Annotated in this window: 60 protein-coding genes (2 of these 60 cut by a window edge); 46 read left to right on the plus strand and 14 right to left on the minus strand. The window is 63.7% G+C overall.

Annotation, left to right across the window (positions count from 1 at the left end; all coding sequences use genetic code 11):
• Positions 1-393, minus strand: partial view of a 2-hydroxychromene-2-carboxylate isomerase gene (locus JI743_RS15240; protein ID WP_330902975.1) — the 5' portion only. The gene continues 249 nt to the left of window position 1, outside the view; the window shows 393 of its 642 coding nt (coding positions 1-393); its start codon is at positions 391-393; the stop codon falls past the left edge of the window.
• Positions 394-396: 3 nt separating this feature from the next.
• Positions 397-2,019: an AMP-binding protein gene (locus tag JI743_RS14690; protein ID WP_201929279.1), complete on the minus strand. Its 1,623-nt coding sequence runs from the start codon at positions 2,017-2,019 to the stop codon at positions 397-399.
• Between the two features lie 257 nt (positions 2,020-2,276).
• Between JI743_RS14690 and JI743_RS14695 the strand changes: the two genes are divergently transcribed.
• The 10 genes from JI743_RS14695 to JI743_RS14745 all read left to right on the plus strand — a co-directional run bounded on the left by JI743_RS14695 (position 2,277) and on the right by JI743_RS14745 (position 17,060).
• Positions 2,277-4,721 (plus strand): TonB-dependent receptor, encoded by a 2,445-nt coding sequence (locus tag JI743_RS14695; RefSeq protein WP_201929281.1) that lies wholly within the window; start codon positions 2,277-2,279, stop codon positions 4,719-4,721.
• A gap of 29 nt (positions 4,722-4,750) precedes the next feature.
• Positions 4,751-5,584 (plus strand): alpha/beta fold hydrolase, encoded by an 834-nt coding sequence (locus JI743_RS14700; protein ID WP_201929284.1) that lies wholly within the window; start codon positions 4,751-4,753, stop codon positions 5,582-5,584.
• Positions 5,581-7,011, plus strand: coding sequence for an aldehyde dehydrogenase family protein (locus tag JI743_RS14705; protein WP_201929287.1), 1,431 nt, complete (start codon positions 5,581-5,583; stop codon positions 7,009-7,011). The genes JI743_RS14700 and JI743_RS14705 overlap by 4 nt, the downstream gene beginning before the upstream one ends.
• Positions 7,012-7,022: 11 nt before the next feature.
• Positions 7,023-7,985 carry a cyclase family protein gene (locus JI743_RS14710; RefSeq protein ID WP_201929289.1) on the plus strand — a complete coding sequence of 321 codons (963 nt, stop codon included), beginning with the start codon at positions 7,023-7,025 and terminating at the stop codon, positions 7,983-7,985.
• 40 nt (positions 7,986-8,025) lie between these two features.
• Entirely contained in the window at positions 8,026-8,811 is a 786-nt protein-coding gene (locus JI743_RS14715; protein WP_201929291.1) for a 3-ketoacyl-ACP reductase, read from the plus strand.
• 72 nt (positions 8,812-8,883) lie between these two features.
• Positions 8,884-9,678 (plus strand): IclR family transcriptional regulator, encoded by a 795-nt coding sequence (locus JI743_RS14720; RefSeq protein ID WP_201929293.1) that lies wholly within the window; start codon positions 8,884-8,886, stop codon positions 9,676-9,678.
• A gap of 449 nt (positions 9,679-10,127) precedes the next feature.
• On the plus strand, positions 10,128-11,873 hold the full coding sequence (locus JI743_RS14730) for an acetolactate synthase catalytic subunit (protein WP_201929295.1): 1,746 nt from the start codon (positions 10,128-10,130) through the stop codon (positions 11,871-11,873).
• 5 nt (positions 11,874-11,878) lie between these two features.
• On the plus strand, positions 11,879-13,390 hold the full coding sequence (locus JI743_RS14735; RefSeq protein ID WP_236660045.1) for an NAD-dependent succinate-semialdehyde dehydrogenase: 1,512 nt from the start codon (positions 11,879-11,881) through the stop codon (positions 13,388-13,390).
• A 70-nt stretch (positions 13,391-13,460) separates the two neighbouring features.
• Positions 13,461-14,327 (plus strand): alpha/beta hydrolase, encoded by an 867-nt coding sequence (locus JI743_RS14740; protein ID WP_201929299.1) that lies wholly within the window; start codon positions 13,461-13,463, stop codon positions 14,325-14,327.
• 399 nt (positions 14,328-14,726) lie between these two features.
• On the plus strand, positions 14,727-17,060 hold the full coding sequence (locus JI743_RS14745) for a TonB-dependent receptor (protein WP_201929300.1): 2,334 nt from the start codon (positions 14,727-14,729) through the stop codon (positions 17,058-17,060).
• Positions 17,061-17,188: 128 nt separating this feature from the next.
• On the opposite strand, the gene JI743_RS14750 is transcribed toward JI743_RS14745, so the two are convergent.
• From JI743_RS14750 to JI743_RS14760, 3 genes are read right to left on the minus strand one after another with little or no spacing between them, the layout of a single operon-like run.
• Entirely contained in the window at positions 17,189-18,379 is a 1,191-nt protein-coding gene (locus JI743_RS14750; RefSeq protein ID WP_236660046.1) for an aromatic amino acid transaminase, read from the minus strand.
• An 11-nt stretch (positions 18,380-18,390) separates the two neighbouring features.
• Positions 18,391-19,416, minus strand: a complete 1,026-nt coding sequence (locus tag JI743_RS14755) for a YeiH family protein (protein WP_201929304.1) — start codon at positions 19,414-19,416, stop codon at positions 18,391-18,393.
• Between the two features lie 4 nt (positions 19,417-19,420).
• Entirely contained in the window at positions 19,421-19,642 is a 222-nt protein-coding gene (locus JI743_RS14760) for a DUF6356 family protein (RefSeq protein ID WP_201929306.1), read from the minus strand.
• 117 nt (positions 19,643-19,759) lie between these two features.
• Between JI743_RS14760 and JI743_RS14765 the strand changes: the two genes are divergently transcribed.
• Positions 19,760-20,212, plus strand: a complete 453-nt coding sequence (locus JI743_RS14765) for an Lrp/AsnC family transcriptional regulator (RefSeq protein WP_201929308.1) — start codon at positions 19,760-19,762, stop codon at positions 20,210-20,212.
• Positions 20,213-20,534: 322 nt separating this feature from the next.
• Here the strand turns inward: JI743_RS14765 and JI743_RS14770 are convergent, their stop codons facing one another.
• A complete protein-coding gene (locus JI743_RS14770; RefSeq protein ID WP_201929310.1) occupies positions 20,535-20,840 on the minus strand; it encodes a hypothetical protein in 306 nt (101 codons plus the stop codon).
• Between JI743_RS14770 and JI743_RS14775 the strand changes: the two genes are divergently transcribed.
• Entirely contained in the window at positions 20,827-21,621 is a 795-nt protein-coding gene (locus JI743_RS14775) for an AIR synthase related protein (RefSeq protein ID WP_201929312.1), read from the plus strand. The genes JI743_RS14770 and JI743_RS14775 overlap by 14 nt on opposite strands.
• Before the next feature lie 130 nt (positions 21,622-21,751).
• On the plus strand, positions 21,752-22,381 hold the full coding sequence (locus JI743_RS14780; protein WP_201929320.1) for a tyrosine-type recombinase/integrase: 630 nt from the start codon (positions 21,752-21,754) through the stop codon (positions 22,379-22,381).
• 103 nt (positions 22,382-22,484) lie between these two features.
• Here the strand turns inward: JI743_RS14780 and JI743_RS14785 are convergent, their stop codons facing one another.
• The 3 genes from JI743_RS14785 to JI743_RS14795 all read right to left on the minus strand — a co-directional run bounded on the left by JI743_RS14785 (position 22,485) and on the right by JI743_RS14795 (position 25,351).
• The gene (locus JI743_RS14785) at positions 22,485-22,880 is read right to left on the minus strand and encodes a MerR family transcriptional regulator (RefSeq protein WP_201929322.1); all 396 of its coding nucleotides are present in this window, start codon (positions 22,878-22,880) and stop codon (positions 22,485-22,487) included.
• A 54-nt stretch (positions 22,881-22,934) separates the two neighbouring features.
• Complete coding sequence (locus tag JI743_RS14790; RefSeq protein WP_201929324.1) at positions 22,935-24,878, minus strand: TonB-dependent receptor plug domain-containing protein; 1,944 nt, start codon at positions 24,876-24,878, stop codon at positions 22,935-22,937.
• 200 nt (positions 24,879-25,078) lie between these two features.
• Complete coding sequence (locus JI743_RS14795) at positions 25,079-25,351, minus strand: hypothetical protein (RefSeq protein ID WP_201929326.1); 273 nt, start codon at positions 25,349-25,351, stop codon at positions 25,079-25,081.
• 106 nt (positions 25,352-25,457) lie between these two features.
• On the opposite strand from JI743_RS14795, the gene JI743_RS14800 reads away from it, so the two are divergent.
• The 19 genes from JI743_RS14800 to JI743_RS14880 all read left to right on the plus strand — a co-directional run bounded on the left by JI743_RS14800 (position 25,458) and on the right by JI743_RS14880 (position 38,125).
• The gene (locus tag JI743_RS14800) at positions 25,458-26,102 is read left to right on the plus strand and encodes an alpha/beta hydrolase (RefSeq protein ID WP_330903006.1); all 645 of its coding nucleotides are present in this window, start codon (positions 25,458-25,460) and stop codon (positions 26,100-26,102) included.
• A 330-nt stretch (positions 26,103-26,432) separates the two neighbouring features.
• Positions 26,433-26,708, plus strand: a complete 276-nt coding sequence (locus JI743_RS14805) for an HU family DNA-binding protein (RefSeq protein ID WP_201929330.1) — start codon at positions 26,433-26,435, stop codon at positions 26,706-26,708.
• A gap of 304 nt (positions 26,709-27,012) precedes the next feature.
• Positions 27,013-27,318: an OB-fold nucleic acid binding domain-containing protein gene (locus JI743_RS14810; protein ID WP_438870693.1), complete on the plus strand. Its 306-nt coding sequence runs from the start codon at positions 27,013-27,015 to the stop codon at positions 27,316-27,318.
• Between the two features lie 187 nt (positions 27,319-27,505).
• Entirely contained in the window at positions 27,506-27,832 is a 327-nt protein-coding gene (locus tag JI743_RS14815) for a DUF736 domain-containing protein (RefSeq protein WP_201929333.1), read from the plus strand.
• Between the two features lie 115 nt (positions 27,833-27,947).
• Positions 27,948-28,193, plus strand: a complete 246-nt coding sequence (locus tag JI743_RS14820) for a FitA-like ribbon-helix-helix domain-containing protein (RefSeq protein WP_201929334.1) — start codon at positions 27,948-27,950, stop codon at positions 28,191-28,193.
• Positions 28,190-28,609: a type II toxin-antitoxin system VapC family toxin gene (locus JI743_RS14825; protein ID WP_201929336.1), complete on the plus strand. Its 420-nt coding sequence runs from the start codon at positions 28,190-28,192 to the stop codon at positions 28,607-28,609. The genes JI743_RS14820 and JI743_RS14825 overlap by 4 nt, the downstream gene beginning before the upstream one ends.
• A gap of 253 nt (positions 28,610-28,862) precedes the next feature.
• Complete coding sequence (locus tag JI743_RS14830) at positions 28,863-29,027, plus strand: hypothetical protein (RefSeq protein WP_171008604.1); 165 nt, start codon at positions 28,863-28,865, stop codon at positions 29,025-29,027.
• A gap of 126 nt (positions 29,028-29,153) precedes the next feature.
• On the plus strand, positions 29,154-29,609 hold the full coding sequence (locus JI743_RS14835; RefSeq protein ID WP_236660047.1) for a hypothetical protein: 456 nt from the start codon (positions 29,154-29,156) through the stop codon (positions 29,607-29,609).
• A gap of 299 nt (positions 29,610-29,908) precedes the next feature.
• Positions 29,909-30,226 (plus strand): DUF736 domain-containing protein, encoded by a 318-nt coding sequence (locus JI743_RS14840; protein WP_201929341.1) that lies wholly within the window; start codon positions 29,909-29,911, stop codon positions 30,224-30,226.
• Between the two features lie 184 nt (positions 30,227-30,410).
• Positions 30,411-30,620 carry a transcriptional regulator domain-containing protein gene (locus JI743_RS15245; RefSeq protein ID WP_236660048.1) on the plus strand — a complete coding sequence of 70 codons (210 nt, stop codon included), beginning with the start codon at positions 30,411-30,413 and terminating at the stop codon, positions 30,618-30,620.
• On the plus strand, positions 30,526-31,191 hold the full coding sequence (locus JI743_RS15250) for a DUF2285 domain-containing protein (protein ID WP_236660049.1): 666 nt from the start codon (positions 30,526-30,528) through the stop codon (positions 31,189-31,191). The genes JI743_RS15245 and JI743_RS15250 overlap by 95 nt, the downstream gene beginning before the upstream one ends.
• Before the next feature lie 107 nt (positions 31,192-31,298).
• A complete protein-coding gene (locus JI743_RS15255; RefSeq protein WP_236660050.1) occupies positions 31,299-31,550 on the plus strand; it encodes a helix-turn-helix transcriptional regulator in 252 nt (83 codons plus the stop codon).
• An 11-nt stretch (positions 31,551-31,561) separates the two neighbouring features.
• The gene (locus JI743_RS14850) at positions 31,562-32,089 is read left to right on the plus strand and encodes a DUF2840 domain-containing protein (RefSeq protein ID WP_236660052.1); all 528 of its coding nucleotides are present in this window, start codon (positions 31,562-31,564) and stop codon (positions 32,087-32,089) included.
• Positions 32,089-32,679 carry a S26 family signal peptidase gene (locus tag JI743_RS14855; RefSeq protein ID WP_201929343.1) on the plus strand — a complete coding sequence of 197 codons (591 nt, stop codon included), beginning with the start codon at positions 32,089-32,091 and terminating at the stop codon, positions 32,677-32,679. Before JI743_RS14850 ends, JI743_RS14855 begins: the two co-directional genes overlap by 1 nt.
• Positions 32,676-33,008: a DUF736 domain-containing protein gene (locus JI743_RS14860; RefSeq protein ID WP_201929345.1), complete on the plus strand. Its 333-nt coding sequence runs from the start codon at positions 32,676-32,678 to the stop codon at positions 33,006-33,008. The genes JI743_RS14855 and JI743_RS14860 overlap by 4 nt, the downstream gene beginning before the upstream one ends.
• Positions 33,009-33,047: 39 nt before the next feature.
• Complete coding sequence (locus JI743_RS14865) at positions 33,048-33,740, plus strand: lytic transglycosylase domain-containing protein (RefSeq protein ID WP_201929353.1); 693 nt, start codon at positions 33,048-33,050, stop codon at positions 33,738-33,740.
• A 223-nt stretch (positions 33,741-33,963) separates the two neighbouring features.
• Positions 33,964-35,706, plus strand: a complete 1,743-nt coding sequence (locus JI743_RS14870) for a relaxase/mobilization nuclease domain-containing protein (protein ID WP_201929355.1) — start codon at positions 33,964-33,966, stop codon at positions 35,704-35,706.
• Between the two features lie 17 nt (positions 35,707-35,723).
• Positions 35,724-37,718: a conjugal transfer protein TraG gene (locus tag JI743_RS14875; RefSeq protein ID WP_201929357.1), complete on the plus strand. Its 1,995-nt coding sequence runs from the start codon at positions 35,724-35,726 to the stop codon at positions 37,716-37,718.
• Positions 37,715-38,125, plus strand: a complete 411-nt coding sequence (locus tag JI743_RS14880; RefSeq protein WP_330902992.1) for a GIY-YIG nuclease family protein — start codon at positions 37,715-37,717, stop codon at positions 38,123-38,125. Before JI743_RS14875 ends, JI743_RS14880 begins: the two co-directional genes overlap by 4 nt.
• On the opposite strand, the gene JI743_RS14885 is transcribed toward JI743_RS14880, so the two are convergent.
• From JI743_RS14885 to JI743_RS14900, 4 genes are all read right to left on the minus strand, one after another.
• Positions 38,122-38,919 (minus strand): JAB domain-containing protein, encoded by a 798-nt coding sequence (locus JI743_RS14885; protein ID WP_201929359.1) that lies wholly within the window; start codon positions 38,917-38,919, stop codon positions 38,122-38,124. The genes JI743_RS14880 and JI743_RS14885 overlap by 4 nt on opposite strands.
• A gap of 122 nt (positions 38,920-39,041) precedes the next feature.
• Complete coding sequence (locus JI743_RS14890) at positions 39,042-39,530, minus strand: hypothetical protein (RefSeq protein WP_201929361.1); 489 nt, start codon at positions 39,528-39,530, stop codon at positions 39,042-39,044.
• A 41-nt stretch (positions 39,531-39,571) separates the two neighbouring features.
• Positions 39,572-39,901 carry a hypothetical protein gene (locus JI743_RS14895; RefSeq protein WP_201929363.1) on the minus strand — a complete coding sequence of 110 codons (330 nt, stop codon included), beginning with the start codon at positions 39,899-39,901 and terminating at the stop codon, positions 39,572-39,574.
• A gap of 59 nt (positions 39,902-39,960) precedes the next feature.
• A complete protein-coding gene (locus JI743_RS14900) occupies positions 39,961-40,479 on the minus strand; it encodes a helix-turn-helix domain-containing protein (protein ID WP_201929446.1) in 519 nt (172 codons plus the stop codon).
• A 267-nt stretch (positions 40,480-40,746) separates the two neighbouring features.
• On the opposite strand from JI743_RS14900, the gene trbB reads away from it, so the two are divergent.
• The 14 genes from trbB (at position 40,747) to JI743_RS15365 (ending at position 54,689) form a co-directional block, all read left to right on the plus strand.
• A complete protein-coding gene (trbB, locus tag JI743_RS14905) occupies positions 40,747-41,682 on the plus strand; it encodes a P-type conjugative transfer ATPase TrbB (RefSeq protein ID WP_201929462.1) in 936 nt (311 codons plus the stop codon).
• On the plus strand, positions 41,679-42,011 hold the full coding sequence (locus tag JI743_RS14910) for a TrbC/VirB2 family type IV secretion system protein (protein ID WP_201929369.1): 333 nt from the start codon (positions 41,679-41,681) through the stop codon (positions 42,009-42,011). Before trbB ends, JI743_RS14910 begins: the two co-directional genes overlap by 4 nt.
• Positions 42,011-42,280 carry a VirB3 family type IV secretion system protein gene (locus JI743_RS14915; protein ID WP_201929378.1) on the plus strand — a complete coding sequence of 90 codons (270 nt, stop codon included), beginning with the start codon at positions 42,011-42,013 and terminating at the stop codon, positions 42,278-42,280. Before JI743_RS14910 ends, JI743_RS14915 begins: the two co-directional genes overlap by 1 nt.
• The gene (trbE, locus tag JI743_RS14920) at positions 42,277-44,718 is read left to right on the plus strand and encodes a conjugal transfer protein TrbE (protein WP_201929380.1); all 2,442 of its coding nucleotides are present in this window, start codon (positions 42,277-42,279) and stop codon (positions 44,716-44,718) included. The genes JI743_RS14915 and trbE overlap by 4 nt, the downstream gene beginning before the upstream one ends.
• Positions 44,715-45,425, plus strand: coding sequence for a P-type conjugative transfer protein TrbJ (trbJ, locus tag JI743_RS14925; RefSeq protein WP_201929392.1), 711 nt, complete (start codon positions 44,715-44,717; stop codon positions 45,423-45,425). The genes trbE and trbJ overlap by 4 nt, the downstream gene beginning before the upstream one ends.
• Before the next feature lie 25 nt (positions 45,426-45,450).
• Entirely contained in the window at positions 45,451-45,678 is a 228-nt protein-coding gene (trbK-alt, locus tag JI743_RS14930; protein ID WP_201929394.1) for a putative entry exclusion protein TrbK-alt, read from the plus strand.
• A complete protein-coding gene (gene trbL / locus JI743_RS14935) occupies positions 45,675-46,958 on the plus strand; it encodes a P-type conjugative transfer protein TrbL (RefSeq protein WP_201929402.1) in 1,284 nt (427 codons plus the stop codon). Before trbK-alt ends, trbL begins: the two co-directional genes overlap by 4 nt.
• 4 nt (positions 46,959-46,962) lie before the next feature.
• Positions 46,963-47,646: a conjugal transfer protein TrbF gene (gene trbF, locus JI743_RS14940; protein ID WP_201929404.1), complete on the plus strand. Its 684-nt coding sequence runs from the start codon at positions 46,963-46,965 to the stop codon at positions 47,644-47,646.
• Positions 47,643-48,479 (plus strand): P-type conjugative transfer protein TrbG, encoded by an 837-nt coding sequence (trbG, locus tag JI743_RS14945; RefSeq protein WP_201929412.1) that lies wholly within the window; start codon positions 47,643-47,645, stop codon positions 48,477-48,479. The genes trbF and trbG overlap by 4 nt, the downstream gene beginning before the upstream one ends.
• A gap of 14 nt (positions 48,480-48,493) precedes the next feature.
• A complete protein-coding gene (locus JI743_RS14950; protein WP_201929464.1) occupies positions 48,494-49,717 on the plus strand; it encodes a TraB/TrbI/VirB10 family type IV secretion system protein in 1,224 nt (407 codons plus the stop codon).
• Positions 49,714-49,938, plus strand: coding sequence for a DUF2274 domain-containing protein (locus tag JI743_RS14955; protein ID WP_201929414.1), 225 nt, complete (start codon positions 49,714-49,716; stop codon positions 49,936-49,938). The genes JI743_RS14950 and JI743_RS14955 overlap by 4 nt, the downstream gene beginning before the upstream one ends.
• Complete coding sequence (locus JI743_RS14960; RefSeq protein ID WP_201929417.1) at positions 49,939-50,187, plus strand: helix-turn-helix transcriptional regulator; 249 nt, start codon at positions 49,939-49,941, stop codon at positions 50,185-50,187.
• Between the two features lie 257 nt (positions 50,188-50,444).
• Entirely contained in the window at positions 50,445-52,019 is a 1,575-nt protein-coding gene (locus tag JI743_RS14965) for an MFS transporter (RefSeq protein ID WP_201929419.1), read from the plus strand.
• Positions 52,020-52,334: 315 nt separating this feature from the next.
• Positions 52,335-54,689: an alkaline phosphatase D family protein gene (locus JI743_RS15365; protein ID WP_201929426.1), complete on the plus strand. Its 2,355-nt coding sequence runs from the start codon at positions 52,335-52,337 to the stop codon at positions 54,687-54,689.
• A gap of 36 nt (positions 54,690-54,725) precedes the next feature.
• Here JI743_RS15365 and JI743_RS14975 read toward each other — a convergent pair whose 3' ends face one another.
• Positions 54,726-55,955: the 3' portion of an MFS transporter gene (locus JI743_RS14975; RefSeq protein ID WP_201929428.1), read on the minus strand. The gene runs 21 nt beyond the window's last position; 1,230 of the gene's 1,251 nt are visible here — the last part of the coding sequence; its start codon lies beyond the right edge, outside the window — the gene reads right to left on this strand; it ends in the stop codon at positions 54,726-54,728.

The following is a 55,955-nucleotide window of genomic DNA, read 5'->3' on the forward strand; positions in this document are numbered from 1 at the left end:
CCAATGCGCCCGATACAGGGCTAGAATGAGCGCGTGAAGATGGTCGGGGGCAGCTCTGCGCGCCCATATTGCCGCCCGCGCCGCCGCGAGCGAGGAGAAGCCGAAGCGAGCGGAATCCGTGAGGCGGAGGCCATGATGGCGTAGTGACCGGGCGATGTCGTGCCGGAGATAGGGGCCCTTTAGTGGTGTTTCGAGCGGCGGAGGCAGACCCATTGCGTCGAGCACCGTCACCTTCAGCAGGATCGGATGCCAGCGGAGCGGCCGGGCGAAGCGTGCCGCCACTTCGCCTATCTTTTCAGCGGCGATCCACCCATAGGGCGACACAAAGTCGAAATAGACGTCGATCGCGCGCTCGCTTGCAGCGGCGTCGCGCTCTGCGAATTCAATCGGCACGGGCTAATCGCCGGACGCGCGGCTGAGGAGGATATCGCGCAAGGCGAATTTTTGAACTTTTCCCGACGCCGTTTGCGGGAAAACCTCCATGAAGTGCCATCGCCGTGGCACCTTATATCCGGCCAGCCGGGCACGACAGTAGTCGGTGAGATCTTCGGGTGACGGCTGCCCGGCTTCGGCCGGGCGGATGCAGGCAGCGACCGTCTCGCCCCAGTCGGCGTCGGGAATGCCGACGACCGCGGCATCGGCGACCCCGGGGTGGGCGATGAGCACATCCTCGATCTCGCGCGGGTAGACATTTTCACCGCCTCGAATGATCATGTCGCGCAGCCTGCCGAGAACCCGGCAATATCCATATTCGTCCATGCTGCCGACGTCGCCCGTGTGAAGCCATCCTTCGGCATCAATCGCGGATTTGGTCGCTTCCTCGGAATCATGATAGCCCGCCATGATGCAATAACCCCGCGCGCAGATTTCGCCCGAGACACCGATCGGTTGCACCGCGCCGCTTGCGGGATCAATGATCTTAACCTCGGTCTGAGGAAGCGGCCTGCCGATAGTCTCGGCCCACTGCGGATGCGGATCCGCAGGCAGGGTGTGGGTGAGATAGGGCGATGATTCGGTCTGCCCGAAGCCGATGCCGACCTCGACGCCCGCGACACGCTGCGCGCGGCGGACAAGTTCGGGCGGCACCGGCGCGCCGCCCAATGTTACAAGCCGCCACGTCGTCAGGTCGCGTGGCGCCTTTTCCTGGACTTCGAGCATCCGGGTGAGCATTGTCGGGACGCAAAGCGTAATTGTGCCGCGCAGATGCTCGAACAAGTCGAGCATCCGGTCCGCGTCAAAACCCGGCGCCATGACCTGGGTGCCTCCGGTCTGGAGCGCACCCAGGGTCGCGAGTCCGCAGCCGGCGGTATGGAACATCGGCATTGCGTTAATCCACACATCGCCTTCGCGGGCACCGATCGTCTCGGCATAGAGGCGCGCATTGTTGGCGAGACCCCGATGCTTCAAACAGGCGCCTTTGGGAAAGCCGGTCGTGCCCGATGTATATTGGATCTGGGCGATTGCCTCCGGCAACACCTTCGGAAGCTGGCGATCCGTATCCGTGGTCATGAAGTCGCCCCAACCGGACAATGGCAAGACAAACTCGAGGCCGGGCAAATCTGTGCGGACCTGCGCGACGATCGCGCAAAGGTCGCGCCCACGATAATTGTCTTCGACGATGATGCCTTTCGCCCGGGACTGGCGAAGGACGTGGGTCAGTTCATGAGCGAGATAGGCCGGGTTGACCGTGACGAGTACGAGTCCCGCTAGAGCCGCGCCATATTCGACGATCGCCCATTCGGGTCGGTTGCTTGACCAGATGGCGACATGGTCGCCCGGCTCGAAATGTTCGAGGAGCGCCTGTGCTGCGAGACGCGCGTCCGCCGCGAGATCGCGAAATGACCAGCTGCGCCGCAGTCCGGGCGCCGATTGTCCGTCGATCAGTGCGATCGCGTCGTCAAAACGGTCGGCCGCGGCAAGCAGTATCTCGCCGACGGGCTGTTCAATTAGCGGGATGCTGCGGTCAGCGGGGTACCACGAGGCGGTAAGCGGGCGCGAGGTGGCCAGCATCTCGTGCATCATGTGTCTCCCTCTCAACGCATCGAACGAGTGCGCATTTCTAGCGATGGGGAACAGGCAATGTCAAATAATGATTTATATCGAAATAATGAAATTTCGATAGATCGCGACCCTTTGCCTCCGTTTCCCGTGGCCTGGGATGCACCGGCTGTACGAATTGCAATATATGAAATATGTGCATATATTGACATAGCGGTCATCAGTGGTAAGGAGAGGCAAATAGGGCGGGACGCGCTCGAAGTCCGGGAGGGAAGACAATGTTCGATCATCGACGCCGCGAAAAAGCTCGTGCGCGCCTTGCTGCATCCGCGATACTGATAGCCGCGCTCCCCCTCGCTGCCGCTGCGCAGGACGCGCCCGCACAAACCGAGGATGAACTGGCCAGCCGCGCCGGCGACATCGTCGTCACGGCTCAGAAGCGCGAACAGCGGCTGCAGGATGTCGGCCTCAGCGTGACGGCGTTTGGCAATGAGGCCCTGGAAAACGCCGGGGTGAACGCTATTACCGATCTTGCGAAGATCGTCCCCGGTCTCGACGTCACTCCCTCGCCGAGTAGCACGCCCGTCTACACCTTGCGCGGCGTCGGCTTTTTCGAAAGCACGCTCAGCGCAGCACCCGACGTGGCCCTGTACCTCGACCAGGTCCCGCTTGCGATTCCGGCTTTCGGGGCACTCACCGCATTCGACGTCGAGCGGATCGAAGTGCTGAAAGGGCCGCAAGGGACCCTGTTCGGAACCAATGCGACGGGCGGTGCTATCAATCTCATCGCAGCCAAGCCGACAAACGATATGCAAGCTGGGGTCGAGCTTGGTTATGGTCGATTCAACATGGTGCGCGTCGGCGCCTATGCCAGCGGCCCCATCACCGACACGTTGAATGGCCGTATCGCGGTCAAACTCAGTCGGGGCGACGAATGGCAATATAGCTATACGCGCGACGACAAGCTCGGAAAGACCGACGAGGTCGCGGGCCGGATGATCCTCGACTGGCAGCCGAGCGATGCGGTGAATGTGCTGTTCAACGTCAATGGCTGGCTCAATCGCTCGGATCCGCAGGCGCCCCAACTTGCCCGGCAGACGACCCCGGCCGACCTTCAGGCGCCCGTCGGTTCGGTGACCTTCGGTCAGGTTGTCCCGCCTGATTTTCCTTTGTTGCTGATCCCCGCGGCGCCCGCCAACAATCGCGCGGCCAACTGGAGCCCCGATAACCGTCCCTATCGCGACGACCGCTTCTATCAAACGTCGTTGACCGCAAATATCGACGTCAGCGACACAATCACGCTCACGTCTCTGACCGGCTACAGCGATCTGCGCCAGCGCAAGGCATCATCCTATTCGGGGACCGACCTGGCCGCCTTCGATCAGGCAGCCAATCCGGCAAAGGCCAATGATTTCAGCCAGGAGCTGCGTCTTGCCAGCGCCGAGTCGTCGGCGCAGCTTCGCTGGATGATCGGCGGCAACTACCAGCGCACCTTCAGCTACGAGCGGATCGACGCCATCTACCCCTTCGCCTCGACCGGGTTTCGCGACGGCTTCACGGCGAACACGCTCGACACGCGGCAAGTGTTCGAACAATGGGCAGCGTTCGGGAACCTCGAATTTGACCTGACGGACCGGCTGACCTTGAAGGCCGGGATCCGTTATACGGACAGCAGCCGCACGACCGCCGGGCGCGTTTACGACACCCCGGGTTATGTGGAGCCGATCCCCGGCTCGCTCGGCCTGACCCAGTTCTTCAATGTGCTGATCCCGCTGGCCTATGTCCCGCTTTTTTGCCCCACTGTCACCTTCACGCCGGTGACCCCCGGAGACTCGGTTTCGCTCGACCCCGACACCTGCGTGTCGGGCACCTATAATGCGAAGTTGAAGGAGGATAACGTCCCCTGGAGCCTCGGGGCCGATTTCAAACCGAACGACGATCTGCTTTTCTATGCCAACATGTCGCGCGGTTTCAAAGGCGGCGCTTTCCCACTCGTCAACGCAGCCAGCCAAGCGCAATTCTATCCGGTTCCGCAGGAAAAGCTGACCGCATATGAAGTCGGCTTCAAATCCAGCTTCGACGGTAGCCGCATCGTCTTCAACGGCGCTGCCTTCTATTACGACTATGCGAACAAGCAAACGCGCGGGAAAACGGTCGATCCGCTGTTCGGGGCGCTCGAACAGCTGGTCAGCATTCCCAAATCGCGCATCTATGGCGCCGAGTTCGACCTGGCCGCGGAGCCAGCGCGCGGACTGACGCTGCGTCTTGCCGGGACCTATCTCAACACGCGGATCAAGCGCTTCGACGGCATCGTTGGCACACAAAATGTGGGCGGCCTGCTTTTTCCCGTATTTGCCTCCTTTGAAGGCGCCGACCTGCCGTTTGCGCCCAAGTTTGCGGCGTCAGCAAGCATCGACTATGCGTTTCCGGTCAGCGGCAGCGTCGATGCCTTCCTCGGTGCGGGTGTACGCAGTCAGACGAAGAGCTATGGCTCGCCGCAGCTCGGCGGGCAGGACAAGCTCGATGCCACGATCAAAGGCTATACCACCCTCGACCTTCGGGCCGGGCTGACATCGCCCGGCGCCGGCTGGAAGCTCATGGTCTGGGGCAAGAATGTGACCGACACGCATTACTGGACCAACAGCCTGCGCGCGTTCGACACCATCGTGCGCTACACAGGGCGGCCTGCCGAATATGGCGTGACCTTCAGCTACGATTTCTGACGGCAAGACACCGGGAAGGACGACGCGGCATGACGATCCGACAAGGTATTCCGATCCGAGATACGGTCCTGTGGGTCGAGGATACGGGCGAGACGGACTTGACGCCGATCCTATGCCTTCACTCGCTCTTCCTCGACGGGCGGATGTTCGACGACCTGGTTCCGGCAGCGGCTGGCCGCTTCCGGGTCGTGCGGCCTGATTTTCGGGGACAGGGGAGCAGCGCTCCCGCTACCCAAGCCACCGTCTCAATGGAGTGCTGCGCCGCCGACATGATCGCGCTGGTCGAAGCGATGAGGCTTCCGCCCGTACATCTGGCGGCGGCGTCGATGGGCGGCGACGTTGCGGTGCGCATGCTCGCGCAGCGTCCCGAGCTGTTCCGCTCGGTCGTCATGATGGGGTCGTCGGTGCGCAGCGAACCCCCCGAGCAGATGGCGAACTTTCGCGGGCTGCTCGACCGGACCCGCGAGGACGGCTTTGCGGGCGACGATCTCGAAATGATGATGGCGATCATGTTTGGCGCGACGACGCGCGCCAAAGTGGAAGCCCAGGCGATGCTCGCGCATTGGCGCATGCGCATAGGTCTTCTGCCGCGATCGGCGTGGCCCGCCATGTACGGCGTCTTGGAAAGGACCGATGCGGCCGGCCTTCTGCCGAGCGTTACCGTCCCGGCGCTCGTCTTTGCGAGCGAAGACGATATCGCGCGGCCGATCGAATGGAGCCGCGAAGTCGTGGAGGGAATTCGCGGGGCGCGGCTCGTGCCCCTCAGGGGCGTGGGGCATAGTCCGATTCTCGAGGCACCCTCGGTCGTCATCCCCGAAATGCTGGCTTTCATGGCGGCGGTCGAACAGGAGAAGCAGGCATGATCTTCGACGACAATTATAGCATGACCATCGACGGCAAAGCTGTCGTCAGTGACGCGGGGATCGCGGTCGTCAATCCGGCGACCGAAGAGGTAATCGGCCATGCTCCCGACGCAAGCCGCGCGCAACTTGATGCCGCCGTGACCGCGGCTAAGAACGCTTTTCCGGCTTGGTCGGCGCGGCCGATCGGCGAACGACAGGCGATGATCGCCGCGATCGCCGACCACATGCTTCGGCACAAGTCCGCGATGGCACGCCTGTTTACCGCCGAGCAGGGAAGGCCTCTCGGCGGCGCGGAATGGGAAATCGATGTCTGTGCGCAATGGTGCCAGGCGGTGGCGGGCTTCACGCTGCCAGTCGAGCTGGTGGAAGATAACGACACACGCCGCGTCGAAATCCATCACCGGCCCATCGGAGTCGTCGGCGCAATCACGCCGTGGAATGCGCCGTTGTTGATGGCGATCTGGAAGATGGCGCCCGCGTTGCTCGCGGGCAACACGGTGGTCCTCAAGCCGTCGCCCTATACGCCGCTCTCGACGCTGAAGCTGGGCGAACTGCTCCGCGACGTCCTCCCTGCCGGAGTGCTCAACATCGTGTCGGGCGGCAATGATCTTGGACAATGGATCACTGCGCATCCCGACATCGGCAAAGTGTCTTTCACCGGATCGACCGCGACCGGCAAACGCGTGATGGAAAGCGCCGCACAGACGCTGAAGCGCGTCACATTGGAACTTGGCGGCAACGACGCCGCTATCGTTCTTCCCGATGTCGACCCCAAGACGATCGCGCCGCAGCTCTTCTGGGGCGCTTTTTTCAACAGTGCGCAGGTGTGCGTCGCGATAAAACGGCTCTATATTCACGCCGACATCTATGATGCAGTCGCCCATGAGCTGGTCGAACATGCAAAGACGGTCGCGCTTGGCGATGGAGCCCAGCAAGGGGTCGACCTCGGGCCGGTCCAGAACGGCATGCAGTATGAGAAGGTAAAGCAGCTGCTCGACGATGCGCGTGCCGCGGGTCAAAAATTCCTGATCGGTGGGGAGGTTCCGGAGGGGCCAGGTTACTTCATTCCCATATCGATCGTCGACAACCCGCCAGAGAATTCGCGCGTTGTGACCGAGGAGGCCTTCGGCCCCGTCCTCCCGCTGCTTAAATATGACGACATCGACGATGTCCTCCGGCGCGCCAACGACAGCGAGACAGGACTCGGCGGCTCGATATGGTCGAACGACCTCGATCAGGCGCGCGCAATCGGCGCGCGGCTCGAAACCGGAACGGTCTGGATCAACGAGATGTTTGCCTTCCTGCCGAACGCGCCATTCGGGGGCCACAAGCAATCGGGGGTCGGCGTTGAACATGGCATGGCGGGACTGCTCGAGTTTACCAACAGCCAGACGATTACAAGCCGCAAGCTTGCGTCGGCAGTCTGAGGAGACAGGCAATGAGCCATGGCGTGGGATCCGACGTTGCCGACATATTGCGCGACGCGCCGAAAAATTGGGGACGCTGGGGGCCGGACGACGAGGTCGGTGCCCTCAATTTTCTCGGCCCACAAGAGGTGCTGAGCGCTATTTCCAGCGTTCGGTCGGGCAAGCAGTTCACGTTGCAGGTGCCGATGGCCGATCCGAAGGGCGACCCCGTCTGGCCCGGACGGCGCGCGGCGGAACGGTACCAGATCATCGACGAGGGTCATTGGTGCTGCGGCAAGGCGCCCCACCTGCCGGGGGGGCAGCATTATGCCGACGATGCGATGTCGGCCTACCTCCAGGGATCGACTCAATATGATGCTCTCGGCCATGTCTGGTATGACGGCCAACTCTACAATGGTTATGATGCGCGCTCGACGATTGGCGGGCTTCAGAAGGCGAGTGTTCAGGCGATCGGCGAGCGCGGTATCGTCGGGCGCGGAATCCTGCTCGATGTCGCGCGGCTGCGCGGCAAGGCCTGGCTCGACAAGGGCGAAACCTTCACCCACGAAGATCTGCTTGCTGCCGCGGCGGCGCAGGGCTGCGAGATTCGCAAACATGATATCCTGTTGATCCGCACCGGCTTCATCGAATCCTTTTTCGCGTTGGGTGCCGACGAGTTTTACGCCGATTTCATCGAACCCGGACTCACCTATTCGCCGGAGTTGGTCGACTGGTTCCATGCCATGGAAATCCCCAATCTACTCACCGACACGATGGCCAACGAGGTCACCATCGATCCGGTGACGGGAGCAATGCTTCCGTTGCATGGCGCGCTGATGCGTAATCTGGGCGTTACCTTCACCGAATTGTGCGATCTGTCGCGGCTCGCCGCCGACTGCGTCGGCGATGGGCAATGGGATTTTCTCTATGTCGCCGCGCCGCTCAAAATTGTGAACGGGACCGGCGCGCCCGTAAATCCCGTGGTGATCAAGTGAGGTTTGAGGAAGCGAAACGATGTCGGCGAAAGTGAAAGACATGTCCCCGGGACGCCCCGTGGCGATCGTGACCGGCGCCCTGCAAGGGCTAGGTCTGGGTATCGCCCAGTCGCTTCGCGCGGCTGGCTTCGACCTCGCAATCGTCGATCTTGCCGAAGATGCGGCGATGCCCGCGTCGCTGACCGAACCCGCAGAGGGCGCGGGAAGGTGTCGCTACTATCGAATGGATATTGCTGATGTTGCTGCTCACAGGCCGGTGCTTTCGGCGATTGAGTCCGATTTCGGGCGGCTCGACTGCCTCGTCAACAATGCGGGGATCGCCGCGCGGCCGCTAACCGATATTCTCGAGCTTGGCCCGGATGCGTTCGATCGTTCGGTCGAGGTCAATCTTCGCGGCACATTTTTTCTGACTCAGGCCTTCGCGAACAAACTGATCGCAAGTGGACCGGCCACGCCCGGCGCCTATCGCTCGATCATCTTGATCACCTCGATAGCCGCGGAGCTGTCTTTCACCGATCGCTCTCAATATTGCGTAACCAAATCGGCGCTGTCGATGGTCACGAAGCTGTTCGCGGCACGCCTCGCCGGCGACGGCATCCACGTCCATGAGGTGCGCCCGGGTCTGATGAAGACGCCGATGACGGCCAAGACCGGAAGCGACACGATCGAGAAGCTGTTGGCGTCGGGGGCTGTTCCGATCGCGCGATGGGGATTGCCCGAAGATGTCGGCGGGACCGTGTCCTCGCTCGCGACAGGTGCGTTGCCCTATATGACAGGGCAGCCGATCTGGACGGCCGGTGGACTTAACATTCCGCGCATATTGTAGGGGGTGGTGCCTCGGACGGCACCTTCGCCGTTGCCGCAGCATTGCAAAAAGAGCATCCTCAAGACGCAATTTGTGATCTACGCAGGCCGCATGGACAATAATTACACGCTTCAGACCGTAGAACGGGCCCTTTCATTTCTTGAATATGTGGCAACGGCACCCGTGCCGCCCAATATCCGCGACGTGTCCAAGGCACTCGAGCTCAACATTACCACCTCCTACCATCTTCTCCGCACGCTCGTGGCGCGCGATTATATCAAACGCGACGAGGATGGTCGCCTTGAGCTGGGCGATGGTGTCGCCATCCTGGCTCAAAACTACCGGCGGCACGAAAGCGTTGAGCAGTTGCTGGCGCCCGTCGTTCAGCAACTCGCTGCCTCTACGCTGGAAACCTCGTTTCTGTCGCTCCGCGAGGCGCAAAATGTCGTCCTGAAGGTGCTGGTCGAAGGGTCGCAGCGGTTGCGGGTGGCTGGCCTATATGTGGGATTGTCGGGGCATGAGTATCGGCGCGCTGCAGGCAAAGCGGTGCTGGCCTATCTCGGGGACGCCGACCGCAAGGCGATGCTCGACGAAAGCTTGGCGACTACGCCGGTCCGGCTTCGCAAGGCGATTTTGAAGACGCTGGAAAAGGAGTTGCCCCTCACAGCCTCGCGAGGATGGTCCGCGGACGATGGCCAGACGGAGGAGGGCATTATCTCGATTGGTGCTCCCGTCTTCGGCGCGACCGGCTCGGTGGTCGGCGCGGTCGGCATCGTAACGCCAATTTTCCGGATGGATAAATCGCCCGAAGCTTTTCGCGAGGCGGTTCTGGCCGCGGCGGCTGAGGCCAGTCGCCGGCTCAAGAATGTCGGGGTCCGCGCGGACTAGCCTTACGACTCGGCGAACGCCCGATCTTACCGCGCCACATCTGCGGCGCACCAAGCCATATTCGGTTCGACGGATGAGCGGCATGGCGGAGGGCGTTGGGCCTGTTTCGCCTGCGGCCTCGTCGCAGCCTGCGATGTTCACATTATGTCACAGATACCGGCGCCGCTGCCTTCGAGCGCGGTGATCACGGGTACGCGTGGTTCGTATCCTTAGGCGACATCGGCTTCGTTTCGACGGGTTTACAGCGGAACGAATCTATGTCAAATATAGAATGAATATCAGATAATGAAATATTCGTATTGGATTTCGGAAAATGGACGTGCTCGCCGTCGATCGGTCAGGTGGGCGTCGCGGATCGCATGGCGAGAGCGCGGGCGCACCCGGGCCAACGCGGAATGGACGATTAGGATCGTGCCGGGAATTCCGGCACCGAATGAAGGGATGTGATGATGACCAAGAGTGTCGCCGATGTGATTGCAGCAGCGCTGGTTCGACATGGCGTTGAGTTCATTTTCGGCCAAAGCAATCCCACCGCGCTGATGCTCGCGACGGAAGCGGCCGGAATTCGGCAGCTTCTCTATCGGACCGAAAATGCGGCCGGTGCGATGGCCGATGCCTATTCGCGGGTGTCGGGGAGAATTGGGGTGGTCGCGGCGCAGAATGGCCCGGCGGCGACACTGATGGTTGCGCCCATGGCCGAGGCGCTGACTGCGTCAATCCCGATGCTCGTTCTGGTCCAGGAAGTCCCGGCAGCGCAGCGCGACCGCAACGCATTCCAGGAATTCGACCATTTTGCCTTGTTCGCGGGCGTTTCCAAATGGACCCGCCGCCTCGACGATCCCAATCGCGCCGCCGAATATATCGATCTGGCTATGATCGCCGCCAACAGCGGCCGCCCGGGACCGGTTGTGCTGCTGCTCGCCAAGGACATGTTGATGCAGCCGTGCACCCCGCCGACTTTCGTACGTACGCGAAATCTCGGTGCCTTCCCGCTCGACCGTCCGCGCCCCGAGGCGGCGGCCGTGGAGATGGCCGCTCAGCTGATCGCCGGGGCCGAGGCCCCGGTGGTTATCGTCGGTGGCGGCGTTCACGGGTCGGGGGCAGCCGACGAAGTGGCTCGCCTCGTCGATGTGGGTCAGCTGCCCGTCGCCACAACCTTCATGGGCAAGGGCGCAATCGACGAAACCGGTCCCCTTTCTCTCGGCGTTGCTGCGAACATCACCGGCGAAAATGGGCCAGCCGCCGCGCATCGGGAGATGTTCGAAAAGGCTGATGTGGTACTGCTAGTCGGAACCCGAACCAATGAAAATGGTACCGATAACTGGACGCTGACTTCCCCGGGCGCCACCTATATCCATATCGATATTGCCGGCGAGGAAGTCGGCCGAAACTACGAGGCTGTGCGTCTTGTGGGCGACGCCCGTTCCGCGGTCGCGGACCTCGCCGATGCCCTTGGGCGATGCGATCTGACGCTCCGCCGACGCAAAGCGGATGCGCTGCGCGAGGCGATCCTGTCGGCGCGAATGGCGCGTCTGGAAGCAATCCGCCCCGAATGCGAGTCGTCGAGCCGGCCGATCCTCCCGCAGCGGATGATGGCGGAACTCGATCGGCTGATCTCTCCTGACGACATCGTGGTCGCCGACGCGAGCTATTCGTCAGTCTGGGTTACCGGCTATCTGACTGCGCGGCGCGCCGGGCAGCGTGTGCTCACTCCGCGCGGGCTCGCCGGACTCGGCTGGGGTCTTCCTTATGCGATCGGGGCGAAGCTCGCGCGCCCGGAGGCAAGGGTGATCGCGCTCGTCGGCGACGGCGGTTTTGCGCATGTCTGGGCGGAACTCGAGATGGCCGTGCGCGAAGACATTCCCTTCACGCTGGTGGTCCTAAACAATTCGCAGCTGGCCATGCAGCGCCACGGAGAAAATCTGGGCTTCGGGCGCAGCACGACCGGTATCGAGTTCATTGCTGTCGATCACGCGGCGGTCGCGCGCTCGGTTGGTGCGGAGGGAATCCGGATCGAAGATCCCGATGATTTTGGGCCCGCTTTGGCGACGGCCATGGCGTCGAACAAGGTCACGCTTATGGATGTCATTTCAAGTGCCGACGCAACTGGTCCCTTGCGGATCTTCGACGGTCAGCTCGAGCGGCTTGCCACGCCGCCAACCGCCAATCCGGCCCGAGTGCTGCAAGGCGTTTGACGGCGATGACACCTGTCCTCGATTGCTCCCTGTCCCAATCCACAGCGGAACAGTCTTCGACGCTGCTAATCGGCGGCCGGTGGTGTTCGGGGTCTGACGGACGTTGCTTCGTTGTCGAAGACCCGGCTAGCGGATACCCGGTCTGCGAGGCTGTCGATGCAAGTCCCGGAGACGCGATCGCCGCGCTCGATGCTGCAGACGCGGCGCAGGCGGACTGGGCACGCGCCGCTCCGCGCGACCGGGCGGAGATCCTGCGCCGCGCGTTCGATCTGCTGACCGCGGATGCCGGGGCCTTCGCGTCGATCATTACGCAAGAAACCGGAAAGCCGCTCAGCGAAGCGCGGGGTGAGGTGGCCTATGCCGCCGAGTTTCTGCGCTGGTTCTCAGAGGAAGCGGTTCGCGTCCACGGCCGTTACCAGGCGGCCCCGGACGGCAAACTTCGCCACCTGATAAGCCGCAAGCCGGTGGGGCCTTGTCTGTTGGTCACACCGTGGAATTTTCCGCTCGCAATGGTAGCGCGCAAGATCGCGCCCGCCGTGGCGGCAGGTTGCACGATGGTTGTGAAACCATCGGAGCTCACACCGGCGACCGCGGCCCGGTTCGCCGCCTTGATGACCGAAGCAGGCTTGCCTGCCGGCGTTCTGAACCTGGTTTCAACAATCCGGGCCGAAGCCGCCATTGCCGCGCTGCTTGCCGACCCGCGGCTTCGAAAGCTCTCTTTCACCGGTTCGACGCGCGTGGGCCGCCTGCTCCTCGCGGCGACGGCCACCAATGTGCAGCGTAGTTCTCTCGAACTTGGCGGCAACGCACCTTTTATCGTTTTCGAGGATGCGGATCTGGATGCCGCGATCGAAGGAGCGCTTCACGCCAAGCTGCGTAACGCCGGTCAGGCATGCACCGCCGCGAACCGTTTTCTGGTCCATGAAGCGATAGCGGACGAATTTGTGTCGCGGCTTGGCCACGCCTTCGCGGAAATTGCCGCGGGGGATCGCGGAGACATGATTGGACCGCTGATCAGCGAAGGCGCACGCGCCCATGTTCATGCGCTGGTAAACGACGCGCGTGCGCGGGGCGCGCGCCTGATTGCCGGGGGCGAGCTGCCGGAAGGGCCAGGCTATTTCTACCCGCCAACCTTGCTCGCCGAGGTCGCACCCGGCTCGCGGCTCCTCGATGAGGAAATTTTCGGTCCCGTCGCACCGGTTCAGCGCTTTGCGTGCGAAGCCGAAGCGGTCACCGCTGCAAATGCGACGCCCTATGGACTGGCAGCCTATGCCTATACTGCCGATCTCGACCGGGCGCTTCGCTTGCACGACGAGCTGGATGTCGGGATGCTGGGTATCAACAGCGGCCTCGTCTCGGATCCCGCGGCGCCCTTCGGCGGCGTGAAGCACTCCGGCCTTGGCCGGGAAGGCGGAACCGAAGGGATCGAGGAATATGTGTCCGTCCGCTACGCGGCGATTGGTCGCGACGGCCGACAGGCTCGGGGTCTCCTCCCACCCCTTGAAGTCGCCGCCTGAACTTTCGGAGAAGAGCATGCCGTTGAATGATGCTGTGCGCGACCGCCTGGAAGGGTGGAAGGATGCCGCTATGGCGCTCGCCCCCTTGCTCCTGGGCGAAGAGCTTACGGTCACTCCTGACGTGCTTCGCGCGCGCTACAATCAAGAACTTGCCCGCAACCTCCCACCCGCCGATGTATCGGTCACGGCGGTCGACATGGGGGGCGTGCCCGGCGCGCTGATGACGCCGGCTGAACCGCACGATGGCAGGGTGATGCTCTATATTCATGGCGGCGGTTACTTCAGCGGCGGATCGGCGGGATATCACGGTATCGCCGGTCATTTTGCCACGCTGCTCGGCGCTTGCGTCTATATCCCGGATTATCGGCTTGCACCCGAGCATCTCTTTCCCGCGCAGCTCGACGATGTGGTGCAAGCCTATGCCTGGCTGGCGGCGGATCCGGAACGCGCCGACCGGATTGTGCTTGCTGGGGACTCGGCCGGCGGTGCGATGGTGGTCTCGACGATGGTGCGCGCGCGAAATGCCGGCCTGCGTCTACCCGCAGGCGGCGTGGCCATATCGCCCTGGGCCAATCTCGAAATGACCGGAGCGAGCTACACGACCCGCGATGGTGTCGATCCACTGTGCTCGCGCGAAATATTGGTATTGATGGCGCGCGCCATATTGGGAACGACGAGGCCCAATGATCCGGACGTGTCCCCCGTGTTCGCGGATGTCCGGGGACTGCCGCCAATGCTCGTGCAGATCGGGGAGAGCGAAGTCATGCTCAGCGATGCTGTCCGGCTGGCGTCCCACCTTGCCGACAGCCGGGTGCGGACCTCGCTCGAAGTGTGGCCCGATATGTTCCATGTGTGGCCCATGTTCACCGACATACTTCCCGAAGCCAGGGAGGCGCTCGAGAGCGCTGCATCCTTTCTCGATCGGCAGCTGCCCTGATCGCGATGCTGCTGATCGGTCGATCGGCTCTGAACGCAAACGCCCGAGGCACGGCAGCCTCGCGCAACGTCGGCGGCGTCGCTTCCGGCGCTGCGCGCGCGCTTGCCCGCTTTCCAGCCGGGCATCCATTGTAGATAGCAATTCCACACAGTGTTTCTCTTCGAGAAGCGGCGAGGAAAGAAGGCTATAAAACAATAGGTTAAATGGAAGCTGCCTCCGGCTTCTCCGACCTGAGAGAGGCGTGCATGTATTTCGTTATTTACAACAAATGCAAATAACGAAATATCCTGATCAACAATAGAATGTGGAAACGGCACGCGACTCCCGATCCGCGGATAGGCGGTGATCGGACCGGACCGCATCGACAACGAGATATTCGATTCTCAAAGGGGAGGACAAATGACCAGATATAATGTGAGCCGTCATGCGCTCGTCGCAGCCTTGCTGCTGGCTCCGGCCGCTCAGGCTGCAGCGCAAGACGATGCGAAGGTCCCGACCGAAACGACCGCGGAAGATCAGATTGGCGAGATTATCGTTACCGCGCAGAAGCGCGGCGAGAATGTCCAGAAGGTTCCCATCGCGATTACCGCTCTTAGTGGCGATACATTGGCGCAGGACGGCGTCGTGACCACGCTCGATCTGACGCAGGCGGTGCCCGGGCTTCAGATCAACAATCTTTTCCAGTCGTCGAATCCGACGATTTTCCTCCGCGGTGTCGGTGTGAACGATTTCAACCCGGCCTCGTCCGGCGCCGTCGGGGTAACCGTTGACGACGTGTTTCTCAATTCCGGGGTCGGCCAGCTCTTTGCGATCTTCGACGTCGATCGCGTCGAGGTGCTGAAGGGCCCACAGGGGACGCTCTATGGCCGTAACACGACCGGCGGCGTGATCAATTATGCGACGAAGCGACCGAGCTTCTCGCCGGATTTCTCGGCGTCGGCCACCGCAGGGCGGTTCAATCAGTTCTTTTTCGATGCCGCTGGCGGCGGCCCGCTGATCGAAGACAAGCTGGCGGCCCGCGCGTCGCTCACGGTCAAGCGCCGCGACGGCTGGGCGGTTAATCTGCAGGATGGCCGCGATATCAACGATCTCGAAGCCTATGCAGGACGCCTTCAATTGCTGCTCACACCGAGCAGCGACGTAGAAATCCATAACAAGATCGAGGGCGGCGTCACCAAATCATCGGCGCTCGGACATCAGTCGCTGGGTATCTTTCATCCCACCGAAGGCCGGCCATGTACGGGCGAGGAAATCATCGCGCGAACCGTTTGCGTCAATCCGATTACCGGATACCAGGCCAATGCGGACATCGACGAGTTCAACACCAATGTGCTGAACAACAGCGAAAAGTTGACCAATTTTGCGGACCGGCTGCTGGTCAGCATCGACACGGGCAATATCAATATCACCTCGGTGACGGCATTCGTTTACAACAAGCGCGAACTCAATCAGGATGTGGATTATTCGCCCTTTGCGATCGCCGAGCTGCCGCTGTGGACGGAGAAATCGGAACAGGTCAGTCAGGAGTTGCGGATCGCTTCCAACGACGACGGACCGCTCAAGTGGATCGTTGGCGCTTATTATCTGCAGGAACGCCTGTCGAGCCTGGTGAACTTTACGCTGCTACGCGAATTCAACCCGGATCCGACACAGTCCTTTTTCGATCCTGCGTCGTCGATCATGACCGTCGAGCGCGATTTTACCCAGCGTACGACCAGCAAGGCGGTATTTGCGCAGCTCGACCATGAACTGACTGATCGTCTCACCGCGACAGCTGGCATCAGATATACTGACGACCGCAAGAAGCTTAGTTTTATCACCTATGCCGGCCCAGTTAATCCGGACAGCAATGCGCAAGCCCGATTGCAGGACCGCTTGCTGGGGCTCATCGACTCCGTTCCCGGCAACGGCGCCATCGACTTGCCGTCGCGGACGGTGACGACGCTGAAAAAGCCGACCTGGCGTCTCGCGCTTGCCTTTCAGGCCACGCCGACCGTCAACGCCTATACAAGCTACTCGCGCGGCGTGCGGTCGGGCGGATACAACACGGGTGCGCTGTTCAGTGGCATCGAATTCAACGAGGTCGATTCGGAAACGATCGATGCTTTCGAAGTCGGCTTGAAGAGCGACTTGTTCGATCGTCGGCTGCGCCTGAATCTGGCCGCATTCTATTATGACTATCGCAACCTGCAGGTGTTCAGTCTCGAGCCCGATCCCAATGGCGCCGCTCCTATTCAGCGGTTGCAGAATGCCGACGCCGAAATCTACGGAGCCGAGGTCGACATTCAGGCGCGGCCGGTGTCTGGTCTCGATTTCCATGTTGGCGCTGCGTATGTCCACGCGACCTATTCCGACTTCGTCGATCCCATCCGCGGCGACTTTCGAGGTAATAATCTCGACAAGGCACCGCGGCTGCAGATGACGGGCCGCGCGACCTATAGCCACGACATAAACGATGACTGGACCGGGCGGATTGGCGCCGATTTCTCTTATCAATCCAAGGTGTATTTCAGCGCGATCAATGCGGAGCCCATGGCTGCCGGTCGACATGGCGAAATCAACCTTAATGCCGGTTTTGCGCACCGTGATGGCATCGATTTCTCGCTGTTCGTGCGCAACGTCGGGAACAAGCGGTATCGCGCCGACATGAACGACCTCTCGAGTCTTGGCTTCTATTTTCCGGTTTACAACGAGCCGCGGACATATGGGGTGACGGTCCGCTACGCTATGTGAACTGCTCGAAGCCGCTATCTCTCCTGGAGGCCGGTCGCGCGACCGGCCTCTTTTTGTATCCGGAGAGTGAAGGTAAAAGCAGCCATCGGCGTCCCCATGCGCAGCATATGGGTCGATCCGGCAGCGTCTTACATTGGCTCTGTCGCGCCCGAGGCGACCCGGATAGCCGAGAGGAAGCGCTCGATATTGTGGTCGTTGAGACCTGCGATGTTTATGCGGCCGCTTGGATCCATATAGATGGCATGGTGCTCGCGCATCGCCGCGATCGCGGCAGGCGTCAAGTCGAGCATCGCGAAGAGACCCTCTTGCGCGGCAAGCCGGTTCGCTCCAGGAAAGCCGGCGCTGGCGAGGCGGGCGCGTATGCTGGCCAGCCTTAGGCGCATGTCGCGAAGTTCGTTGCTCCAGACGGAGGTTAAGCCTGAATCTGCCAGGATCGTTCGCACGATTGCCGCGCCATGGTCGGGTGGGTTGGACCACAAACTTCGTGCCAGGCTCTCTGCAGTCTTGCGACACGCATCCGCCGCTGCCATCGAAGCGGCACGAACGGCGAGCATGCCGGTCCGTTCGCTATAAAGTCCGAAGCTCTTAGAGCAGGAAATGGCGATGATTGCCTCCGGCAGGGTTTCGACCAGTTGGCGGGTGGCTTCGACGTCGGCGGTTATTCCGGCAGCCATGCCGGCATAGGCGAGATCGACAATCGGCACGAGCCGGGCTTCGAGAAGGGCGGCTGCAAGCGCGCGCCACTGCGACGGGTCAAGGATTGCACCGGTCGGATTGTGGCAACAGCCATGGATGAGGAACAGGTCGCCCGGGTGCGCTGCCTTCACCGACGCAAGCATCGCGTCGAAATCCACGGCGCCCGATATCGGATCATAGTGGCGATAGGTTGTACAGCGCAGCCCCACTCGTTCGGCCGTCGGAATATGATTGGGCCAGGTCGGCGTGCCGATAATGAGCCGCGGAGAGGGCGATCGCAGCGCGGCCAGCTCCAGACCCAAGCGATAAGCGCCCGTGCCACCCGGCGTTTGTATAAGCGCCAGCTGGCCATCCGCCATGGGGCCTAACTCGGGAAAAAGGGCTCTCGCGAGATGATCGCAAAAAGCGGGATCACCTCCTGGTCCGACATAGCCTTTGCCGGTCTGACTTTCGAGCAATCGCCGTTCGGCATTCTTGACCGCCGCCATCACTTCGATGCGTCCTGCACCATTGCGATAGGTGCCGACCCCGAGGTCGATTTTCCCTTCCCGGTCGTCGGCCCGGAACAGGCGCCCGACTTCCATGAGTGTGTCGGCAGGCGGTGGAGACAGGTTTTCGAACAAAGCAGATTCTCTCAATACGCGAGGAACAGGATGCAGCCGATCGCGTAGGCCGCGAGGAGGAGGGTTTGCGCGAGCATGGCGGCGAGGGGCCGCCATCCATCCGCCAGAATCCGGCGCGGCGACGTCTTGATTCCGAGCGCCGCAGTCGCGGCGACAAGGCAAAATGTTGCCGTCTCCGAGAGAAAATGGCGAAGGGTGTCCGACAGCAGGCCAAGATTTGCGGCGGCCGCGACAAGTCCGAAGCCGACGAGAAAAAAAGGAACGGGAGGGGGAGTTGCGCCGCGGTATGAGGAAGTTGCGTACCGCGCCCCCACCATCGCGATGGCGGCAACAACCGGGGCAAGGCAGGCGACGCGCACAAGCTTGGTTGCGATGGCGGCCGTTGCGGCATCGTTGGAGATCATCGCACCGGCACCGGCCACCTGTGTCACGTCGTGAATGGCGGAGCCGAAAAAGATCCCAGCTTGGAGCGGTCCAAAGCTGAGAACGCTCCCCACGAGGGGATAGAGTAGCATTGCTGCGGTGCTCAGCACCGTAACGAGCGCGACGGTGGTCGCCGTCTGTCGTTCTTGCGCTTCGCGATGCGGCAGTACGGTCGAGATGGCGAGAGCCGCCGAAGCACCGCAAATTCCGACGGCACCAGCGGAAAGAAGTGACCGGGAGCGCGGAAGTCCGAAAGCCATTGCTACTAGCGTGCCCGCGCTGAGCATCAAACCAACACCCCCTGCCGCAATCGCGACCGCTGAAATACCAAGCTCGGATATTTGTTCGACCGAGAAGCGAACCCCGATCAGGGCGATACCGATCCGCAGGATAGTCCGGATTGTAAAATCGGCTCCCGGAGTGAGATATGAGACATCGTTGCGGTGGGCGAACATTGTTCCTGCCACCAGCGCGGTAAGCACGGCTGGCAAGGCAGGCACGGAAAGTGCCATCAGCATCGACAGGCCGGCAATCACGGTGCAGACCGCGACCCCGGACAGTAGCTGGGCGCCCCCTGTCGGCGCATTTCGCCAGCTCATGCGGAAGCCGGCCATAGCGTCAGGGCTGACGGGTGGTGATACGATTGACGACCATGCGATCGTGAAGCCGGGCGATAATTCCGCTACCTGTTCTGGCGCACATCGAGGGTATGACGGCATGGACCAGGCAGGCAAACGCCCCAACGAACATGGCTCCCGAAAAGGCTAGGGAATGGCGAAAATGCTCGCCATAGCTTTCCCCGACCGAGGCGGGATGGGCGATAAACAGGCGTTTGATCACATCATTCTCCTTCGCCGAGCTTCTAACCTCGCGCTCGGAGAATGTTTTTCCAATGATTCCGTTATTCTGGTAAAATGGGATAAAGAATTCTGAATTTAGCGAATCATGGAGTAAAATTTGCTCGATCTTATCGATAGAAAGATATTGCGGTCGCTTCAGGCCGATTCGTCGCGGTCGCTCGGCGACATTGCCAACGAGGTCGGTTTGTCTTCCAGTCCCTGCTGGAAGCGCATCAAAAGGCTCGAAGCCGACGGCTATATCGTCGAACGGGTGACGATCCTTGATCGCGAACGACTGGATCTAGGCGTGACGGTATTCGCCGCGGTCAAGACCAACCAGCATCACGAAACATGGCTCGCCGATTTTGCCACGTCCGTGTCGTCGATCCCCGAGGTCGTCGAATTCTACCGAATGAGCGGGGACGTTGATTACCTGCTCAAGATCGTGTGCAAGGATATTGCGGATTATGATCGCATCTATCGGTCATTGATCAAGCGCACCGCAATCTACGACGTCAGTTCATCCTTTGCTATGGAGCAAATCAAGTGCACGACGCAGTTACCTATATGAAGGGCCTGCGTCAGGCGAGTTCGCGCGTAAATGCGACGGGTACATGAACAGGATCTTGCAGGTCTGACCTGGTTGCAGCCTTGATTATTGATCGCTTGAAATGCCGCGGACAGCGTTCTGCCAGCGATCGCCGCTGAGTTTTCTCAGATTCGCCAACATTATCGCGGAGAGCTACCCTTCGTGTTTAGTGAAAGAAACTTACACCGAGAAAGAACGGTTTAGCATAGATTTGGGGGCCTAATCGGGGGCACCTGCCCGACAATCATTGCGCTAAAATACTGAATTAAAACATATATTTACGATGAATGTGATTCCGGCTCGGTCAAGATCGCGAGTGTTTCTGTTCCGGGAACATTGATCGCGGGACAGCCGCAATCCAGGCACCGCCGGTGATATAAGCTCCCCACTGGTCAAGGAGCATGCGCCTCATTTCAAGAAACGTGGCACGCTGATAGGCTTTGACGACCTCGTCCTCGATGACGTGCGACAGCGCCGATTCCGCAACAGCTTCGGGAATATATGGCTGCTGTTCCGCAGCCCAGGTTCGCAGGCTTGTTCGAAAACCGTGAGGAACCCAAGGCAGGTCCGCAGCGCGCATTACTCTTGATATGGTCATGTCGCTGATCATGTTTCCCTTGTTGTTGGGGAAGATGCAGGATGACACGCCAGTCGATGTTGCGGAAGCCATTGTGGCGGGAGCTGCAGAGGAATGCCAGCGCCACGGCGTCGCCTTTCTGGGAGGCGATACCAAAGAGGCTATGGGTATGAACATGGTGGGCGCCGCTCTTGGCACTATCGACAAAAATCGCCATTTCAACAGGCGTGGCGGCAAAGCCGGTGACCTGCTCGTCCTTGCTGGAACCGTTGGTGGTTTCCTAGGTGCTTACCGAACGTGTCAAGCCGGCGGCTTTCCTGAACCAGATGCCGTTGAGTACTTGTCGCGTCCTCGAGCCGCTTGGAAGGAAGCATTGGCGTTAGCTTCACTGGAAGGCGTCAGGAGTGCCTGCGATCTTAGCGACGGACTAAGCTCCAGCGCACTAAGCGTGGTAGGCTCAGGGGCCGGTGCCGTGCTCAACTTCGACGCGCTGCCATTCCATCCTCTCGCGCGAGCGAGCGCGGCCACGAGGGGCGTAGACCTGCTGTCTTACGCTTTCGGTGTCGGTGACTGGGGGATACTCTATGCGGTCGACCCATCGGCTGGGGGCGCCATTGCGGACTTAAAGGCGAAAGGACTTTCGCTCGCGATTGTTGGCCTAGTGGAGTCCGAGCCGGGCCTTCGACTGAGGCGAGGCCACCTGTTCGCCATATCCGCTTCGGAGAATGAGCACTTCAGGCAGCGCATGGAAGACGAAGGGGACTATTTTGACCTTCAGGAAAGCAGTTTGGTTCTGACGTCGTTAGTTCCCTAGCCGCCGCCGGTGCCAGACGCAGCGTCGGCTTCTCCGCCTTTGCGCTTCAAAAGCCGCCAGTCGACTACCGGCCAATCGATTTGATCCGTGCGTTTCCCATTTTGGCCATTTTGGCCGCAGGAGAACGATCATGGGTAGGTCAGAATTCGACTATTTACCTCCACGACCGGCGTGGAATGCTGGTCGAAAGGTTGGCGCAAAGCGGCCGTTAAAACCACGGCAGATTTGGGCAATTCGCTTTCACTTAGATCGAGAGCATCGGCTTCGAGACAGGGCGCTGTTCGATCTTGCGATCGACAGCAAACTGAGGGGCTGCGATCTAGTGAAGATAAAGATCGGCGACCTTGTAGCCGGCGGTGAGTTGAGAACGTGGGCGATGGTGATCCAGCAGAAGACCAATCGGCCCGTTCAGTTCGAAATCATGTCGGATGCTCGCGGGAGCCTCTTGGCATGGCTTGAGCGGCGCGGCGGATCGATCGAGGATTTTGCGTTCCCCAGCCGGGTCGACCACTCCGCTCATATGAGCACGCGTCAATATGCGCGTCTCGTCGATGAATGGGTGACGGCGGTTGGCCTTCGAAGCGAAGATTACGGAACGCATTCGCTGCGCAGAACGAAGGCGTCGATCATCTACAAGGCGACCGGAAATTTGCGTGCGGTGCAGATTCTGCTCGGTCACACCAAGATTGAAAATACCGTGCGATATCTCGGCGTCGACGTTGAAGACGCCTTGACTTTGGCGGAAGGCATCGAAGTCTAACGATCAAATCTCGATAACCTAGAGAGCGAACGCTCTGGATTGCCTTGGAACGTCCGCTCTCTTTGTTTGGTCCCTGAAAGCCGACTGTCTCCAATCGGCCAGCCTAGGCCAAGTCTGGCCCCAGCGTTTCGATGATCCGGCAGTCCTCGATCGTACCCTGTTTGCAGGTCGTCAGCATACGGCTCAGTTCCGCCCGCATCTTGCCGAGATCGGCGATCTTGGCCTCGATCTCTTTGAGGTGCCGGGTCGTGATCTCATCGACCGCGCCACAGGGGCGGGACTTGTCGTCGGCGAGTGTGAGCAACTCGCGGACATCGTCGAGACGAAAGCCGAGGTCGCGGGCACGCCGGATGAACGACAGGCGCTGGCCATGCTCGCGGCCGTAGCTGCGATAATTGGACGCTGTCCGCGACGCTTGGGGAAGCAGGCCTTCCTTCTCGTAGAAGCGGATCGTCTCAGTCTTTGTTTTCGTGATTCGGGCGAGCTCACCTATGCGCATGACGCCAACCTTATAGTTTCTGCAAGGTGGGCATAGGCGTGAGCGGCGATCGGCTCAATGCCCCCCGCCGAACTTGAACCGCACGCCGCCATTGACGACAAAGCCGTCGGTCGGCGCCCAGGCATCGGTGGTCCAGCTTCCATCGGGCGCGCGCTGCGGCAGGAGCAGAGGGTCATATTTGGTCTGGCGGATATTGAGGATATTTTCGGCGTTCACGAACAGGCTGACCTTGCCGAGCGTGATTTCGCCAAGCGCGCCCAGTTCGAAATAGGGGCGGCTGCGGGCGCGGTACGGATTGTCATCAAGCTGCTGGCGGCCCGTATAATAGGCCTCGATCCCGATGCGGCCCTTGCCATGTTCTTCCCACATGCCGACGAGCCCGGCGGTGTGGCGTGGGGTGCGCGGCGTCGTGCGGCGCCCGGTGCCCGCGGGACCGGGTTCGCTTGCGTCGACGACCACATAGCTGCCGGTGATCGACAATCCCTGCCAGCGATAGCGCAGCATTAACTCGCCGCCGCGCGTTCGCGTGGTGCTAGCGGCGTTGACGAGGCGAACCGTGTCGACGTCGACATCCTGCAACTGGACGGCATTGTCGATATCCGAGGCGAACAGGGTGAAGCTCGCTTCGATCGGGCCCTTGGCATAGCCGAAGTCGAGCGAGGCGGTTTTGGCGGTCTCGGCCTTGAGCGGACCGAGCGGTTCGAGCCGCGAGAGGCCCGCCGCTTCGATCTCGTCGACGAAGGGCGTGGGCGCATAAAAGCCCTTGCCGAGCGAGGCGCGGATTGTCCACGGCCCCGGCCGGTAGAACGCCGAGAGGCGCGGACTGAAGCGCGTGCCATAGTCGCTGTGGAAATCGACGCGGGCGCTGCCCGCGAGCAGCAATTCGTCGGTCACCTCCTGTTCGACCTGCCCGAAGAGACCCGGCACGGTATAGCTGTAATCGAAAACCGGGAAGGCCCGCGAACGATAATCGTCGGCCTGGATCGCTGCGCCCGCGAGCCAACTCGTCGGGCCGCTTTCCCCGGCGAGCGAGGTTTCGGCGAAAAAGGTGTTTTGGCGATCGGTTTCGGCGCTCGTACCGAAGAGCTGGCGATGACGCTGCGTCATTGCCGAGGCGCGGACGTGGAGCTTGCCGAGGCTTTCGACCGGGAATTCGCCGATGAGGCCGACGTCGAGACGGCGGCTGTCCTGCGTCAGCGGGAAGGGCTGGCCGTCGGGAGTTGTGCGCCCGGCGAGCGTGCCGCCACGGCGGTCCTCTTCCGTCGCCCCGACGGTGATCAGCGTTGTGGCGCCGTCGTCGCCTTCCCAGAACAGGCGCGGACGGACCGTCCAGCGATCATAGCCGGGCATGTCGATCCACCCGTCGTCGTCGAGATCCTTGCGCGTCTGGCGGTGATAGCCGCCGGTGAGCGAATAGCTCCAGTTCGTACCGAGGGGCCCCGATGTGTATCCGGTGACGTCCTGCCCATCCCGAGTGGTGGCATTGAGCAACAATTCGGTTTCCGCTTCCGCCTTCGGACGGCGCGAGACGAGGTTGATCACGCCGCCAAGCGCCGAAGGTCCATAGAGCGCCGACGCCGAACCCTTGATCACCTCGACTTGCCCGAGATCGGTCGGCGGAATCTGCAACAGCCCGATCGACGAGGGCTGGCCGCCGTAGAGCGGCAGACCATCGGACAGGAGCTGCGTGTAGCGCCCCGACATACCCTGCATGCGGATATTCGACGATCCGAGCGCAGGCGAGGTGACCTGCACGCGCACGCCGGGCGTCTCGGCGACGAGCATCGAGACATTTCCCGGCGTCATCAGCAGTTTCTCTTCGATTTCCTCGCGGCCGATCACCTCGACACGGATTGCCTCGTCTTGCACCCGGCGGCCCGAGCGCGTCGCTTGCACGACGATATCCTCTTCGCCTTCCTCGGCATCGCCATGATCGGCCTCGCCATGATGCTCCTGCGCATGAGCGACCGGAGCCCAAAGGAGCAGGCCGGTGGTCATTGCAGTCGCGGCGGCAAGAAGGGGGGCGGAAGTTTTCACTTGGGCGTCTCCGGCTCGATTACATCCGGCCGGTCATCTGGCGGCCAGGCCGCCGGCGCCATAAAGGTTGAAGCCGCTACAAGGTCAAGCGCCATCTTCTTTTAATGTTTCCAGGATCGAAGCGGACAGTTTCCTATAGGCCAACTCGAGCACCTGCGCCGCTACGCTCGGGTTGGCGGTGCGTTGGGTTGTTCGTCCATCGCGGCTTCGATCATGGCGAGATAGATACCGCCGACGTCGTCCTGTCGACCGTCGGCTGCCTTTCGGGTGCCTGCGTCGATCATGGCGGTGTCGGGTTCGCGCAGCGCAATGATCGCCGCCCGAGCCTCGGGCAGATAATCCTGCCAAAGCGGTTTGCCGTCCATCCTCGCGTCGGGTGGGTTTGCATCCAGCTCGCAAAGCGCGCGGGCGACTCGTTCGAGGCCGGTCTTCATTCCAAGGTAATATCATAGAGTGCGCATTTTGCGGCACGGTTGCCGCTTGGGCTGCTCATACCCAAATGGACTGGGCGGGCTTGAAAGGGACCGAAGTTTGAAGATCGTGAATGGAGCGAGTTTGCAGCCCCGGTCCGGGGATGCTCCCAAGAAGCTCGTCTTGTTATTGCACGGCTTCGGGTCGAGCGGGACGGACATGATCTCGATGGCGCCGCATTTGCACGACGCTATGCCAGACACCTTGTTTTTAGCTCCAAACGCGCCGCAGCGTTGCGGCATGATGGGCGCGGGCTATCAATGGTGGGGGCTTTCCGGCTTCGCGCCGTCCGCGCTTGCTGCAGGCGCCGCCTCGGCCGCGCCGGCGATCGACGCCTTTATCGATCGCAAGCTCGCCCAATATGGTCTGAGCGAGGCTGACCTTGCCATCGTCGGCTTCAGTCAGGGGACGATGATGGCGCTGCATGTCGCCTTGCGGCGACCGCGGTCCGTCGCTGCCGTTGTTGGCTATTCCGGCATGCTGGCAGGCACGCTTGGTCTCGGTCATGGCCAACTCCCGAAGCCGCCAGTCCTTTTGGTGCACGGCACGGCCGATCCGGTGGTACCGATCGCGGCGCTGCACATGTCGGAAAGCGAGCTCAAACGCCTTGGCATCGATGTCACGACGCACATCTCCAACGGGGTAGCGCACTCGGTGGATCCTATCGGACTTCGGCTCGGCCGCGATTTTGTGGCGGAGGCCTTCGCTCGCTAGTTTGTCGTTTGCGGTCCCGGTTCGGCCGGAGGCTGTGGTAGCGCGCTGGATGTAAAGCAGCAAGCCCCGCTGCATCTCTGCAGCGGGGCTTCCCTAGATCGCATCCGAAGATGCCGATCAAATTCTGCCATTCTTTCGTCTGGACAGGTTCATGAAACCACCTGTGCGCAAATTTGTTCCGCTATCGAATCAGTCGTCGATAGTTTTCTGCTCGTGGCAGGCCGGGCAGCGCTGAGCCCTGCGATGCTTCGCCGCGCATGGAATATTGTTTTGGCCGGCGTTATAGCGCCCGCCCGGTCGAGATTCTCCGGCCGTTCAAGGAGATATGTTATGAACCATGCCGAACTGTCGGACAGCGTCGCCGCAACGCTCGGAGTGAGCAAGGCCGAGGGTAAGAAGGCGGTCGATGCGGTCTTCGCGGCGATCACCGATGCGGCGTCCAAGGGTGAAGACGTCTCGGTCAGCGGTTTCGGCAAGTTCAAGGTCTCGACGTCGGCCGCGCGCGAGGGCCGCAACCCCGCGACCGGCGAAACCATGCAGATCGCTGCCAAGAAGAAGTTGGGCTTCGGTGCCGCCAAGGCGGTCAAGGATCGCCTCAACGGCTGAGCCGGTGCGTCCCGTCGGCCGGGCCCGCCGGGCCGGCGGGACGGCCGCGCGGCGGCATGTCGAGCGCGGCAGCTGATGAGCGCGCTCTGGCCTCGCAGGCTCCGGCCAGGGGTCGCAATCCTGTTTTGGCCGCGCGAGCGCACTTGGTCTCACTTTCCTAGCGGTGCGGGCGCGCGGGGCCGTGCCGGGTGCGCGGCGCATTCGCGCCGGCTCGGTCCTGGCTCTGCCATGACCTACCCGACCCGTCTCCGCGCACGTCGCCCCGCTGCGGGCTCGCCAAGAGCGCGAGTGTTCGGCGAAGGGCGTGCTCTTCGTGATGATCGAGGACGAGACCGGCATCGCCAACGGCATCCTCTGGCCCGACCGCTTCGACATCTATCGGCGCCAGGTCATGTCGGCCTCGATGATCGCGATGCGCGGACGACTCCAGAAGGAAGGCGAGGTCATTCACATCATCTGCGACCGGATCACCGATCACGACTTGCTGCTCCGTTCGGTCGGGCGCAACGAGCTACCCATTGCGCCGGGACGCGGCGATGGGGCGCGGAGCGGGGGAGGCCGCGATAGCCGCGAGCCTGGCTTGCGCATCCGGAGTCATGATTTCCACTGAACCCGGTCGTCTCCTGACGGCGGGATCCCTCCCCTCTTTGGCTGCCTGATTGCGGGCCTCGGCTCGCCTAGTGCCGTCAACCCCTGTGCAGGGGTTCGCCCTCGCGCGGGCGCTCGGTGACGGCGGCTCACGGCCCCTCCTTCCGGCGCCATCGGGGATGGTCCCCGAGCATCAAAGGAGACTGGACATGGGTACCACCATCGGAAATCTGACCCTCAAGGACGACGGCAGCCTCGAAGGCACGCTCGCAACCCTGATGGTCACCGTGCCGATTGCGATCGTCCCGAACGGCCGCAAGGTGAAGGAAAGCGAGCCCGACTTTCGCGTCGTCAGCCGGCGCAACGGCTTCGAACTCGGCGGCGGCTGGGTGAAGACCGCGCGTTCCACGGGCGCCGAATACATCTCGGTGTCGCTCTCGGCCCCCGAACTCGGCGAGATCTTCTGCAACGTCGCGAACGCGCCCGGCGACGATCCCTCGAAGAAGGTGCTGATCTGGAACGCCCCCGGCAACTGACAGGACAGCATCGCGGCCCCGCCTTCGGGCGGGGCCGCATTCGCATGCTCGTAGTCATTGATTGTTCTGCAATCAATGACTAATATGGCTGCCCAAGGACCCAAGGAGATGCGACATGGGCAGCATGACGATCAGGGGCATCGACGACGCGCTGAAGCGCCGGCTGCGCATGCAGGCGGCGGCGCACGGCCGTTCGATGGAAGAGGAGGCGCGCGACATCCTTCGCTCGGCGCTCTCGACCGACGATGCTCCTATGGGCAATCTCGCCGCAGCCATTCGCGCGCGCTTCGCGCCGCTCGGCGGGATCGATCTCGAGATTGCGCCGCGCGAGGACGCGCGCCCGCCCGTCGACCTTTCATGATCCTCCTCGACACCAATATATTATCCGAAGTCTTGCGAACCGCGCCCGAGCCGCGCGTCCTCGACTGGATGGGGCAGCAGGCGGCATCGTCGCTCTTCGTCACGACGGTCACCCAGGCGGAAATTCTCTACGGTATCGCCATCCTGGACAAAGGTCGCCGCCGCGACGAGCTCGCAGCCGCCGCACTCTTGATGTTCGCCGAGGATTTTGCCGGCCGCCTCCTGGCGTTCGACGGCGACGCGGCAACGGCCTTCGCCGAAATCGCCCCGGCCCGCCGCAGCATGGGACGGCCGATCAGCCAGTTCGACGCTCAAATCGCTGCGATCGCCCGTTCGCGGGGCGCCGTGCTCGCGACGCGAAACAGCAGGGATTTCGAACGTTGCGGCATCGAGATCGTCGATCCCTGGAGCAGCTGAGACTTCCGTCATCGACGCGTAACCGTGCAAAACGAGCGCTCGAAGAGCGCCACGCCTCCAGCTCGGAAGCGGCCCCACCCGCACTCGAATAGCCGCTGATCCCTTGGCCGAGGACCGGCCTCCTTCAATCAACCCGCAAGGGGTCCCTGCGCTGCGCTTGGGCCTTCGCTTCGCTGCGGTGATTGCGGCCCGTCCCCGTCCGGCGGGGCGACTGTCGAGCGGGATGGTCCCGCTCCCCGACAGGAGCCTCGATATGCCGCTTTCCACCGCCCAATCGCTTGGCTGGAACCTCGCCCGCACGATGATGACGATCATCGTCCTGATCGAGACATCGGCTGGATATTCGGTCATGCCGCTCGACGAGTTCGACGGCGATCCGGCCTGCATCGTATGCGAATATGACCCGTTCAACCGCTGAAACCTCGCGACTATTCGCCCCAAGGCGGACCCACTTCCGGTTCCGCCTTCGGGGCGTGTTTGCTATGCTGAGGGAGCAGATGGGGCTGTGGAGGTGGTGGCGAGCGCGTCCGATTGGAGGACGCTTGTGACCTTTATGATCCTCCTTGGCGCTGTGGCTACCGTCTACATCGTCATGCTGCTGTTCCGCGTCGCTGCGCTGGCGCTGCCCGTCTATGCCGGGATCGGCGCTGGCTTCTGGATGCTCGAACGCGGTTCGGGATATGGCATGTCGATCGCCGCAGGCCTTTGCATCGGCGCCATGATCTTCGGGCTCGGCCGTTTCCTCTGCTCCAGTCTTCCGCCCCTTTACCGTCTGCCGGTGGCCCTGGCGTTCGCCGTTCCCGCGACATTTGCGGGATATCAGGCGGCCACCGGCCTTGCAGGATTTGCGGTTGCAGAGGGAAATGCCCTGAACTGGCTCGGGATCGTCGGGGCGGCCGTCGGCGCCGCCGGCGCCTTGCGCAGTCTGGCGGGGCCGCCGCCACGGGGACTGACAAGCAACATCGCCGGTCGGCCGCCCAGCTCGACGAATGCGCCGTGAATCCGCCGGTTCGAACTGCCGATCCCGAGCCCATGATCCTTTAGCTGGCGCCGAACCAACCCGGCCTCGTTGGATGCGCGATCTGCCGTCCTGACGCTTGCGCTCGGCCGCTGGACGCAACGGCGGTCCCGAGACTTTCTTCCCCCGGCGTGCCGCCGTTCCTCGCGGACCAAGAAACTCACGGGGCTCGCCGTCCTCCGCTGCGCTCCGGGCCCCGGGGCTGCGTCGCGGCCGCAGGCCGGCTGCCGATCCGCATCGAGGCCGCGCTGGTGCGGCCCGAGCGAAGAAAGGAAATGATCATGAGCAGGATCGGTTCATTCAAACTGGTCGAGGGCGAATTTCGCGGCGCGATTGTCACTCTCTCGGTGCAGGCCCGGGATGTCCGCATCGTCCCCGAGCCGAACGCAAGCGGCAACGCCCCCAGCCACCGCGTCTTCGTTGGCGACGCCGAGGTCGGCGCGGCCTGGTCGAAAACGAGCCAGGACAAGCGCTCCTACCTCTCGGTCAAACTCGACGACCCGAGTTTCACCGCGCCTGTCTTCGCGCAGCTGTTCGCAGGCGAAGGTGATGAGCATGATCTGGTGTGGAGCCGTCCGCCGCGGCGCGGCGACAATTGACCAACTGGATATCGCCCGGCTTCGGCCGGGCGATATTATGTCCAGATTGAGCGCGTTAGCGTGCGAAATTCAGACCGAACTGCGCTAAGCTCGTCCTTTGCGTGCCGGTAATCATCGCGCGCCGCGCGGTGCGAACCAGTTGGAAATCCGCGGTTTATTCTCCTCAAACGGGTCGGAGGTGCGAATGGATCAGGCAGTCGATTGGCGGTCGCCATATTATCCGAAAATATTTGAAACATATGATCGCGCGGATTTCGCGCAGGAATTCCTGCGGCGCAGCCCCGCCTATCGCGGCGCCTATGCCGCCGCGATCGCGGCGCGCGGCGGCGACAGGGTTCGGCAATTTCGACGGCTCGCAAGCCGCTGGGGGTTGGTTTTTCGCCTTCGACCCTGATCGTTCGGCCGCCGCTGCGCCCGCCCTCTGGCGGCCGCAGGCCTGCGCCTCCGTCACCATCGCTCGCCCGGCGCCCAAAGGCTTCGCCGCGCTGCGCCTCGCCGAGATAATCGACGGCCAGGAAATAGCCGCCGAGCTTCTGTCCTATCACGACTGGCACGTCGTGCTGTTCGCCGGAGGGCGGCGCTATCGATTGATGATCCGGCGTTGCCGGGCCAACGAGCGACTCGCCTTTCTGACGCCTGTCGACGCCCAGGCCGCGCTGCGTGCCGCGCTGATCATGGCCCTTCATCGCGATCTTCTTGGCCTCCGCGGAGCACGTGCTTCGCCCGATACAGCGCCGGGACCTTCGGAGCGCTGGCGCCTCGTCCAGTGGCTGCGACTACTCGACGCGATGGACGAGGGCGCCTCGGCCCGCGAAATGGCTGCGACGCTGCTGATCGCCGACGCGCGCGATTACTCGGCGGCCGAGTGGGACGCATCGAGCGAGCGCCGACGCATTACGCGCTGGCAGCGCGCCGCGCTAGCGATGCGCGACGGCGGATATAGCGCGCTCCTCGGCGCTGCCTGATCGGGACATTCCGCAGGCAGCCGCTTTGTCCGTTCCTGAACGTTCCTGTCTTTTTCCATCTGTGTCCTCCCGTTCCCGGAAGTTCCCGGCGCTGGCAGGAGGCACTGTTGTCCGACGTCCCAACAAAGACCGAGAAGCGCTATCTTCGTGTGCCGGAAGCCGCGGCTCATCTTGGCTTATCGTTCCACACCCTTGCGAAGCACCGCTGCTACGGCACCGGACCGAGATACCATAAGCTCGGAGGCCGCATCGCCTATACGGTCGAGGACCTGGACGCTTGGGCCGCGACCGGGCTGCAGACGTCGACCTCCGATCCGGGAGCCGGACACATACGGCCTGTGCACAGGGGACGCCGCTGATGCGCTGCCCTATGCACTCGTCGCCGCCGATCGACATGCCGCTGCGAGACATCGCGCCCGCAATGCGGCAGCTTCCCTCCAGCGGACTCACCGACGTTGAACTGACTTGGATCGAGGGTCGGCTCGAACGGCAGCTCCGCTTCGGACGCGTCGCTGCGCAGCGCTCCGGCGGTCCACAAAAGCGCATTGCATCCTTCCGGCCCGGAGCGACATTCGCGTTGCTCGGCTGCACCGTTCCTGACGTGGGCCGCGCTTCCTGGAATCTCGCGGTCGTGACCGCCGTTGCGCCCGGTGCGCCATACCAGGCGCACGCTGGGATCGCGCCCGGCGGGGACATTCTTCTCCTGATCGACGCGATTGAACCGATCCGTGCGGTCTCCCGCGAGATCGACATGATCGAGGCTTCGGGCATCGATCCATGTGACGTCCCGCCCGATCATTGGCGCCACATCGCAGCAAGCCTCGCTGCTGCGCTGCCGTTCCGCGCCTACGGAGCCGAACGCCATGCGGCGTGGCTCCGGCGCCGGGAGACGGAGTGATGAACGGGCGCTGGCTTCGCACGACCGCGGCCTGCGGTACGCTCTTTTGCGGGCTGTTCGGCGCAGTTGCGATGCTCGCGCCGCAGCCGCGGCTCCTCTGGAACGCAAGCGCCAGCGTTCCCGTCGGACTATATTCCATCGACGTCGGCGCGGCGCCGGCGCGCGGCGACCTTGTCGCCATTGCGCCGCCCGCGCCGCTCGCGGGCTGGCTCGCGGCCCGCGGATATCTGCCGCGCGGCGTGCCGCTGCTGAAGCGCGTCGCAGCCACCGAAGGCGCGCTCGTTTGTCGCAGCGGCGTCTTCGTCACGATCGACGGCGCGCCTGCGGCGCGGGCGCGACCGGCCGATCGCATGGATCGAACGCTACCGCTCTGGCTCGGCTGCCGGCGGCTCCAGCGTGGCGATCTGTTCCTCCTGGGCGCTTCGCCCGACAGCCTCGACGGCCGCTATTTCGGGCCGATTCCGGCATCCGCCGTCATCGGCACCGCGCACCCCATTCTCACTCGCGACGCTCCCGGCGCGCCGCTTCGCTGGCGCCGGGATGGCGTTCGGCATCCCTCCAACTCGCCGGACAAGGACCAAGACCCATGATGATCGGAAACTTCCAGTTGGCGGGTGACGGCTATGCCGGATCGATCCGCACCCTGCTTCTCGACGCGATGATCGCGATCGTTCCGGCTGCGCCGTCCGACGCCGAGAATGCACCCGGCTGGCGGGTGCTGCTCGTCGAAGCCGACGATGGCGTCGAAATCGGAGCGGGCTGGGATCGCAGCGGCGAACGCGCCGGCTCCTATATCGCGCTGCAGATCGACGACCCGGCGTTGCCGGGGCCGCTGCGCGCCAACCTCATCCGCTCGACGCGAAACGAGGGCGACTATCACCTTCTGTGGTCGCGTCCGGCGCCCCAAGGCGGAGCCTGACCGGTGCGGCCCTCGGCTCGCTCGGCGCGCATCCGCGCCATGCGCATCGCCGGTGCCGCATTGCTGGCGCTTGCGGCACTGCCTGCCGTTCCGGCGGCAGCCCGCGAGCCCTCTGGGCAAGCTGTGGCGGTCCATCCTTATGCCGCGCATGTGACCGAGGCAGCGCAGCGCTTCGCCATTCCGGAAGCGTGGATATGGCGCGTGATGCATGTCGAGAGCCGCGGCCGATCGCGCGCTGTCTCTCACGCCGGTGCGATGGGGCTGATGCAGATCATGCCCGCGACCTGGGCGATGCTGACGGCGCGCTATCGGCTGGGCTCCGATCCCTTCGATGTGCGCGCCAACATCCATGCCGGTGCGGCCTATCTGCGCATGATGTGGGACCGTTATGGCGACGTCTCGCTGATGCTCGCCGCCTATAATGCCGGTCCCGGCCGCGTCGACGCCTATGCGGCCGGACGGCGAGGACTTCCCGCCGAGACTGTCGCCTATGTTGCAGCGATCGCACCGTCGATCGGCGCATCGGGCGTCGCTTCGCTCGCCCCCGCGCCGGCATCGACGGCACCGAGCTGGCGCAGCGCATCGCTCTTCGCGGGGCGCAGCGATGGTACTGCCGATGTTCATTCCGCTGCACAGCCGGTGCAGATTGGGCGCAGCGACAGTGCGACGCAAGATGCGTCCCCTCGCGCGCCTGCGGCGCTCTTCGTTCCACTTTCCGGCCGCGATCGATGAACTTCGGCGCCTGTTCTTCGATGGCATGCCCGGATCTGTCGGCTGGGGCGTTTTTGCTCGTCTGGAAGGGAAAGGGGGCATGGCAAGATAAAAGACCGGCCATCTTGCTGGCGGTATGTGGTTGGTTTGTCTCGCTATTACCGTATGGCACCCGAGACCTGCTGCCATATATCTCCCTTGGTTCGGGCCTGTTTTCAACGACTTGTAATATGGCTGCTCGCGTATGAGCGCCGACGACAATGATTTTCGGATCAGGCCGGGAAGAGGGCGCAATGCGGGGGCCGGGTCGGCGGGCCGCGGCAAGCGGCTGGCCGCCGAGGTGCGGCGCGCCGCCGCGCGATCGGGCGCGACGCGGCTCCGGCGTGCCGGGCCATCGCGCGGCGGGACAGGGCGCCATGGGCGCGGCCGCCGCGCGCTCGCGGGCTTGCGCCGCGGCCCGACGATGCGCCGCGTTACCGTCATGGGGCGCATCGTCCGGCATCGCGGCGCGCAATATCGCGCCGCACCTCTGGGACGGCACATCGCCTATCTCGAACGCGACGGCGTGTCGCGCGATGGGCGCGGTGCCTCCATGTTCGATGGCATCGGCGACGACGCTGACCGCGACGCATTCGCCGAGCGCTGCGCCGGCGATCGCCACCATTTTCGCTTCATCGTCAGTCCCGAGGACGCGGCCGAGCTCGGGGACCTGCGCAGCTACACCCGGGACCTATTGCGCCAAATCGAGATCGATCTCGACACCCGGCTCGACTGGGTCGCGGTCGATCATTGGAACACCGACAATCCGCATATCCATGTGCTGGTGCGCGGGGTCGCGGCCGATGGCGCCGACCTCGTCATCGACCGGGCCTATATGGCGGAAGGTGTGCGCGGCCGCGCGTCCGAAATCGCGACGCTCGAGCTGGGTCCGAGGAGCGAACTTCAGGTCGATGCTGCGCTCCGTCGCGAGATTGATGCAGAACGCTGGACGAGCCTCGATGCGGAGCTGGCACGCCGCGCGCTCGAGAGCGAGATCGTCGATCTGCGCCCTGTCGCGGGAACCGAGGCGGGGCGCGAACGGCACCTTCTCGGTCGGGCCGCGAAACTGGAAACTTTGGGGCTCACCTCGCGGGTCGGGCCAGCCCAATATCTGATCGATCCGGCAGCCGAAGACCGGCTCCGCGCGATCGGCGAGCGCGGCGACATCATCAAGACGATGCACCGCGAGATGGCGGCGCGCGGGATCGCGTTCGATGCGTCGGCGATCGCGATCGGCGACCGGGGCGAGGGGCCCGTGATCGGCCGTCTCGTCGCGCGGGGACTCGACGACGAGCTCGCAGGCTCGGCCTATGCTATCATCGACGGGGTCGACGGGCGGACGCACCATATCCGCTTTCCCGATCTCGAATGGACGGGCGATGCGAAGCCCGGCGCGATCGTCGAGCTGAGGCATTGGGATGGGCGCGATGGCGTCCGCCACATCTCGCTCGCCGTTCGCTCCGATCTGCCGATCGGCGAACAGGTCGAGGCGCGCGGGGCCACCTGGCTCGACCGACAGCTCGCTTCGCCCGAGCGCACGATGCGCGCCGAGGGCTTCGGGCGCGAGGTCCAAGGCGCGATGAAGGCGCGCGCCACCTTTCTCGATCGCGAGGACCTCCTGCCGCGCAGCATGGACCACAGGCCGGCGAAAGAGCGGATCGAGAGGCTTCGGCGAAGCGAGATGGAGACGGCGGTCGAGGCGATCGCGGCGCGTACCGGCCTCGAGCATCGCCCATCGGCATCGGGCGAGCATGTGAGCGGCATCTACCGCGAGAGGGTGCAACTCGCCTCGGGGCGCTTCGCGATGATCGACGACGGGCTCGGCTTCCAGCTCGTGCCCTGGCGCCCCGCGCTCGAGCCCCACCTCGGCAAGCATCTCAGCGGAACCGTGACGGGCGGGGGCGGCATCGACTGGTCGCTCGGGCGCGGCCGTGGGCTCGGCATCTGACCGGACAGGAGACAACCATGAACGACCGCATCCTCTGGGGGCAGATCACCGTCATCTTCCTGATCGTGCTCGGCGCGGTGTGGACCGCGACGCAGTGGACGGCATGGGAGCTTGGCTATCAGGCGGCGCTCGGTGACCCCTGGTTCCGTATCTCGAACTATCCTGTCTATCCACCGCCTGCCTTCTTCTGGTGGTGGTTCGCCTTTGACGCTTATGCGCCGCCGGTCTTCTACCGCGGCGCCGCCATCGCGGCATCGGGCGGGTTCCTCTCGATCATCGTCGCCATCTTCATGTCGATCTGGCGAGCCCGCGAGCGACGCCGCGCCGAGACCTACGGCTCGGCGCGCTGGGCGAGCGCGCGCGAAGTGCGCGCCGCGGGCATGCTCGGCGAGGGCGGGGTCATCATTGGGCGGCTCGGGAAGCATTATCTTCGGCATGACGGCGCCGAGCATCTCCTCTGCTTCGCCCCGACGCGGTCGGGCAAGGGGGTGGGGCTCGTTATCCCGACCTTGCTGACATGGCCGGGGAGCTGCATCATCCACGACATCAAGGGTGAGAATTGGGAGCTGACCGCGGGCTTCCGGGCGAGGCACGGCCGCGTGTTGCTGTTCCACCCGACCAACAAGGCCTCGGCCGCTTATAATCCCCTCTTCGAGGTGCGGCGGGGCGAATGGGAAGTGCGCGACGTGCAGAATGTCGCCGACGTGTTGGTCGATCCGGAAGGGAGCCTCGAGAAAAGAAATCACTGGGAAAAGACGAGTCACGCGCTGCTGGTCGGCGCGATCCTCCATGTCCTCTACGCCGAAGAAGACAAGACGCTCGCCGGGGTCGCCGCCTTCCTCTCGGACCCGCGCCGCCCGATCGAGACGACGCTTCGGCGGATGAAGACGACGAAGCATCTCGGCACGTCGGTCCATCCAGTCGTCGCGGCGGCGGCGCAGGAGCTTCTGAACAAGAGCGAGAATGAGCGGTCGGGGGTGCTCTCGACCGCGATGTCCTTCCTCGGCCTCTACCGCGACCCCGTGATCGCCGCGGTGACAGCCCGGTCCGAATGGCGGATCGCCGACCTGATGGGGGACAACGTGCCGGTTTCGCTCTACCTCGTCGTCCCGCCGGGCGACATCAGCCGCACAAAGCCGCTCATTCGCTTGATCCTCAACCAGATCGGCCGCCGGCTCACCGAGGAGCTCAATCCCGCTGCGCGGCCGCGCCGGCTGCTCCTCATGCTCGACGAGTTCCCTGCACTCGGGCGGCTAGATTTTTTCGAGAGCGCGCTCGCCTTCATGGCGGGATACGGCATCAAGGCCTTCCTGATCGCGCAGTCGTTGAACCAGATCGAAAAGGCCTACGGCCAGAACAATGCGATCCTCGACAATTGCCATGTGCGCGTCAGCTTCGCGACCAACGACGAGCGCACCGCCAAGCGCATCTCGGATGCACTCGGCACCGCAACCGAGCAGCGCGCGATGAAGAATTATGCCGGACACCGGCTCTCGCCCTGGCTTGGTCATCTCATGGTGTCGCGCACCGAGACCGCCCGCGCCCTGCTGACGCCGGGCGAGGTGATGCAATTACCGCCCGACGACGAGATCGTCATGGTCGCGGGACTCGCGCCCATCCGGGCGAAGAAGGCACGCTATTTTCTCGACGCCCGCTTTCAGGCGCGGATCGTTCCGCCGCCGACGATAAGGGCCCACCCGGCGAGGCCGAACGATTGGACGAGCGCGGTCGAAGCCGCACCTACGGAACCGCCCCTCGCATTGCCTGCGCCCGCCGTGATCCAAGCCGAGAACGAGGAAGGCGATGCTGCCAACAGCGGGATCCGGCAGGAACCGGAAATCCCGGTGCATGAAGATATCGCGCCGCCACCGAGGCCGGTGCAGGGCGAGTTCGACTATGCCGACGACGAGGCCCAGAGCGACGCCACGCGTGCCCGCGCCGCCGCCGATCGACGCCTTTCGCGCGCCGCGCGCAATGCCTCGCTCGATCCGGGTGATGGGATCGACCTGTGAGCCGCGCCCACATCAAGCAGACCTATCGCCTCGACACCATGCTGGTCCGGAACATCGAAGATAGGGCCCGGCAGCGCGGCACGACCAAGACCGAGGTTGTGGAGGCGGCGCTCATGGCCTTCCTCTCCCCTGAGGATAAAGACCGGGCAGAGGGATTGCTGATCCGGCGTCTGGATCGTATCGGTCGCCTGTTGGAACGCCTCGAATGGCATGCGGATCTCACCAACGAGACGCTGGCGCTGTTCGTTCGGCACTGGCTGACAAGCACGACGCCGCTTCCGGACAGCGCGCTCGCGGCTGCGCAGGCGACCGGGAAGCGGCGGTGGGAGGGCTTTGTCGAGGTCCTTGCGAAGCGGATGGACGGTGGCACGAAGCTCGCGACCGAATTGAGCCGCGACGAGCCTTAGTCCGATCCCGCAAGAAAATAGGCGCGAATAAGGTGCGAAGTCTCTGGGCTGAGGCGGACGAAGGTTCGGCGCCCGTCATAGAGATCGGGGATGCGGAGGATCATGCCGACGTCGCTGAGCTTCTGACACAAGCGAACGGCGCTGCTCATCGGGATGCTCGGGGTGAGGCACAGCGCGCTGACGGAGATCGGTTTGCGTTCGCGCTCATGGATAAACAGGTCGACGAGCATCTCCCACGCCGGATCGCCGAACAGTTCGGGAGTGCCGAACAATTGCTGGCGAAGCAGGCGCCGACGCATCATGGCCTTGGCGTTTTCGAGCGCGAGCTCGTCATCGCGGTCCGTGCCGCTCCGATCGGGACTCTTCAACGTGAAAGCCGGCATTCCCGTACTGGCGGAAGACCCATCGCGCTCAATGAGGTGATGCGCTTGGGTCGCGGTCACGACAATATGGTCGATGACCGCGACCCCGAGCGATCGTCCGATCTGGTCGAGGTGCCGGGTGACCTCAATATCCTCGCGGCTGGGCGTAGCATCGCCGCTCGGATGGTTGTGCGCAAGGATAATGGCCACGGCGTTCAGTTCGAGGGCACGCCGGAAGATCGTCCGGGGGTAGAGCTTGATTTGCGAAATCGTCCCCCGCTGCATCTCTTCGTCGGCGATGAGGCGATGCGACGCATCGAGGAACAGGATACGGAACCGCTCGTCGGCGAGGCTCCCCATCGACAGGATCAGATAGTGGCGAAGATCGGGCGAAACGGGATCGATCCGGATACCGCGGATGTCCGCGGTCACCGCGGCGATCGCCGCGTCGCGCGCTCCGAAGATGACAGCCGCGGCCGCTGGATGGGACCCGATAACCCGGGCGATCGCTTCTTGCTCCTGTGCCCAGAGCCGGCCTAGGGACTGAAACTCGCTTAGGAGCGCGTCGGCGATGTCGAAGCCGCGTCCGGGGGCAGCGATCTCCACGAGACGTGCCAGGATGGATCGCTGCCGAACCGCTTCAGTCGACGCTGGTGATGCCAGGTTGCAAGGATGAGAAGAGGTGGAAGCAGCCAGGACGAGCCCACCTGCATCGTGAGATAGACCTTGGGGCTGATGGAGAGATCCGCTGCCCTGCTGAGATGTGCGAGAAGCGGAAGCGCATGCAGTATCGCAACCGGGATCGGCCAGAAGCGATAAGCCACCAGCGCCAGTGCGAGCGTCGCGGCGGCGCCAAAAACATCGAGCAAGAGATAGCCAATGTCGAGCGAGTGGTAGGAGACAAGCCCGAAGCCGACCAGGATGCGATCCCAGATGACGATCGTCACCGCGATCCCGACCATCGCCCGTTCGGGGCCGCCCCCTTTCCACACAGCGTAAATGAGGGCGATCAGCAAGAGAGAGGCGAAAATGGCAATCCGCATTTCCTCGACTTTTCATGCTGATCGCTCTCGGTCAATTCGCTTCACGCAGCCGACGAGAGCGGAACAACATCCGTTCCGGCGCTGGCCGGACATTCGCGCAGATCGTACCCGGCTGTCTCCTGCGCGATCTCGGCGAGCTCGCCATGCGCCCGGAGGATGTTTCCGCTGACCTTCACGAGCGACAACTGGGCCTCCACCAGCCGCAGGATCGTTCCTTGTCCGGTCGACGCGGGGACGCCGGTTGCTCGGCGCGCCATCACGACGCTTGCGGTGAGGGACGTAACGGCGATCAGCGCATCGTCGATGCTGCCTTCGGCATGCGGAACGTCGCGCTGCAGTCTGGCGGCGATTGCGGCGATATTCTGGGACATAGCTTCTCCTTCGCCGAAGCCAGGGAGCTTCAGCCGATTGGACCGATTTTTACGAGAGGTCAGCGCGATAGCAGTTGGTTTAGAGCCTGGGCGACACCGAGGCCGCCGAGAATGATCCAAACCGTTAAGGCCAATCCGGCAGCGTAGATCCACAGCCGCTTTGCCGAACCATGATCGCGCTTAAACAGACCCCTGAACGGCAGGCGAATTCCCGATGGCCCGCCCCGCAGCGCGGAACTGTCGTGCAGTTCCATGAGGTTGGGCGAGCCGCCGTCCGGAAACTCGGATCGCACCAATGTCGGCGACGGCGGAACCTCCACCGCGTCGTATGTCACTCGGTCGTATCTGTCCTTGAGCTGGCGGTAGATGAAGGCAGTTTCGTTGCGGTCCCGCACTCCGAGGGTGTCTCGAGCCAAATTCAGGCGCTGATCGACCGTATGCTTGGAGATATCGAGCAGCCGCGCGATTTCCTTCGAGGTCTTATGCTCGATAAGCAGGTCGAGACACGCGCGCTGCTTCTCTGTCAGGCGGCTCCATCGAAAATCATCGTCAGGTGGCTGCGACCCCGAATCATCCATGGTCACACAATTGTCAAAATGCCGCCGTGCGCAACCTCCATGGGGGCGCGCTGCGGGTAAAGAGCCATGGACAGGCGGCGTCAGTGATTCCTGTTTATTGTCTTTTGTTCCCGCAGATTGATCGACGAACTTCCCTGTTGAACCCGGACCTTTTGTGCGTCTCTTACTCGACCCCGTCGAGCCGGGCGCCGTTGCCCGGACAGCAAAACGGGGTCTTAAATGGGCGCACCTGTAGTCGGGAATGAGCCGCAAGCGCGCGGTGCGCGTATGCTGCGCACAGCGCTCGGCGGGGCCATTGCCGAATGGCTCGCCGACCCTTCCGTCATCGAAATCATGCTCAACCCCGATGGCCGTCTCTGGGTCGATCGGCTGGGCGCCGGCATCGACGACAGCGGTCTCATGCTCGCCGCCACCGATGGCGAGCGCATCATCCGCCTCGTCGCACACCATGTCGGCGCCGCGGTCCATGCGGGCTCGCCGCGCGTCTCTGCCGAGCTGCCCGAGACGGGCGAACGCTTCGAAGGATTGTTGCCGCCGGTCGTCGCCGCGCCGACCTTCGCGATCCGGAAGCCCGCCGTCGCCGTGTTCTCGCTTGGCGACTATGTCGATGCTCGCATCATGTCGGACCTCTCTGCGGAGATCCTGCGCTGTGCGGTGGCCGAGCGGAAGAATATCCTCGTCGCTGGCGGAACCGGCACGGGAAAGACCACGCTCACCAACGCCCTGCTCGCAGAGGTTGCGAAGACGTCCGATCGGATTGTGTTGATCGAGGATACGCGCGAGCTCCAATGTGCGGCGCCCAATCTAGTCGCCATGCGGACCAAGGATGGCGTCGCCACACTTGCCGATCTTGTCTGCTCGTCGCTCAGGCTTCGACCCGACCGCATCCCAATCGGCGAGGTGCGCGGCGCCGAAGCGCTTGAACTTCTGAAAGCATGGGGCACCGGTCATCCGGGCGGCATCGGGACGATCCATGCCGGGACGGCGCTCGGCGCGCTGCGCCGGATGGAGCAGCTCATCCAGGAAGCGGTGGTCACCGTTCCGCGCGCGCTGCTTGCCGAGACCATCGATCTCGTCGCCGTTCTGGTGCGCGACGGCACCGGTCGCCGCCTCTCCGAACTCGCCCGCGTCGATGGCCTCGATCCGGTGACAGGCCAGTTCCGCATCACCCCGCTCATCACCCCCGCAGGAGAAACAAGATGATCCATGCCATCCGGCATGGCGCCCGCCGCGCCATGCTCGCCTCGACCGCCGCGTTCGTCGCGCTCGCCGTTGCCGTGCCGGCGCAGGCCGGGGGTTCGTCGATGCCGTGGGAAGCCCCGCTGCAATCGATCCTCGAGAGCATCGAGGGACCGGTCGCAAAGATCGTCGCAGTGATCATCATCATCGTGACCGGGCTCAGCCTTGCGTTCGGCGATACCTCGGGCGGCTTCCGCCGCCTCGTCCAGATTGTGTTCGGACTATCGATCGCCTTCGCCGCGTCGAGCTTCTTCCTCTCCTTCTTCTCGTTCAGCGGCGGAGCGCTGGTGTGATGGATGGGCAAGGAGAGGTGCAGGGCTTCTTCGCGCCGGTCCACCGGGCGCTCGCCGAGCCCATCCTGCTCGGCGGCGCGCCGCGCAGTCTTGCGATCGTGAATGGCACGCTCGCGGGCGCGATCGGGCTTGGTCTTCGCCTCTGGGTGGCGGGTCTCGTCCTCTGGGCGATCGGCCACGCGCTCTCGGTTTGGGCGGCGCGCCGCGATCCGCTCTTCGTCGACGTCGCCCGGCGTCATCTCAAATATCCCGTCTGGATGCGGCCATGATCAATCTCGCCGAATATCGTTCGAAATCCGCCTGCCTCGCCGACTTCCTCCCTTGGGTCGCGCTGGTGGGCGAGGGCGTGGTGCTCAACAAGGACGGATCGCTGCAGCGCACGGCGCGCTTCCGCGGTCCCGATCTCGACAGCGCCACGCCCGCCGAACTCGTCGCCGTCACGGCGCGACTGAACAACGCGCTGCGGCGCCTCGGCTCGGGCTGGGCGGTCTTCGTCGAGGCACAGCGCCTGCCTGCGGCCGATTATCCGCAATCGCAGTTTCCGGATCCCGCATCGGCGCTCGTCGATATGGAGCGCCGCGAGCAGTTCCGGGAGGAGGGGGCGCATTTCGAGAGTCGCTATTATCTGACCCTCCTGTGGATGCCGCCCGCCGAGGACGCCTCGCGTGCGGAAGGCTGGCTCTATGAGGGCATAGCGCGCTCGGGAGTCGATCCGCGCGAGCATGTCGCGGCCTTTGCCGACCGCACCAACCGCGTGCTCCATCTCGTCGAGGGTTTCATGCCCGAGGCCGACTGGCTGGATGACGGCGAGACGCTGACTTACCTCCACTCGACCGTCTCGACCAAGCGGCAGCGCGTGCGCGTGCCCGAGACACCCGTCTATCTCGACGCGCTGCTTACCGATCAGCCGCTCGTCGGGGGCCTCGAGCCGCGGCTTGGCAGCTCGCATCTTCGCACGCTGACAATCACCGGCTTTCCGTCGTCGACCTGGCCGGGATTACTCGACGAGCTCAATCGGCTCGCCTTCGCCTATCGCTGGTCGACCCGCGCGATCATGCTCGACAAGACCGACGCGACCAAGCTGCTCACGAAAATCAGGCGGCAATGGTTCGCGAAGCGCAAGTCGATCGCGGCGATCCTGAAGGAGGTGATGACCAACGAGCAGTCGGTGCTCATGGACAGCGACGCCTCGAACAAGGCCGCCGATGCCGACATGGCATTGCAGGAACTGGGCGCCGATCATGCGGGCATCGCCTATGTCACCGCCACGGTGACCGTATGGGATACCGATCCCGCGCTCGCGGCCGAGAAGCTACGCCTCGTCGAGAAGGTGATCCAGGGCCGCGACTTCACCTGCGCGATCGAAGGCATGAACGCCATCGAGGCCTGGCTCGGGAGCCTGCCCGGCCATGTCTATGCCAATGTCCGCCAGCCGCCGATTTCGACACTCAATCTCGCCCACATGATCCCCCTCTCCGCCGTGTGGGCCGGGGCGGAACGGGACGAGCATTTCGGTGATGCCCCCTTGCTGTACGGCAAGACCGAAGGCTCGACCCCGTTCCGCCTTTCGCTTCACGTCGGCGACGTCGGTCACACGCTCGTCGTCGGGCCAACCGGCGCTGGCAAGTCGGTTCTGCTCGCCACCATGGCGATGCAATTTCGCCGCTATCCCGGCGCGCAGATTTTCGCCTTCGACTTCGGCGGCTCGCTCCGCGCCGCGGCGCTCGCAATGGGCGGGGACTGGCAGGATCTTGGCGGCGCACTGCACGACGGTGAGGGCGGGGTGGCGCTGCAGCCGCTCGCGCGGATCGATGAGGCGGCCGAGCGGAGCTGGGCGGCCGAATGGCTCGCGGCGATGCTCGCGGGCGAAGGCGTCGATATGGACCCGGCGGCGAAGGAGCATCTCTGGTCGGCGCTGACATCGCTCGCAACCGCGCCCGCGTCCGAACGGACGCTGACCGGGCTCGCGGTCCTGCTCCAGTCGATCGAACTCAAGCAGGCGCTCGCGCCCTATCTTGTCGGCGGTCCCTGGGGCCGGCTGCTCGATGCCGACGAGGAGAAGCTCGGCGGGGCGTTGGTGCAGGTCTTCGAGACCGAGGGCCTGGTTGGCGCGGCGTCGGCGGGCGCTGTGCTCTCCTATCTCTTCCACCGCATCGCTGGGCGCCTCGACGGCTCACCGACGCTCATCATCATCGACGAGGGCTGGCTCGTTCTCGATAGCCCCGCCTTCGCCGCGCAGCTTCGTGAATGGCTCAAAACGCTCAGAAAAAAGAACGCGAGCGTGGTCTTCGCGACCCAAAGCCTCGCCGATATCGAGACGTCGAGCATCGCGCCCGCGATCATCGAGAGCTGCCCGACCCGCATATTCCTGCCGAACGAGCGCGCACTCGAGCCGCAGATCGCGCGCATATACGAGCGGTTCGGGCTCAACGACCGGCAGGTCGAGATATTGAGCCGGGCGACGCCGAAGCGTGACTACTATTGCCAGTCGCGCCGCGGCAACCGTCTCTTCGACCTCGGGCTCGGCGACATCGCTCTCGCCTTCACGGCCGCCTCCTCGAAGACCGACCAGACCCGCATCGGCGAACTGTTCGCCGCGCACGGCCGCGCGGGTTTCGCGGCCGCCTGGCTCTCTCACCGCAAGCTCGAATGGGCGACCGAGCTGCTGCCCTCCACCGTCGCCCCCAACCAGGAGTCCCCCCAATGAAGAAATATTTTGCCCGCGCTCTCGCTGCCGCGCTGCTGGTTAGCGCTGCGGGCCCGATGGTCGCGGCGCCGGCAACCGCGCAGCTCGGCGGCATCGTCCACGATCCGCGCAACTATTCGCAGAATATCCTGACCGCGGCGCGCACGCTCGAGCAGATCAACAACCAGATCAAACAGCTCCAGAATCAGGCGACGTCGCTTCTCAACGAGGCGCGCAACCTGCAAAGCCTGCCGGTCTCGACGCTCGGCGAGCTGCAGGCGCAGATCGATCAGACCCGCCAGCTCTTAAGCCAGGCCGAGGGCATCGCCTATGACGTGACCGATATCCGCAAGGGGTTCGAACAGCGCTACAAGGGTACCGCATTTTCGGGATCTGCGGCGGCGATGGTCGCCAATGCCGAAGCGCGCTGGAAGGGCAGCGTCGCCGCCTTCGAGGACGCGATGAAGGTGCAGGCCGGCATCGTCTCGAACATGGGCGGCACCCGCACCTCGATCTCGACCATCGTCGGCGCGAGCCAGGGCGCGACCGGCGCGCTGCAGGCGGCGCAGGCGGGGAACCAGCTGCTCGCGATCCAGTCGCAGCAGATCGCCGACCTTGCCGCCGTCATGACTGCGCAGGGCCGCGCCGAGATGCTCGATGCCGCGCGCGCCGCCGCCGCCGAGGCCGAAGGCCGCGAACGCTTCCGCCGTTTCCGCAGGGGCAATTGAGATGGGCCGGGCGGGCGGTTTGGTGATGGCGGCAATCGTCCTGGGCCTTGCGCTGACCCTTGCCCTCATCGCTGCGCTCGATCCGCCCGCGCCCCGTGCGTCCGCTCCCCAGATCTCCGGAGCGGACGCACCCCCTGATTATGGCGACACGCTGCGTCGCTGCCGAACGGCGACCGAACCCGATCCCGAGTGCGCGGCGGCATGGGAAGCCAAACGGCGTCACTTCTTCCGTTCTGGAAAGTCCGATCAATGAACGACACTGGCGTCATCGACAGTTTCCTCATCGTCTTCTCGACCTATATCGACAGCGGCTTCGGACTGCTCGGAGGCGAGGTCGGCTTCCTGTCCTCGACCCTGATCGTGATCGACGTGACGATCGCGGCGCTCTTCTGGGCCTGGGGCACCGACGAGGATGTGCTGCAGCGGCTTATCAAGAAGACGCTCTACATTGGCGTCTTCGCCTTCATCATCGGCAACTTTCAGGCGCTTTCGATCATCCTGCTCGAAAGCTTCGCAGGCCTCGGTCTGAAGGCGAGCGGCGGCGCGATGGCCATCGGCGATTTCATGCGGCCCGGTATGGTCGCGGCGACCGGCCTCGACGCGGCGGAACCCCTGCTCGACGCGACAGCTGATCTCGTCGGCCCGGTCGGCCTCTTCACAAACTTCGTCCAGATCATGATCCTGCTGATCGCCTGGGTGATCGTCGTGCTCGCTTTCTTCATCCTCGCGGTGCAAATTTTCGTGACGATCCTCGAATTCAAGCTCGTGACGCTCGCGGGCTTCGTCCTGCTGCCCTTCGCCTTCTTCGGCCGCACCGCCTTCATGGCCGAGCGCGTGCTCGGTCATGTCATCTCCTCGGGCATCAAGCTGCTCGTGCTCGCGGTGATTACCGGCATCGGCGTCACCCTGTTTGAACGCTTCATGGAAGCCGGGCTCGGCGCCGAGCCCGACATTCGCGAAGTCATGGCAATCGCGCTCGGCGCGCTCACTTTGCTCGGTCTTGGCATCTTCGGTCCGAGCGTCGCCAACGGCATCGTTGCTGGTGGCCCCCAGCTCGGAGCGGGTGCCGCAGCTGGCACTGCTCTGGCAGCCGGCGCGACGATCGCCGCCGGCGCCGCCGGTGCGACGCTTGCGACCGGTGCCGCCGCATCGATGGCCGGGAAGGGAGCGGCAGGCGCCTCGCGCGCTGCCGGTTCGGCCTCCGCTTCTTACGCCCGCGGCGCGGCCGGGAAATCCGGCATGCGGGCCTTCGGCGCAGGCATGGCGAGTGTCGCGCGCGACGCTGCCAGCGGAGCCGGATCGCCGCTGCGGCGGGCCGCGAACCGCCTCCGCCAGAATTTTGCCCAAGGGCAGGCGGGCACGCCGGTGCGTGCTCCGGCCGCTGGCGGCAGCGCCTCCGAACCTCCGACCTGGGCAGCCGCCATGAAGCGCCGCCAGGCGATCGCCTCGGGCGCGACCATCGGCGCGCAGACGCTGAAGGCCGGCGACAGCCACGGCACCGGCGCATCCCCCGACATCAGCCAGAAGGATTGAACCCATGTTCCGACGACCGACGACCCATTATGGCAAATCGCCCAAACCGGTGACGCCCTATCAGCGCGCCGCACAGGTCTGGGACGATCGCATCGGCTCGGCGCGCGTCCAGGCGAAGAACTGGCGGCTCGCCTTCTTCGGATGCCTCGCGCTCTCGGGCGGGCTCGCCTCGGCGCTCGTCTGGCAGTCGCTGCGCGGCACCATCACGCCCTGGGTGGTTGAGGTCGACAAGCTCGGCGAGGCGAGGGCGGTCGCGCCTGCTGATAGCAATTATACGCCGACCGATCCGCAGATCGCGTTTCATCTGGCGCGTTTCGTCGAGCATATTCGCTCGATTCCGGCGGATCCGGTCGTGCTGCGTGCCAACTGGCTCAGCGCCTACGACTTTGCCGCGACATCGGGAGCGCAGGCGCTCAACGATTATGCCCGCAACAATGACCCCTTTGCAGAGGTCGGAAAGCGGCAGGTTGCGGTCGATGTGTCGAGCGTGATCCGGGCGTCGAAGGACAGCTTCCGCATCGCCTGGACCGAGCGCCGCTATCAGGACGGCAGTCTCATCGAAACCTCGCGCTGGTCGGCGATCGTGACAATCACGATCCAGCCGCCGCGCACCCCCGAAGCCCTGCAAAAAAACCCGATCGGCCTTCGGGTGACGGCGATCAATCTTTCGAAGGAGCTCAGCCAATGATGAGAATTTCCCTGCTTGCCGGCGCGCTTTTGTTGGCCGTGCCGGCCCATGCCGTGCCGGGCGATCCGCGCACCCAGGTCGGCCGCGCCAATGACGCGGCGCGGGTGCAGCCCGAGCGTTCGACGTTCCTCGGGGCGATCCAGCAATATGCCTGGGCCGAGGGGGCGCTGTTCCAGGTCTACACGGCTCCGGGCCAGGTCACCGATATCGCCTTGCAGGAAGGCGAGGAACTGGTCGGCCCCGGACCGGTCGCAGCGGGCGATACGGTGCGATGGATCATCGGCGACACGCTGAGCGGTGCGGGAGCCTCGCGGCGGGTTCATATATTGGTGAAGCCGACGCGGCCCGACATCATGACCAATCTCGTCATCAATACCAGCCGCAGGACCTATCACATCGAACTGCGCGCGACGCCCTCGACCTATATGGCCGCGGTCTCGTGGCGCTATCCGCAGGACGAGCTGATTGCGCTTCGCGCGGCCGAAGCCGAGCGCGTGAGTGCGGCGCCCGTCGCCGGCGGGATCGACCTGCCGTCGCTCAACTTCGCTTACCGCATCAGCGGTGACAAGGTGGACTGGCGCCCGGTCCGCGCGTTCGACGATGGCCGCCAGCTCTTCGTGGAGTTCAGTCCTTCGGTCGCGACGGGCGAAATGCCGCCGCTGTTTGCGGTCGGCCGGAAAGGGGCGGCCGAGCTGCTGAACTACCGGGTCGATGGCCGCTTCATGATCGTCGACCGACTGTTCGAACGCGGCGAGCTACGGCTCGGGGCCGGCAAGGCCGCGAAGAAGGTTCGCATCTCGCGCGACACGCCGGCCGAGCGAGGCCGCCCGTGAGCCGGCCCGAGGACATGCCGGGGGTTGGGCGCGATGACGGGGAGGCCAGCGCGGCAGCTTCCGAAGCGGAGGCGGCCGCGATCGCGCCTCCCAGTCCCGACGGCTTTCGTCTCGAGGACGAGCTGCCACGCGTGATGCGCCTGTCGCGAAAAACTCTCGCCGTCCTGGGCGGGGTCGCGGGGATCGCGATTGGCGGCGCCTTGCTCTGGGCGCTGCGGCCTGTCGATCCCAAAGCCGCACAGGAACTTTACGAAGTCGCGTCAACGAACCGCTCCGAGAATGTTACCGGCGCCCCAGCCGATTACGGCGCGGTCCCGAAACTTGGTCCGCCGCTGCCGGGCGATCTTGGTCGGCCGATCGTGTCGGCGCAGAAGGCAGGTGAATCGATGCCCGTGCCAGGGATGGGATCGCCGTCCGCCGGTCCGGCGCAAACGGCCCGCGAACAGACAAGGCTGCGCGCTCTCCAGGAGCGCGAAGCCGCCGAAGGCAGCCGGCTCTTCCTCGGGGGAGCCAACGGAGCCGTGTCCGGGACGGGCCTGGCCGAGTCCTTGCCTTCGGAGACTCAGCCTGGAAGCGGACCGAAGAGTCTGGCAGCTGGCCGGCAGGCCTTTCTCGCAGGTGGACCGCGCCGCGCGATAGAAAGCGCTGAGCGAATCGTCGCGCCGAGTTCGGCCACGATCATCCAGGCGGGCACAGTCATTCCTGCGGCACTCATTACCGGTATCCGGTCGGACCTCCCGGGCCAGATTACGGCGCAAGTGACGCAGAATATCTACGACAGCCCAACCGGACGCTTGCTGCTGATCCCGCAAGGCGCCCGATTGATCGGCGAATATGACAGCGAGGTCGCGGCGGGCCAGCGCCGGGTCCTTCTCGCTTGGGATCGGCTCATCTTGCCCGGAGGGCGCTCTATTCGCCTTGACCGCCAGCCGGGTGCCGATGCGGCCGGCTTTGCAGGACTCGAGGATCGCGTGAACAATCATTGGGGGCGCATGCTGCGCGCCGCTTTGGTTTCGTCGCTGCTCGGTGTCGGTACCGAGTTGGCCGCAGGCGGCGAGGACGATCTTGTCCGGGCGCTTCGGTCGGGCTTGCAGGGCAGCACGAACGAGGCCGGACGCCGAGTTGTGGAGCGCGAGCTTTCCATAGCGCCTACCATCACCATTCGGCCCGGCTTTGCCTTTCGGGTGCTTGTGACGCGCGACCTTATACTCGATCAGACAGGAGGAGACGCGAAATGAGCAAGCTCAGGCTCGGACCGGTCGTGGAGGAAAAGCCGGTCAAGCTGACAATCGAGCTGCCGGGTGCACTTATCCGCGATCTCGCCGACTATGCTAAGGTACACGCCAAACTGACCGGACTGGCGACGCCGCTGCCCCCCGAGCGGCTGATTGGCCCGATGATAGAGCGGTTCATTGCTGGCGATCGAGAGTTCGGCAAGCAGCGGCGGCGGGAGCCGTAGATGCTCGGCGATCGCGCTGCGAACGGTGCGGAGCGTACTTGCCCGTCACCGACGCCGAGCGAGCGCTTCATCACGGTCGAGGATTTTGCTCGCATCGCCCGGCTCTCGCGACGGACGATCGACCGCTATCGGCGCGACCGTCCTGTCGGCTTCCCCAAGGAGTATGACTTAAGCCGGGGCCGGGTGCCGCGACCGCGGTTCAAGCTGGCAGAGGTCCTTGCGTGGATGGAGACGCGGGCGCTCTGGTAGGCGCGACGATTGAGGTGAAATGATCGCGTAAGGCAATTTGTCGACGAACGGCGAGCCGCGGATTTCTGAGCTTCTCGTGTCTGTGTGTTCGTCCGGCACGCGAGTACATTATCCGCGTAGAGACTTGGGGCTGCCGCAATCGCGGAGAATCCCGTGAACGGAATCTGTAGATGGGCGTCTCCTATCCTTCGTCGCTAGGTGACAACGGTCTGCGGACTGCGTAAACGGCGCGTCTGAATGTCGATTGCGGAGGGGCGATGGCGACGAACGGGCGTGGTCCCTTGCTTTTCGTGACGGGCGTGCTCGCCGTTACCATCGGCGTCCTGCTTCACCTGCCGATGTTCTGGATGGGCCGCAGCATGGGCTTCCATATGGTCGGGATGCCGATGGACCCCGGCATGATTGCCGGCATGTACCTCATCGTTGCAGGTATCGCCGCAGCCGCCTACGGCCTGCTTCCTCGCGGACTCTCGCAGCATCTCGCCACGACAAACGCCCTTGCGGTCGAGGCACCGGAGGATGCGCCGCTTTCTTGGGCGCACTGGCGGCTGATGGCCGTGCTGGTCGTCGCGCTCGTCATCGATATCATGAAGCCTGCGAGCCTGGGCTTCACTATCCCCGGGATGATGGCCGAATATGGGGTGCCACGCGAAACCGTATCGCTCGTTCCGTTTGTCGCTCTGCTGGGTACGGTCATCGGTTCGTTCCTTTGGGGCCTGATCGCCGATATTTACGGTCGCAAAGCGTCGATCCTGCTTTCGGCCGTCATGTTCGTCGGCACCTCGATTTGCGGGGCGATGCCTTCGCTCGCATGGAACATCGGAATGTGTTTCATGATGGGGGCGGCGGCGGGCGGCATGTTACCAGTCACCTATGCGCTGCTCGCCGAAATGATGCCGAGCCGGCACCGCGGTTGGAGCCTGGTTCTCGTAGGCGGGTTGGGTGCGGTAGGCGGCTATGTCGCGGCGAGCCTGGTGGCGGCGTGGCTCGAACCCATCTACAGCTGGCGAATCCTCTGGCTCGCCAATCTGCCGAGCGGGCTGGTTCTCGTCGCGCTCGGCGGCCTGATCCCGGAATCAGCGAAGTTTCTCGTCGCGCGCGGCCGCCTTGCGGAAGCGCAAAAGGTCATGGCGCGCTTTGGTTCGGGTGTGCGCCGGAGACGGACGGGAGGCGAGGGCGCGCGCACCGCAAGAGGCGTGCAGCCTCCGCCCTTGGCGCACAGACACATCGGCAAGCTCTTTGCGCTGAGCCTCACGGCAATCGGATGGGGCCTCGTCAACTTCGGGCTGCTTCTTTGGTTGCCAGCCGAACTTGTGGCCCGCGGCTACTCAATGGGAGTCGCGAGCCGCCTGCTTGCCGCCTCGGCATTCATCGCGCTTCCAACGGTATTCGCTGTTGCCTGGATATACAGCGCCTGGAGCACAAAGAATTCGCTGTTGCTGTCGATAGGGGTGACGTTGCTCGGCCTTGCCGGGGTGCTATGGCTGGCGGCTGTCGGAGACGCCAGTCCGATCCTTCCGGTCGCTTTGCTCATTGTCGGCAGCAACGCCATCATTGCCATGCTGCTGCCCTATTCGGCCGAAAGCTTCCCTCTCCTTGTTCGTGGCCGGGCGACCGGCGTCGTCGCAGCATGCAGCAAACTCGGCGGGGTGTTCGCGCAGATGCTCGCAATCATGGCGATTGTGCCGACGCTCGGGGCCGCCGCAGCCATGATTGCGCTCCCATTGTCGCTCTCGCTAGTCCTGGTCGCGCGCCATGGCCGCGAAACCAGGGGAACCGATCTGCGCGATCTCGACCCCGAAGGCCATGTGTTCGATAAGGCCGGTCTCTAGGCTCGCGGTAGTTCGGGCCGGTAGGCCGGTCCTGTAGCGCTCCCGAAGCGGCTGCCTCGGAAGCCGAAACGCCCTTTCCCGCATCGCCGGCAGGCAGCGCCAAGCTGTTTGGGGGACCATGGTGCGCGGCGGCGCGAGGAGGCATGGATACGAGCATCGTCCCGCAAATTGGGAGGTTGGAGAAGTTCTTCGCCAACGATATTCGACATTCGATAATTGTAGACAATCAACGATTGTCGTTCGATACTCGACCTTCGGATCTGGCGATTGGCCCGTCAGGGTCGGCAATTGAATCCTTAGCAATGGGAGAGCCATGTGGCGAAGCTCGTATCGAGGCGGCAGGGTTTGCGGCTGGCGTTGGCCGGGATGGCGGCCGGGGCCGCTGCCGGAAAAGGGACGGCTGCCGCGGCGCCATCCGCCCCCGCAGACCCGCTGGCTGCGGGCGTCGAGGATGACTGGTCGGCCTGTCCTGACCGCATCTGGCTCGGCCGTCGATATTGGGCAAACCCTCTTGAAGATTGGCGGCTGGCGTGCGGTGGCGCCGAATGCCTGTCCCGCGGCGGAAGCCGCAGCGTCCATAGCCTGCCGCACCAGCTCGAAAATCCGCAGCGCCCCTTCCGGATGTCCGTCGTCATCCGCAATCTCGGGGACGGAGCGAGCGATGGAGGGGCCTCGATGCGGCTCGGCATCCAGAGCGACATCGGGGACTATCGGGCAAACTGCTTTGCTGCCGGCGGAATCGACGCGGGCATTGTAGCCGGAAGCCTTCGCCTCGGCGCGCATGAGACCGCAGCGAAGGCCGCTGCGAACGGCGAGGAAATCGAACTTTCGCTCTCAGGCGAGCCCGCGGCCGAATTTGTTCGCCTTCGTCTCTCGGCGCAGAGCGTTCGAACAGGCGAAGCGCTGGGAACCATCGAACATCTGTTTCCGGCCAGCGACCTCGTAGGCAATGTTGCGCTCGTAAGCAATTTTGCGATTTCCGCCGAGGACGAACGCCGTATCGCCAGTTCGCGCTACCGCTTTCGGCGCTGGAGAATCGCCGGACAAGCATTCGGCGCACAGGACAACCAACAGTTCGGTCCGATCCTCTGGGCCATGTACACTCTTCACGATATGCGATCGGGAGAGGGGCATGTCCTCAAAATGACGGCCTTCATTGCGCCCTGCGCCGCCGACGGGGACGACCAGGTCGAGCTTCAGGTCCGACGCGGCGGGCGTTGGGTTTCTGCTGCACAAAGCCTCGTTGAGAAGGACAGCCGCACCGCGCTGTTCCGCGTTGCGAACTGGGATGCTGCCGCGGCCCTCGACTATCGAATTCTCTACCGAGAGAGGCGGCGCAATGGCGATCATCTTGTCGATAGCTTTACCGGCCGCATCGCCGCTGAGCCAAAGGGCGGAACGCTTCGCATGGCCGCGCTGACCTGCCAGAATGATTATGCCTTTCCTTATGCGCCCGTTGCGCAAAATCTCGAACGACTTCGGCCCGACATCCTCTTTTTCTCGGGCGACCAGCTCTACGAAAATCATGGGGGCTTCGGCGTGATACGATCGCCGGCCGAACCTGCGATCCTGAACTATCTTCGCAAATTCTATCAATTCGGCTGGGCCTTTCGCGACGCCATGCGCAGTGTGCCGACGGTTTGTCTGCCCGACGATCATGATGTGCTGCAGGGCAATCTCTGGGGTGAGGGTGGCCGCCCGATGTCCGAGGCCGCACGCGCGTCAGGGCGCAGCGACGCGTCCGGGGGCTATATCGCCCCCGTGCGGGTAGTGGATGCGGTGCATCGGACCAATGTTGCGCATCTGCCCGATGCCGTCGATCCGGCGCCCTCGAACGGGATCGGCGTCTACTTCACCGAACTCGTCTATGGCGGCGTGAGTTTTGCCATTCTCGCCGACCGGCAGTGGAAATCGGGGCCCGAGCGGCTGGGGATCGTGGTTGGCGAGACGGGAAGCGGGGAAGATCCCTTGTTCGTGAATCCTGCGTTCGACCGCGCCGATCTCGAATTGCTCGGAGCGCGGCAGGAAGCCTTCCTCGAGCGTTGGGGTGACGACTGGCGCGGACACCGCCTGAAGGCCGTGCTCAGCCAAACCGTGTTTGCGGGGATTTCGACGCATCAGCCCGAACCCGACCAATATCTCAAATATGACTTCGACAGCAGCGGCTGGCCTGCCACTGCGCGAGACCGCGCCATCCGGATCATGCGCAAGTCGCGCGCGCTCCACATCTGCGGTGACACGCATCTCGCTACGCTCTCGCAATATGGCGTTGAAAGCCAACGCGACGCGAACTGGGCCTTTTGCACCCCCGCGATCGCGGCCGGGTGGCCGCGATGGTGGCAGCCCGATGCCGTCGGATTGCCGCATGCCCATCGGCCGAAGCATGGATTGGCGAACACGGGCGAGTATCGCGACAGTTTCGGCAACCGTATTTATGTCTATGCCGTCGGGAATCCCCTGACGGGCATGTCAGGGAACCGTTACGTTCGAGCGCATGAGAAGGGAAGCGGCTTCGGGCTGGTCGATTTCGATTGCGAGAAGCGCACCTACCGCGTCGCGGCCTATCGTTTTCTCGCCAATGCCGGATCGCCGAGCATCGCCGACATCTTCCCCGGCTGGCCCGTCGTTATCGGTCAGGATGAAAATGGCGGCCTGAACCGGATCGATTGACGATCGGTTCTGCGCGCCGCTGCCGCCGGTCGCGCTCTAGTCGGCGACCGTCCCAAGGCGGGGGACGAGAATCTGTATGATGCCCAATGCCAGCAGATAAGCGCTGGCTGCCGCCACGAATATGAGCTGATAGCCAAGGCCGGCTTCGAGGATATGGCCTACCGACCAGGCCATGGCCATGCCGCCTACCGCACCGATCGTTCCGCCGAATCCCGCGACCGAGGCGGCGTCGCGGGCAGGCACGAGGTCCGATACGAGGGTCAGGAGGTTGGACGACCAGGCCTGGTGAGCCGCAACGCCAAGACTGATCAGCAAGATCGTCGGCCAGAGGGCGTGCAATGTCGGCGCCATCGCGACGGGGAGCGCCGCAATTGCGCAGACCAGCATCGTACCCTTTCGCGCCGCGTCGACCGACCATCCGCGTCGCATCAGGGCCGAAGCGCCCCACCCGCCCGCGATGCTGCCGACGTCGGCGATGAGATAGACGGTAAACAGGGGAAGGGCGAATTCGCTGATGGCCAGACCATGCGACTTTGAAAGGAAGTCGGGAAGCCAGAATAGAAAGAACCACCAGACGGGGTCAGTGAGGAACTTGGCGAGCGCATAGGCCCATGTTCCGCGCAGCCGGACGATCTCTCGAAGCGGGCGCGTTGCCACGGCTTCGGTCGGGCTCACGGACGATTCCGGGGAAGCCGGCGTGAGTGCGAGCCAGGCGCCGACCCACAAAGCGCCAGGTATCGCAGCCAGCACGAAAACCCAGTGCCAATCGAACCAGGCGAGGATCAACGGGACGAGGAGGGGAGCCAGCATCGCTCCGACATTTGATCCGGCGTTGAAGAGGCCGGTCGCAAGCGATCGTTCGTGCTGCGGAAAATGTTCGGCCACCGTCTTGATCGCGGCGGGATAATTGCCGGCTTCGCTAAGGCCCAATCCGAACCGCGTGGCGGCAAAGCTCCATACGCCACCCGCAAGTCCGTGAAAGGCGATGGCAAGGCTCCAGCTTGCCGTCGCCAATGCATAGCCGAGGCGGCTGCCGATTCGGTCGAGCAACCAGCCTGCTCCGGTCAGTCCGATGGCATAGGCGAGCTGGAAGGAGAAGACGACATAGCCATAGTCGGCTTCGGACCAACCGATTTCGCGGTCGAGCACGGGCTTCAAGATGCCGAGCAGTTGGCGGTCGAGGTAGTTGATGGTCGTCGCAACGAAAAGAAGCGCACATATCCGCCATCGGATCGAGCTTCCCCCTCCCAGAGCTGCATTTCGGAT

The sequence above is a fragment of the Sphingopyxis jiangsuensis genome, from assembly GCF_016734905.1.
In the GTDB taxonomy this organism is placed as follows: Bacteria; Pseudomonadota; Alphaproteobacteria; order Sphingomonadales; family Sphingomonadaceae; genus Sphingopyxis; species Sphingopyxis jiangsuensis.

Excerpts from the sequence above, each read along its gene's own strand:
- JI743_RS14955 (WP_201929414.1), top strand. The coding sequence starts at position 49,714 with ATGAGCAAGCTCAGGCTCGGACCGGTCGTGGAGGAAAAGCCGGTCAAG.
- JI743_RS14865 (WP_201929353.1), top strand. The coding sequence starts at position 33,048 with ATGCGCATCGCCGGTGCCGCATTGCTGGCGCTTGCGGCACTGCCTGCC.
- JI743_RS14860 (WP_201929345.1), top strand. The coding sequence starts at position 32,676 with ATGATGATCGGAAACTTCCAGTTGGCGGGTGACGGCTATGCCGGATCG.
- JI743_RS14790 (WP_201929324.1), bottom strand. The coding sequence starts at position 24,878 with ATGACCACCGGCCTGCTCCTTTGGGCTCCGGTCGCTCATGCGCAGGAG.
- JI743_RS14895 (WP_201929363.1), bottom strand. The coding sequence starts at position 39,901 with ATGTCCCAGAATATCGCCGCAATCGCCGCCAGACTGCAGCGCGACGTT.
- trbL (WP_201929402.1), top strand. The coding sequence starts at position 45,675 with ATGAACGACACTGGCGTCATCGACAGTTTCCTCATCGTCTTCTCGACC.
- JI743_RS14820 (WP_201929334.1), top strand. The coding sequence starts at position 27,948 with ATGGGCAGCATGACGATCAGGGGCATCGACGACGCGCTGAAGCGCCGG.
- JI743_RS14900 (WP_201929446.1), bottom strand. The coding sequence starts at position 40,479 with ATGGATGATTCGGGGTCGCAGCCACCTGACGATGATTTTCGATGGAGC.
- JI743_RS14965 (WP_201929419.1), top strand. The coding sequence starts at position 50,445 with ATGGCGACGAACGGGCGTGGTCCCTTGCTTTTCGTGACGGGCGTGCTC.
- JI743_RS14960 (WP_201929417.1), top strand. The coding sequence starts at position 49,939 with ATGCTCGGCGATCGCGCTGCGAACGGTGCGGAGCGTACTTGCCCGTCA.
- JI743_RS14705 (WP_201929287.1), top strand. The coding sequence starts at position 5,581 with ATGATCTTCGACGACAATTATAGCATGACCATCGACGGCAAAGCTGTC.
- JI743_RS14870 (WP_201929355.1), top strand. The coding sequence starts at position 33,964 with ATGAGCGCCGACGACAATGATTTTCGGATCAGGCCGGGAAGAGGGCGC.
- JI743_RS14745 (WP_201929300.1), top strand. The coding sequence starts at position 14,727 with ATGACCAGATATAATGTGAGCCGTCATGCGCTCGTCGCAGCCTTGCTG.
- JI743_RS14740 (WP_201929299.1), top strand. The coding sequence starts at position 13,461 with ATGGCGCTCGCCCCCTTGCTCCTGGGCGAAGAGCTTACGGTCACTCCT.
- trbK-alt (WP_201929394.1), top strand. The coding sequence starts at position 45,451 with ATGGCGGCAATCGTCCTGGGCCTTGCGCTGACCCTTGCCCTCATCGCT.
- JI743_RS15245 (WP_236660048.1), top strand. The coding sequence starts at position 30,411 with ATGGATCAGGCAGTCGATTGGCGGTCGCCATATTATCCGAAAATATTT.
- trbB (WP_201929462.1), top strand. The coding sequence starts at position 40,747 with ATGCTGCGCACAGCGCTCGGCGGGGCCATTGCCGAATGGCTCGCCGAC.
- JI743_RS14855 (WP_201929343.1), top strand. The coding sequence starts at position 32,089 with ATGAACGGGCGCTGGCTTCGCACGACCGCGGCCTGCGGTACGCTCTTT.
- trbE (WP_201929380.1), top strand. The coding sequence starts at position 42,277 with ATGATCAATCTCGCCGAATATCGTTCGAAATCCGCCTGCCTCGCCGAC.
- JI743_RS14775 (WP_201929312.1), top strand. The coding sequence starts at position 20,827 with ATGTCGCTGATCATGTTTCCCTTGTTGTTGGGGAAGATGCAGGATGAC.
- JI743_RS14850 (WP_236660052.1), top strand. The coding sequence starts at position 31,562 with ATGCACTCGTCGCCGCCGATCGACATGCCGCTGCGAGACATCGCGCCC.
- JI743_RS14815 (WP_201929333.1), top strand. The coding sequence starts at position 27,506 with ATGGGTACCACCATCGGAAATCTGACCCTCAAGGACGACGGCAGCCTC.
- JI743_RS14715 (WP_201929291.1), top strand. The coding sequence starts at position 8,026 with ATGTCCCCGGGACGCCCCGTGGCGATCGTGACCGGCGCCCTGCAAGGG.
- JI743_RS14840 (WP_201929341.1), top strand. The coding sequence starts at position 29,909 with ATGAGCAGGATCGGTTCATTCAAACTGGTCGAGGGCGAATTTCGCGGC.
- JI743_RS14950 (WP_201929464.1), top strand. The coding sequence starts at position 48,494 with ATGCCGGGGGTTGGGCGCGATGACGGGGAGGCCAGCGCGGCAGCTTCC.
- JI743_RS14770 (WP_201929310.1), bottom strand. The coding sequence starts at position 20,840 with ATGATCAGCGACATGACCATATCAAGAGTAATGCGCGCTGCGGACCTG.
- JI743_RS14695 (WP_201929281.1), top strand. The coding sequence starts at position 2,277 with ATGTTCGATCATCGACGCCGCGAAAAAGCTCGTGCGCGCCTTGCTGCA.
- JI743_RS14690 (WP_201929279.1), bottom strand. The coding sequence starts at position 2,019 with ATGCACGAGATGCTGGCCACCTCGCGCCCGCTTACCGCCTCGTGGTAC.
- JI743_RS14910 (WP_201929369.1), top strand. The coding sequence starts at position 41,679 with ATGATCCATGCCATCCGGCATGGCGCCCGCCGCGCCATGCTCGCCTCG.
- JI743_RS14710 (WP_201929289.1), top strand. The coding sequence starts at position 7,023 with ATGAGCCATGGCGTGGGATCCGACGTTGCCGACATATTGCGCGACGCG.
- JI743_RS14830 (WP_171008604.1), top strand. The coding sequence starts at position 28,863 with ATGCCGCTTTCCACCGCCCAATCGCTTGGCTGGAACCTCGCCCGCACG.
- JI743_RS14875 (WP_201929357.1), top strand. The coding sequence starts at position 35,724 with ATGAACGACCGCATCCTCTGGGGGCAGATCACCGTCATCTTCCTGATC.
- trbJ (WP_201929392.1), top strand. The coding sequence starts at position 44,715 with ATGAAGAAATATTTTGCCCGCGCTCTCGCTGCCGCGCTGCTGGTTAGC.
- JI743_RS14805 (WP_201929330.1), top strand. The coding sequence starts at position 26,433 with ATGAACCATGCCGAACTGTCGGACAGCGTCGCCGCAACGCTCGGAGTG.
- trbG (WP_201929412.1), top strand. The coding sequence starts at position 47,643 with ATGATGAGAATTTCCCTGCTTGCCGGCGCGCTTTTGTTGGCCGTGCCG.
- JI743_RS14735 (WP_236660045.1), top strand. The coding sequence starts at position 11,879 with ATGACACCTGTCCTCGATTGCTCCCTGTCCCAATCCACAGCGGAACAG.
- JI743_RS14915 (WP_201929378.1), top strand. The coding sequence starts at position 42,011 with ATGGATGGGCAAGGAGAGGTGCAGGGCTTCTTCGCGCCGGTCCACCGG.
- trbF (WP_201929404.1), top strand. The coding sequence starts at position 46,963 with ATGTTCCGACGACCGACGACCCATTATGGCAAATCGCCCAAACCGGTG.
- JI743_RS14755 (WP_201929304.1), bottom strand. The coding sequence starts at position 19,416 with ATGGCCGGCTTCCGCATGAGCTGGCGAAATGCGCCGACAGGGGGCGCC.
- JI743_RS14825 (WP_201929336.1), top strand. The coding sequence starts at position 28,190 with ATGATCCTCCTCGACACCAATATATTATCCGAAGTCTTGCGAACCGCG.
- JI743_RS14890 (WP_201929361.1), bottom strand. The coding sequence starts at position 39,530 with ATGCGGATTGCCATTTTCGCCTCTCTCTTGCTGATCGCCCTCATTTAC.
- JI743_RS15250 (WP_236660049.1), top strand. The coding sequence starts at position 30,526 with ATGCCGCCGCGATCGCGGCGCGCGGCGGCGACAGGGTTCGGCAATTTC.
- JI743_RS14780 (WP_201929320.1), top strand. The coding sequence starts at position 21,752 with ATGGGTAGGTCAGAATTCGACTATTTACCTCCACGACCGGCGTGGAAT.
- JI743_RS14795 (WP_201929326.1), bottom strand. The coding sequence starts at position 25,351 with ATGAAGACCGGCCTCGAACGAGTCGCCCGCGCGCTTTGCGAGCTGGAT.
- JI743_RS14700 (WP_201929284.1), top strand. The coding sequence starts at position 4,751 with ATGACGATCCGACAAGGTATTCCGATCCGAGATACGGTCCTGTGGGTC.
- JI743_RS14730 (WP_201929295.1), top strand. The coding sequence starts at position 10,128 with ATGACCAAGAGTGTCGCCGATGTGATTGCAGCAGCGCTGGTTCGACAT.
- JI743_RS14785 (WP_201929322.1), bottom strand. The coding sequence starts at position 22,880 with ATGCGCATAGGTGAGCTCGCCCGAATCACGAAAACAAAGACTGAGACG.